This window comes from Streptomyces sp. H27-C3, from assembly GCF_030063415.1.
Lineage (GTDB): Bacteria > Actinomycetota > Actinomycetes > Streptomycetales > Streptomycetaceae > Streptomyces.
In genome coordinates, this window is the sequence record NZ_JASITA010000019.1 from 57052 (window position 1) to 114722 (window position 57671).

The window sequence follows — 57671 nt, forward strand, 5'->3', positions numbered from 1 at the left end:
TCTGGACGCTGAGCTTGCGGTCGGTCAGCTCTGCGAGGCCGGCGGCGCGCCGGCCTCGCAGCAGCATCGCGTTGGTCATCACGACGGTGGGCAGCTCGGCGGAGGCGTAGTCGAGGAGGTCGACGATGCCAGGGTGCAGGAAGGGCTCACCACCCGTGAGATACAGCTCGGTGAACCCGGCCTGTACGCCCTCGTCGACGAGGGCGCGGAAGGCGTCGGCGGGCAGGGTGCGGGGAGCCGCCTTCGGGGAGGAGGCGACCGCGCAGTAGTCGCAGGCCAGGTTGCAGTGAAAGTTGGTGTAGATCCACAGCCGCGACGGGAAGTAGGGCGTGCCGAACAGCGGGACTACCGGCCGGTCGCCTTCCAGCGTCTTGGGCGCGGCCTCGCCCCAGCCGTCGTCCGCCGGCCGGAAGCCGGAGGGCAGGGTGGAGCGGTAGAGGTGGTAGCGGCCCAGGGAACGCTCACGAGGCGGCAGGATCTCCAGGCAGGTCGTCCACCAGCCGGTCTCGATGGTCTCGGCGAAGATCTCGGGGAGCCCTGCGGTGCGCATCGAGCGGGCCTGCGCCTGCCAGTCGTACGCGAGCGGGATCAGCTCGGCGGTGACGTGCCCGTCGGAAAGGTCGAGAATCGCGTACCAGACCTCGTGGCGGCCGTCGTTGGCGGGTTTGCCGAGCACGCCGACGTTGACGGCAAGGGTGTCGCCGATTAGTCGCTGCCAGGGCAGACCACTGTGGGTGCACAGGACGACGTCGGCCCCGGATGCCTCGGATCGCAGGCGGTGCTGCTCCTCGGGGAGTGATTCCCACCAGAAGTCGTTCAGCGCCAGTGTCGAGCCGTGGACCATGTGGACGTCGACGGCGTCGATCGTTTCCCGGCGCTCGGTGGGCAGGGTGCCCATCCAGGCGGCGAAGTCGCGGCCGGTGGTGGCGAGTGTGTGGTCGTAGATCAGCTGGGCGTACTCGTTGTCCTTGGCGTCGCGGTAGCCGCAGCCGCAGTCGGTGTCGCCGCGGGCGATGGCCACGTCGTAGTTCCCGGCGACGCACTCGATGCCGTTGTCGGCCAGGATCGGCCATAGGGCATCGACCTTGGCCCCGAAGCCGCCGAGGTCTCCCAGACAGAACAGCCGCTCGGCGCCCCGGGCACGGGCGTCGTCGACGAACGCCTGAAGAGCGTACGGGTTCCCGTAGGGCCCTCCGCAGACTGCGATGCGCATGAAGTCGGTCTCCAAGGTGTCGAAGCGAAAAGAAGTTGGGGGTGTTCAGGTGCGGCTGGTTCGTGCCGCTCTCGGGGGCCTGTTCGGGAAGAGGTGGGGGCCGGCGCTGTAGCGGGCGCGGATGGCCTCGGGCTCGACGCCGACGAAGTAGAGCAGCTTGAGGTACTGCATGAAGGCGATCATGCGCCAGGTCCCGTGGGCGACGAGGCGGCGTGAGGAGGCCGACGATGCGGCGGGCAGCAGGCACAGCCGGCCGCGGCGGTGCAGGCGACGCGACATCTCCAGGTCCTCCATGATGGCCAGATCGGGGAAGCCGCCGAGGGCGTCGAAGACGCTGCGGCGGATGAACATGGCCTGGTCGCCGAAGATGTGGTGGAGGCGGCGGGCGCGGGCGTTCGACGTCCACGCGAGGTAGTTGAGGCCGGCTGTCCTGCGGTCGAAGCGCAGGGTGAGGCCGCCTCCGGCCACGGCAGGGTCGGCGAGCACGGCCCGGATCTGGCCCAGGGCTTCAGGATCGATGGCGGTGTCGGCGTGGACGAACCACAGGATGTCACCGGACGCGTGCCGGGCCCCCTCGTTCATCTGCCGGGCCCGGCCGCGCTCACTGGCGATCACGGTGGCGTGCAGGGCGGCGAGTTCGGCGGTTGCGTCGGTGGAGCCACCGTCCACGACGATCAGCTCACAGTCGGGGAAGTCCCGGCACAGGCGGCTCACCGCACTGTGGATCGTGGCCTCCTCGTTCAGCACCGGGACAATGATCGACACCTTCGTCATGGCGCCTCCACGGGCTGGAGCAGAGCGGCGATCGACGCGGGCAGCGCCGGATCCGTCAGGAGCGCGGCGGCGTCCTCGGGGGTGTCCAGGTCCCGCAGTGGACGCAGCAGCCCCACGCTGAGCCCTTCGCCGCGGGCGAGGGCGCGGGTCGCCGCGAGTACCCGGTCCGTGCTCCAGACATCCGGACCGAGGGCGAAGAGCGACGTGTGCGGGACCCGAAGGCCGATCAGGTAGTAGCGGCCGTCGAGCGCCGGGCCCAGCAGGGGATGCGGCCGGGTCTTGACCGTGCCGGGCCGGGGTGGTTTGGCCATGACCAGGATCGCGGGGGTGTGCTCGTGGCCGACGGCGTTCACGTGTCGAACCGGTAGACGAAACCGGGCCCGTTCACGGCGTCCGGGGAAGGCAGCGCGTGCCCGGCCAGCGTGGCGAAGACCACCAGGGAGCCCGGCCGCAGGTCCGGGTCGAGGGAGCCGCAGACGCTGAAGGACACCAGGGCCTCTGTCTTGCAGGCGAGCAGGGCGGCGAGGTTCGCCTTGTGGTCGACCTGGTTGGAGAGCCGGTGGTGACCGGCGCCGTGCCGGGACAGCTGCACGACCTCCGCATCCCCCAGGCGTCCCTCGGTGACGCTGACCGCCCCGTGGTCCGTGACGACGGTCCGCTCCGCGGCGCCCTCCAGATGGGGCCAGTCGTAGCTTCCGGATTCGGTGATCACGCCTATGCGCATGGACTACTTCTCCTTCGGTGACGTGCCGGACGAGCCGCCGGCGGTGGTACGGACCTCGACGATCGGCAGCAGGGTGCGCAGTGCCGCGTTCTCACCCGGGTCGAGCACGGCGTGCTGCACACAGGCGGGGACGAGCGTGCCGGTTTCGGGGTGGGCCATGGCGTAGTGACAGGCGGCCAGCCGCTCCTGGGTCTCGCGCAGCAGGGGCTCCGCTGCCTGCTCACCGCGGCGCATCATCTCCCAGGCCGGGGCGACGACGTCGGCGTCCATGAACTGGTGCATGACGAACGTGACCGGGCGCACCAGCATCCGGTGGCGGGCCAGCCGCAGCAGCCCGACGCGGCGGGCCGTGCGGGCCAGCCAGCGCAGCGCCGTCACTGCGGTGGACGGGTGGCGGGCCACCACCCGCAGGACCCTGGCCGCGAGGAGGGCGGGTGGGGTGCCGGTGAAGGTCACCTTTCCGAAGTAGCGGAAGAACGCGGTGCGTACGGCGAGGTCGTGCGGGTCGTCGCCGTCGAGGAACGGATACCAGCGGTGGCCGACGTAGAAGCCGTAGGCAGTGCGGTTGCAGCGCACATCGCCGTTCTCGAAGACGCGGTAGTCCAGGCGGGTTCCGGCGCCGCGTTCGATCTCCGCCCACACCGCGTCCGGGGTCGCCTCGCGGAACTTCTCCTTCCAGCGGCGCTCGTCGCCGAGGAAGGCGGCGGGCTGGAAGGAGAACATGCCGTAGCCCATGGCGTGGCAGTCGCGGATCACTCCCGCGACCTCGTCGAGGTTGCCCGGGGTGACGGTCATGTTGTGGGCGAGGAAGAACCGCACCCCGTGCTCGCGCCGCAGCCGGGCGAACATGGCGGCGAACCGTGCCCGGTACGGGTTGAGCGACTGCTCGTGAGGCGGGCGTTCGATGCCGCGCCGGCCGTACATGAACTTGTCGAAGTGCGCGGCGAAGGACAGCCGCGCAAAGCGCCGTGTGCCGGTCGGGCCGAGTGCGAGGCGGGTGAGGTAGTCGTCGTCGAAGTCGCCGTGGGTGAAGCTCATCGGTTCCCGACCGTGGTCCCGCATAATCGCCAGCGTGGCGGCGTGGTCGTCGGGGGTGAGCAGGCTCACCTCGCCGCCGATGAGCTGGGTGTGGGCGCGCGGACCGCGCAGCTCACGCAGCAGAGTCATCTGTGCGGCGATCTGGTCGCGGGTGTGAGGGCCGTCGACGCGCACCTGGTTGGCGTCCCGGGAGTGGTAGCAGGGGGTGCACTTGAGGTTGCACTTGGGGAAGACACCATGGGTGCCCTCGCAGCCGACGCCGTGCCGGCCGAGAATCTGGCCCGGGGTCCTGGCCGCGTCGGGCAGTTCCGCCCAGCGGCGTTCCATGGCCGCGGCGAACTCGGCGTCGTAGGGACGGGTGGCTCGTTCGAGGGCACACAGTGCCGCGATGATCCGCATCAGTGGTTCTCCTGCGGGGTTCGGGCTGCCGATAGGGCGGCCCCGGCGTTGGGCGAGGCGGGACTGGCCCGGGGTCCGCGGCGCAGCCCGCGCCACAGGAGCCAGGCGTACAGCAGCATCAGGGCGTCCTCGACGAGGACGTACCAGCGCAGCGGCTGGGCGGCGTATGTGCCGAAGCAGCCGCAGTTGTCGAGGACGAGTCCGCGGGCGAACGCCTGGGCGGCCAGGGCCGCCCAGGCGTTCGCGACGCCCGTGTACAGCCAGAGGGGCGCGGTGGCGCGGGAGCGGGGCCGGGCGAGGAACCAGGCGGCCGTCACGGCCTCGGCGCTGATCAGGGCCACGGCCAGGGCGGTCGAGGCCGCGCCGGATGTCAGTCCGTAGGTGGTCAGGATGGCGGGCATCGCGTCGAAGGAGGCGAGCTGGCCGAGCGCCATCGTCGCGAGGACGGCGCCCAGGACGATGCGGAGGATCACCGGATCACCCTCCTGCGGAGTTTCAGCAGCGCGCCGATCGGGCCGCTGCCCCTGGCCAGGCGGGTATAGACGTCGGCCAGCGCCGTGTGCCAGGGCCCGTCGGCGTAGGTGGGGTAGGGGTGCACGGTGCGGGCGTAGTCGGAGGGCGTCCATCCCAGACGTACCGCAGCTGCCAGGTGGGCGATCGTCTCTCCGGCCCTCGGTGACACCACCGTGGCTCCGACGATCTTCCCGCGCGGGCCCAGCACGAGGGTGGTGAAGCCCTCGGTGCGGCCGTCGGCGACCGCCCGGTCGACCCGGTCGTTCTCCAGCGTGTGGACACGTGCGGCATCGCCGTACTTCTCGTGCGCCTCGTCGGAGGTGTATCCGACGCGGGCGATCTCGGGATCGGTGAACGTCACCCAGGGCATCGCCCGGTAGTCGATGGGGCGACGCACCCCCAGCAGAGCGTCGGTGGCGGCAGCCGCTCCCTGCGTGCCGCCCAGGTGGGTGAAGGCGGAACGGCCGGTCACGTCTCCGGCGGCGTAGATCCGGTGGTTGCTGGTGCGCAGCCGTCCGTCGGTGCGGACATGGCCGGTGTCGGTCAGCTCAACATCGGCCGCCTCCAGACCGAGCCCCTGGACGTTGGCGCGGCGGCCGGTGACGGCCAGCAGCGTGTCGTACGGGAGAGGTCCACCGGGCCCATGTACGGCATCGGCGTCGACTCTCTCGGCGCGGTAGCCGGTCAGCACGGTGACGCCCTCGGCCTCCAGCCGCTCCCGCAACACCTGTGCCGCCCGGGGTTCCTCACGGGGCACCAGCCTGCCCATCGCCTCCACGACGGAGACCTGCGAGCCGAGCCGGGCGAACGCCTGGCCCAGCTCGCAGCCGATGGGCCCGCCGCCCAGCACCACCAGGCGCCGTGGGAGTTCGGACAGCTCCCAGGCGGTGTCGCTGGTCAGCGGGTCGGCCTCGGCCAGGCCGGGGACCGGCATCAGGGCCGGCGAGGAGCCCGTGGCGATGAGGGCGTACCGGAAGGAGATCTCCCGCCCTCCTGCGGTCAGGGTTCCCCGGCCGGTGAAGGACGCCGGGCCGTACGTGACGTCGACTCCGTACGGGGCGAGTGCCTCGGCCGAGTCGTGCGGTTCGATCGCGCCGATCGCCCGTTTCACCTCCGCCATGGCCGCCGCGAGGTCGGCCGGACCGGTCACGGGCGGGAGCCCGTAGGCGGCAGCGCGGCGGGCTGCCTGGACGTCGGAGGCCACGTGGAGAAGCGTCTTACTCGGTACGCACCCTGTCCACAGGCAGTCCCCGCCCAGCCGGTCGCGCTCGACGAGCAGCGTGCGGGCGCCGAAGCGCCCGGCGGTGCGGGCCGCGGTCAAGCCGGCGCTTCCGCCGCCGATGACCACCAGATCGTACCTACTCATGGTGCGGGCTCTCTCGTCGGTGCGGGACGGTCGGTGCGCCGTCGTGGGACGGTCGGCGCGCGGTCGTGGGACGTGAGGGAAACCCGCTGGCACAGTCCGGGCCTTCCCTTTCTCAGCCCCACGATCACGGTCACGAAGGCCATCTCGCGTCAGCCCGCGTCCGGCGTGTCCGAAACGGAATGGGGGACCGGCCCGGCAGGGTTCCCGAGGGCAAGCACACGGGGAGAGCAGTCCCCAGGGGACGGAAGAGGGGCGAAGGCTGGATGGACGAACCTGACTGGCGGCGCTTCATCACCGCCTACCACCAGGCGCACCCCGGCATCACCGAGCAGCTCTTCTCCCTGACCGACACTTCCCCCTACGCCTGGCTGGCCGAACCACTGCGCGGTGTCGAGGGCACGGTCCTCGACCTGGCCTGCGGCTCGGCACCCACCCGTGCGGAGCTCCCCGACGCCGACTGGGTCGGGATCGACCTGTCGGCGGCAGAACTCGCCGAAGCGGCACGCCGGGGCCGCGGACCGCTGGTCCGATCCGGCGCGGACGCCCTCCCGGCCGCCTCCGCGAGCGCCGGAGCGGTCTGCGCGGCCATGTGCCTGCCGGTCGTCACACCCCTGCCGCAGGTCCTCAGGGAGATCCGGCGCGTACTGCGGCCCGGCGGGAGGCTCGCGGCGCTGGTGCCCTCCCAGTCCGGGCTCTCCCCCTCCGGCATGCTCGGCTGGCTCCGGGTGATGGCGGCCCTGCGCGCCGTACGCCAGCCGTGGCCCAACCCGCAGGCCCGCGACGGACTGGCCGCTGTGCTACGCGCGGCGGGATTCCGCGTCTGCTGCGACGAGCGACGCGTCTTCACGCTCACCATCGACTCGGCCGACGCGGCGGCGCTGCTGGCCGATGCCTTGTACCTGCCCGGACTGACACCCCGCCGCGCCGAGGTCGCCAAACGCTCCCTCGCGCGGTGGGCGGCATCGGGGCGACGCCTGGAGCTGCCGCTGCGCCGCGTAGTGGCCGACCTTCCCGCCGAACAGCCGTCACAGGAGCCGATATGAATCGCCCGGCAGCCCCCTCAGCGGCAACCGAGCACCCGCTGCCCGACATCGGCCCGGTTCCGATGCGGCCTTGGACGGGGTGGCGCGGCGGCCGGCGCGCGCGGCGTGGATACGGCTGGCCGTCCTCGTGGTCCTGCTGGTGGCGCTCGGCTCCTGGGTGGCGCTGGGGGGCGGGGACCTGATGCGCGAAGTGCGCCAGTGGGTCGTCGATTCGCTCGGCAGGTGGGGACCGGTCGTCTTCGCGGTCCAGCCTGCGCACGTGAACGCCCATCGCCCCTATCGCGATGATGTCTCCGACGCCCGATGGGCTCTGATCGAACCGGTCTTCACCGCCTGGCGAGCCAGGCGAACCGGGCCCGGAACAGCAGCTCGGGTGCACGACCTGCGCGAGATCGTCAACGTGATCCTCTACGTCAATCGCACCGGCATTCCGTGGGAGTACCTGCCGCATGACTTCTGCCCCTGCCTCGGAGGGGGACGGGCTTGAGGTGGGCTGTCAACAGGAGGGCGTAGTTCTGGGTTCGTTGGATATGGCTGAGCCACTTAGCACTGCCTCGTCGCCGGCGCTGGCTACGACTGCGGCTGGCGCGGAGCCTGCGAGCTGTCGTGTCCGACGTCGGTCGGGGTGCCGGCGGCCTCCGAAGCGAACTCGGTTTCAGCGGGGAGCCGTTGAGGCATCCGCCTCGAGGCGGCGGTGATGAGCAGGGCGACGGCGATGGCCGTGGCGATGCCGGTACGGAGGGAGGTGGCCTCGGCGACGAAACCGATGAGCACGGGGCCGACCAGCAGCCCTGCGTAACCGATCGCGGACACTTGGGCGATGGCGGCGTCCGAGCGGCCGGGGGCGAGCGTGCCGGCCAAGGACATGCACAGGGGAACTACGACACAGACGGCCAGCCCTGTGAGGCCGAAACCGGCGATGGCCCAGACGGCGGAGGGAGCGAGAACCACGAGGAGAACGCCCAGCGCGGTCGTGGTGCCGGCGACCGCGAGGATTGACCGGCTGCCGTAGCGCAGGCGCAGCCGGTCGCCGAAGAGCCGCCCGGAGAAAGTGGCCAGTTCGTATGCCGGGTAGGCGATGGCGGCGACGGCCTCCGTGGTGCGCAGGTCGCGTGCGAGGAAGAGGCCGCTCCAGTCGGCCACCAGTCCTTCGATGAGGAGCGCCAGGAAGGCCACGGCACCGATCACGTAGACAACGCCGGGAAGGTTGCGGCGTTGTGCGGCCTCCTCCTCTTCTACCGGCTCGTCGAGGTAGGTCCAGCCCACCGTGAGGGCGAGCGGAAAGGCGACGGCCGCGACGCCCAGCACCGAGGCGGTGTAGGAGACGTCCAGGGCGGCGAGCAGAACGGCAAGGAGTCCGCCGGCCACCGCACCGGCGCTCCATCCGGCGTGGAACCCGTTCATCAGGGGGCGTCCGGCGCGACGTTCGACCAGACTGCCCTGGGCGTTCATCATGGCCTCGGCCATGCCGGAGGCGACCCCGAAGCCGGCGGCTGCCGCGAGCAGCAGCGGAAATGAGGAGCTGAGGGCGATGAGCCCGACGGCGACGGTGATCAGCGGAGTGCCGACTCGCAGCAACAGCCGGTTTCCCAGGGCGGCGACGATCCAGCGCATGCACTGCATGGTCACCGTGGCCGCGACACCCCAGGAAAGGATGACCAGCCCCACGTCGGCGGTGTCCAGGCCAAGTTTGGCGGCGAGCCCAGGCAGCCTGGCCGCCAGGATGCCATTCACCACACCGACGAGGGCGAAAGTGGCGACGACTCCTCTGTGGGCACGCCGCAGGGTGCTTTCCGGGCAACTCTGCATGATCCGTCTTCCTCGAGTTCCTGCCGGGCACCTCGGGCCGGCACGGCAGGATTCCTTCTTGATCAGAATTGTGCCGGAAGACTTGCGCTCATTGGTAGATCATCTCGCAATATCTTCTTGCCGAACAGGCGTGGGGAGTTGAGACTTGTACGGCTCCCACCAGCGGCGACAACCGCCTAGCACATCCCATATCCCCGCATCCCCACGATCCAGCCGACATCGCGGCGGCCCGAACCAAGGGCTGCCGCGCGAGTGAAGGACGAAGGCTTGATCTCCCAACTGCACGACCCCGCGTCGCGGGGCTTCGCGAGCGACAACTACGCCGGAATGCACCCGGACATCCTGGCCGCCCTCGCCACCGCCAACGAGGGGCACCAGGCGGCGTACGGGGACGACGTCTACACCGACCGGCTCCAGCAGCTCTTCCGTGAGCAGTTCGGTAACCGTGCGAGCGTCTACCCCGTTCTCAATGGCACCGGCGCCAACGTGGTGGGCCTCCAGGCGATGAGCGAGCCTTGGGGAGCCGTCATCTGTGCCGAGAGCGCTCATGTCAACACCGACGAATGCGGAGCCCCGGAGCGGGTCGCCCACGTCAAACTGCTCACCGTGCCGACTCCGGACGGCAAGCTGACGCCCGCGCTGATCGACCGGCAGGCGTGGGGGCGGGGCGACGTACACCGTGCACAGCCGACCGTCGTGGCGATCACTCAGCCCACGGAACTCGGCACCCTGTACACGACGCAGGAGATCGCCGCGATCTGTGCCCACGCCCACGAGCACGGTATGCGCGTGTACCTCGACGGCGCGCGCCTGGCCCAGGCGGCAGCGGCACGCACCCTCACCACCGACGCCGGGGTGGACGTCCTCTCCTTCGGAGGCACCAAGAACGGCCTGCTGCTCGGCGAGGCCCTGGTCGTACTGGATCCGGACGCCGTACGCGGGCCGGCCTTCCTGCGCAAGGCCGCGACGCAGCTGGCGTCCAAGATGCGCTTCATCTCGGCGCAGTTCATCGCCCTCATGGAGTCCGGGCTCTGGCTGGCCAACGCACGCCAGGCCAACGACATGGCGCGGCGCCTGGCCGAGGCGGTGAGCGGGCTTGCGGACGTACCGATCGTCCAACCGGTGCAGACCAACGCGGTCTTCGCCATCCTGCCCCCGGACGTGACCACCCGCCTGCAGAAACGAGGTGACTGAGTACTTCCGGAGCGGCCGGACGCTGCCGCCGCTTCCTCCGGACACGAAGACGCCCACCGACCTGGCCGTATGGCAGGAATCGCCGGCGGGGATCCGCAAACGCGATCGGACCCTGGGCCACGTGGCATCGCTCTTCCGTGACCGGACGCCCCTCGCGCTGCCTCACGCCGTGGCCAACCTGCCCGAGGGGGCGGCGTACCGACAGGCGGCCCTCCGCTCGCGCGCCGCCCACTACGCGGTCACCCGCATCGCGAACAGCACCGGCACGAGCGCCGCAGCCGTCATCGTCGGCGCGACGGCCCTGCTGCTGCGGGATCTCACCGGAAGCCACCACGTCGACCTCCATCTGACGAGTTCGCAGCGGTTCAGCCGCGAGAGCCGCTCCATGGTGGCGACCCTCATGCAGGAGACGTACTTCTCGGTGGACCTCGCAGACGCCGATCTGCCACAGGCGGTAAAAGGTCCTGGCTGTCCGCCATCACCGCCTTCCAGAATTCTGGATGCGACGCCGACAGCATGAACCGGCTGCTCACCGAGCTGGGCGGCGGCGCGGACACACCCCTGTGGTTCCCCTACTGCATCAACGACAGGCGCACCCTGCCCGCGCACTGGCAACCGGCTACGCTGGGATCCACTGCATCACACAACAGCTCCCGGCCCGGCGCTCCCCGCGGGGCTGAGCGCCACGGGCCGGGCCAACCTTGAACTCTTCGTCGAACCTGGGGAGCTGCGTCCGGGGATACCGCTCCTTCTTGCGGATTTCCTGCGGTGTCGCCTCGTGCGGCACCTTGGCCTTCCACTCCGGGATTGTTACTGTAGAGGGAAGTCCCGGCCCCGGATGACAATCACCAAGCTGTGTACGGCTTCACCGCGATGGAAATCGGTCCGCGTTTCCGCCTCGTAGCCCCGCCGCTCGGCCTCGGCCGAGACCGCGTGCAGGGTCCGCAGAGCCCGGTCGGCCTGCGCACGCGACACGAACACAGGAATGACCGCGGGCTTGTCACGAGTGTCGACCACCGTCTGCGACCTGCCCCACGCAGCGCGCGTCGCACGGACAAGGCGATGCGGGCGGCTCAGCGTGTCGGTACGTTGATGGTCGGCAACGGCACGGGTTGAGCAGCCCTCTCGGCACCCTCATCGACCAGTGTGAAGACGCGAACGCCCCGCTGTCGACCCAGCGCAGCTTGTGGCCGCGTCGGCACATGGTTATGGCGGAGGGCGTCGTAGTAAGCGGCCCTCCGCCTGCCACGAGTCTGTGGGCCGGGATCGGACACGGTGATCGCGCTTCGAGCTGGGGTGCGGGTTCACCGAGACCGCGGGGCACCTTCTGCCGGGGGAGACTCACCCTTGAATCGACGGCAAACCCAGTGACTTCGGCGCCCACCCGACAGCCCGCACCGGTGGTGCGGGCTGTCGGGTGCGGGCTGCCGGGCTGTCAGCGCCTTGTTCGGTAGTGAGGGAGCGGGGTGGTGGTGTCACCCCCTGTGCAGGGCTGCCAGTCTGTCCCCGAAGGGCGTGACGTCCTCGAACTCGTCGGCCGTCGCGCGCTTGTGGCCGCGGTCCCCGGAGAGCTGGTCGGCGAGCTCCCCGGCGGCGCGCTCGATGCGGGACACGAGACCGTCGGTGTTTCCCCAGTCCTCGGACGCCGCGTAAACGGCGGTCGGGACGACGAGTGCGCGCAGGTACGCGAAGAGCGGGCGCAGCGCGTGTTCCAGGGCGAGGGAGTGTCGGGCGGTGCCGCCGGTCGCGGCGATGATGACCGGCGTCGCGGTCAGGGCCTCCTTGTCGAGGATGTCGAAGAACGACTTGAACAGTCCGCTGTAGGACGCGGTGAAGACCGGCGTCACGGCTATCACGCCGTCGGCCCGGGCGACCGCGTCCAGGGCGTCCCGTAGTCGTCCGACTGGGAAGCCGGTGGTCATGGCGGTGGCGATGTCGACGGCGAGGTCGCGCAGTTCGACCGTCTCCACCTCCGCTGCCACGCCCCGGTCGGCGAGGAGTCGTTTCGCCGCCTCGGTCAGGCGGTCGGTCAGCAGACGGGTCGAGGAGGGCCGGCTCAAGCCGGCGGTGACTGCGACCAGTCGCAGCGTGCTCATGGTGGGTCCGCTTTCCTGGGGTGAGGGGCTGGTGGTCATGGTGCGACGGGTGTCTTGGCGTCGCGCGCCGCGACGAGGGAAACGTGCGTGGGCGCGTCCGGGACGCCGGCGGCCCGGCCGATCGCGAACTCCTTGCGCAGGACCGGTACGACGTGCTCGCCGAGGAGGTCGATCTGCTCCAGCACGGTCTTCAGCGGAAGGCCCGCGTGGTCCACGAGGAAGAGCTGGCGCTGGTAGTCACCCGCATAGTCGCGGAACGACAGTGTCCGCTCGATGACCTGCTGGGGCGAGCCGACGGTGAGCGGCGTCTCGCGGGAGAAGTCCTCCAGCGACGGGCCGTTGCCGTAGACCGGGGCGCGGTTGAAGTACGGGCGGAATTCGCGGATCGCGTCCTGGCTGTTGGCGCGCATGAACACATGGCCGCCCAGGCCGACGATTGCCTGTTCCTCGGTGCCGTGGCCGTAGTGGGCGTAGCGGCGCCGGTAGAGCCGGACCATCTTCTGGGTGTGCTCCTTGGGCCAGAAGATGTTGTTGTGGAAGAACCCGTCGCCGTAGAACGCGGCCTGTTCGGCGATCTCCGGGGAGCGGATCGAGCCGTGCCAGACGAAGGGGGCGATTTCGTCCAGCGGGCGCGGAGTCGAGGTGAACGACTGGAGCGGCGTGCGGAACTTGCCCTCCCAGTCCACCGATTCCCGGCGCCACAGTTGGTGCAGCAGCTCGTAGTTCTCCAGCGCCAGGTCGACGCCGTCCCGGATGTCCTTGCCGAACCACGGGTAGACCGGTCCGGTGTTGCCGCGCCCCATCATCAGGTCCACGCGGCCGTCGGCCAGGTGCTGAAGCATCGCGTAGTCCTCGGCGATCTTCACCGGGTCGTTGGTGGTGATCAGGGTCGTGGACGTCGACAGCAGGAGCTTCTGGGTCCTGGCGGCGATCCATCCGAGCATCGTGGTCGGCGAGGAGGGGACGAACGGCGGGTTGTGGTGCTCACCGGTGGCGAACACGTCGAGGCCGGCCTGCTCCGCGTGGAGGGCGATGGTGACCATGGCCTTGATGCGGTCGTGCTCCGTGTCCGTCTTCCCGGTCGTGGGGTCCTCGGTCAGGTCGCCCACGGTGAAGATGCCGAACTGCATCCCGCTCATGCTTCCCACTCCTATAGTAGTTGAATCTTGAATCACGTGTCTCAACCGAGGACCCCACGCCTGAATTCCCGCGGTCAGGAGATGGTGAACAGCTCGTCCTGCCGGTCGACGTACGGCTGGAACAGCGCCGCCGGCCAGTTGGGATCGATGTCCGAGATCCGGTCGATGACCTTCCACACGCCCGCACGCCGCTCGAACCGGTCCTGGTAGGTGCCGGTCGACACCACTCCCTGGTTGCCTTCCTTCCAGTTGACGCGCCAGCGCCAGGACACGACGGCCGTGTCGCCCCCGCCGTCGATCTCGAACCAGCCGACGTCGTGGAACCACTTGTCCAGCGGGAACACGCTGTGTGCGTAGTCGTAGAGGCTCTTGAGCCCCTCGGGTCCGGTGAAGGTCTGCGTCCGCAGGTCGTGGACGGTGAACGTGGCCTCCGGCCAGTAGAGGTCCACGTACTTGTCGGCCGACGCACGGCTCGCGTCGTTGTCGATGTAGCGCTGGTGACGCACGAGCTGCTCGAAGATCTCGAACCGGTCAACAGCGGTGAGGGGCGAGAGAACGCCGAGCGCCTCGGTCCGGTTCACCGCCTTGCCCAGCGCACCGAACTCGTGGAGATCGCCGAAGACCTCGATGCGGATCGACTGGTCGAGGCCGCCGATCCGGACGGGGTCGAAACCGGCCGCGGTGATCAGCTGGGCGACCACCTCGCCCGCGGCCGCGTCATCGGCCGCGTAGAACCCGACTGCGGGCTCCGGGGCCCTGCGGGACGCGGCGGACAGGGTGTCGGCGGACAGCGTGCCGAATGCCTTGACGAGGGTGGCGCCCGCGGGGACGAGGCCGGCCAGGAGCAGGCCGGAGGACTCCTCGGCGCCGATCGTCTTGACGAAGCCGCCGTTGCCGTCCGGGGCGATCGGGTTGGAGGGGTCCACCAGGATCTTGCCCGACAGCCTGTCGCCGTACTGGGCGAGAAGCTCCTTCGCCGCGTCGAGCCAGACGGCGAGGACGATCACGTCCGCCATCTCGACGGCCTGGTCGACCGTCACCGCCGTCGCGTGGTCCCCCAGCGGGTCGGCGAGGGACTTCGCGCTTTCGAGATCGCGGCCGGCGAGCAGCACATCCACGCCGCCTGCGACCAGGTCGGCCGCCAGACGACCGCCGATATTTCCGGTCCCGATAATTGCCGTGGTAGTTGCCGTGCTGGTTGCCGTGGTCATGGAATTCTCCTTCTACTGCTGAGTGAGGGGGGCGCCGGGGCTGAGCCAGCGGCGCAGGGTCCGGGTGACGGCGGGCATCGCGACGTACGTCATCAGCACGCTGAACAGCGCGGCGAAGACGGCCGTCCGTGCCACCTGGGGCAACGCCGTCAGATGGGGTGTGAGGAACGCGCTGCCGAGCAGGGAGACCGGGAAGATCCCGAGGGCGGAACTCACCGCCATCTTCCAGCGCGGCGGGGCGGCGGACACGCTCCCCGGATGGGTGAACCAGCCCTCCAGGCCGGTCAGTTCACGTCGCGCGACCTCGGTGTGGCGGTGCCCCTCGTGAGGGGCGAAGAACTTCGCACGCTGTGGGGAATCGATCCATCCATGGAGCGTCTCGTGGTCGCGGAAGCGGTGTACGAAGATCCACGCAGCGCCATCCTCGGCCGGGTGGAAGAGGCCGCCGCCCAGGTTGCCGGGGGCGGCGGCAGCCGCGGCCAGAATGCCCCGCGCCCACTGCTGGAACGCCGCTTCGTGGCCCGGCTCGACCACGCGCGCCGCGATCAGTGCCACGTCGGCGCGCCCGGCGAGAACGGAACCGCGGGAGCTCTCGGACATGGGGTGCGCCTCGTCAGGCACGCGGCGCGGCGTGGACGTAGTGCTTGGTCTCCTGGAACTCCTCCAGGCCGCGCATCCCGTTCAGCCGGCCCGTGCCGGACTGCTTGAAGCCGCCCTCCTCGAACATGTCGTGGACGATGGCCCAGGTGTTGGTCCACACCGTGCCGGCCTGGATCTCGCGCCCGACGCGCAGCGGACGGTCGACGTCGCGGGTCCAGACGGACGCGGCCAGGCCGAACTCGGTGGCGTTGGCGCGGGCGACCGCCTCGGCCTCGGTCTCGAAGACCTCGAAGGTGGCGACCGGGCCGAACACCTCCAGCTGCACGATCGGCGAGTTGACGTCCTCGACCTCGATCAGCGACGGGTGCAGGAACGCGCCGTCGCGCTTGCCCTGGACGAGCAGCTTCGCGTACGCGGCCGCGTCCGCGACGACGCCCTCGACGCGCCGGGCGTTGCGCTCGTCGATCAACGGGCCCATCTCGCTCGCCGGATCGTCGCCGGGGCCGACCTTGACGGCCTCCAGCGAGGCGGTCATCCGGCGGCGGAACTCGTCCGCGATGCCGCTCTGGACCAGGACGCGGCTGCCGGTCATGCAGAACTGGCCGGTGAAGGTGGTGATGGCCTTGGTGAGGACAGGTACGGCGACGTCCAGGTCCGCGTCGTCGAAGACGATCATCGGGCTCTTGCCGCCGAGCTCCAGGGAGAGCGCCTTGAGCGTGGGCGCGGCGCTCGCCGCGATCATGCGGCCGACCACGGTGGAGCCGGTGTAGCTGATGACGTCCACGTCCGGAGAGGCGATGAGCAGCGGGGCGCCGTCGTTGCCCGACTCGGTGAAAATGTTCATCACGCCGGCCGGGAGGCTCTTGGTCTGCGCGATCAGTTCGCTGAGCAGGCCGTTGACCAGGCCGGTCTGGCCCGGGAGCTTCATGGCGACGGTGCAGCCTGCGGCCAGGGCCGGGGCGAAGGAGCGGACGGCCAGGACGACCGGGGAGTTCCACGGTGCGATGACGGCGGCGACGCCCGCGCCTTCACGGAGCGTCATGGAGTAGAGGCCGGGGCGGACCTCGCCCGAGCTGCCGTGGTCGCTCAGGGCCAGTGCCGCGTAGTACCGCAGCTTGGGAACGGTGAGGTCGATCTCGAAGGCCGCCTCAGCGAGGATCTTGCCGTTCTCTTGGGCGAGCAGGGTGACGAACTCGTCGCGCCGCGCCTCAAGGTGGTCGGCCATCTCGAACAGTGCCCGGGCGCGCAGGTTGCGGTCACGCGCCCAGTCGGTGGTGTCGAAGGCGCGGCGGGCGGCGGCTATCGCGGCCGTCGCCTCCTCGGCTCCAGCGTCGGCGAAGGTGCCGAGGACCTTGCCGGTGGAGGGGTTGAGCGACTCGGTCTTCTTGGCGGAGTCGACCCACTGGCCGTTGATGAAGTTGCGGGCGTGCTGCATTGCGGTAGGTCCTTAAGTGGGTGGAAAGCAGGAGCTGGTATGGGCGGATACGGGGGGATCAGATCTGGCGGGCGATGTGCTCGGCTGCCGCGATGACGGTGAGGTTGGTGGCGGCCGACGGGACGTCCGGGAAGATCGAGGCGTCGACCACGCGCAGTCCGGGCACCCCACGCACCGCGCCGAGCCGGTCGGTCACGGCCGTCGGGTCGTCGTCCGCGCCCATCGGGGCGGTGGAGGTGGGGTGGTGGTAGGTGTCCAGGGTGGCGAGCATCGAGGCCTCTATCTCGGCGTCGCTCTGCGCCTGCGGGCCCGGGCTGAGCTCACGCTCGATCAGACCGGCCAGCGGCCGGGTGGCGCCGAGCCGGCGGGCGAGCTTGATGCCCTCGGTCAGCCGGCGGCGGTCGCCCGGCTCGGCGAGGAAGTTGAGGTCGATGCGGGGCGGGTCCTGCGGGTCCCGGCTGACCAGGGTCAAGGTGCCCTGCGACTCGGGGTGCACCAGGGCGACCGCGAGGACGAAGCCGACACCGGTGGGGCTGGTGCTGTGGTCGAAGAGGTGGGTGGCGGTGATGTGCAGGTCCAGCTCGCCCTCGGCGGCCTCGGAGCTGGCGGTCCACACCTTCGCGCCGATCACCGGGGTCTGCTCGCCCACCCGGTCGGGGACGGCGGCGTACGCGTTGTAGTAGAAGGGGTGGTCCTGGAGCCGCAGCCCGACGGGCAGGTCGGCGACGACCGGGATGTTCAGGGCTTCGAGGTCCTCGGCCGGGCCGATCCCCGAACGCAGCAGGATCGCCGCACTGCCGTAGGCGCCCGCACTGAGGATCACTTCACCCGCCGGGACCACGGTGCCGTCCGCGAGGACCACACCAACGGGCCGCCCGTTCTCGAAGGACACGCGGTCGACAAGGACTTCGGCGCGGATGGTCAGGTTGGGCCGGGCGCGGACCGCCTCGGTCAGGTAGGCCATGCCGGTGTTGACACGTACGCCGTCCCGCACATTCATCGGGTACGGGCCGACGCCCTCCGGGTCGGCGCCGTTGAAGTCGTCCACCGGGCGGATACCGTCCGCGAGGGCCGCGTCCACGAAGGCGCGCTCCATGGGGCTGATGTCCTCGCGTGTGAGCTGGACGACGGGGAGCGGGCCGCTGCGGCCGTGCAGGTCGTCGCCACCTGCCCCGGTGGACTCCAGCGCTTTGAACGCGGGCAGGAGGTCCTCGTACGACCAGCCCTTGAGCCCGCGTTCGGACCAGCGGACGAAGTCGGAGGGGAGGGCGCGGACGGCGACCGAGCCATTGACGGCCGAGCTGCCGCCGAGCACCTTGCCCCGGTACGCGGCGACGGGGTGGCCGATGTGACCGGGCTCCGAGAGGTAGCCCCAGTCGTGGCCGGTGTATCCGCCCAGGACGCTGCTGCTCGCGACCTCGTCGGGGTACGCGTCCGGCTCGTACGCAGGGCCCGCTTCCAGGAGCAGTACCTGGCGGTCGGGGTCCTCGCTGAGGCGGGCGGCGAGCACGGCCCCGGCCGAGCCGCCCCCTACGACGAGGGTGGGGAGGGACACGGTGTCGTGCTGCGGGTTGTTGTTCATGGGGACCACGCTAGGAAGTTCCGACCGGCTTGGAATCGGTCACCGTATGGGTCATTGCCCAGGTCACCGGCCCCCCGGCGCCCCGAAGGTCAGCCCAGCAGCCGCAGTCCGTTGTCGAAGTCCACCCGGGCCAGCTCCGCGCGCGCCACGATTCCCAGCTTCGGGAAGACGTTGGACAGGTGGTGGCCCACCGTCCGGGGACTGATCAGGAGCTGGGCGGCGACCTCGCGGTTGGTGAGGCCGTTGGCGGCGAGCTTGGCCACCCGCAGCTCCTGCGGGGTCAGGAGGGGCTCCTCGCTGCTCCCGTACGACTCGGTGCGGCGCAGTCGCTGGCCCGTCAACTCCTGTTCGTGCATGCTCCGTTCGAGCAGCGGCGTGGCGCCGAGCCGTTGGAAGGTCTCCGCCGCCTCGGCCAGCTGCACCCGGGCGTCGGTCCGTCGGCGGGCCCGCCGCAGCCACTCGCCGTAGAGGAGTCGCGTACGCGCGTGGGCGAAGGGATGCTCCGCCGCGCCCGGAACCGACAGGGCCCCCAGGAACAGCTCCTCCGCGCCCTCGTCCGCCAGCAGCGCCTCGCTGCGCAGCGCCGCCGCCACGGCCCAGGCCGCCCCGGTGTGCTCCGCCCACTCCTTCAGGCACCGCAGCGCGGTCGCTCCACCCTCGGGACGGCCCGCGCTGCTCGCGGCCTCCACCGTGTCGGCCGCCGCGAGCAGTGCGAACGTGGCGTGCGCCGCCCGGTGCCCGGGCTCGGCCAGCCGTACGAGAACCTCCAGGGCCTCCTGCGCGCGCCCGGCGAACAGGGCTGCCATGCCCCGGTTCCAGTAGGCGGCGGCCGTCAGCGCGCGCACCCCGCGCGGTACCGACAGTTCCACGCGTTCTGGCGGTGAGTTCGGCGACCGTGCGCTCGTCGCCCCGCAGGGCGGCGAGCCAGGCGAGGGTGTTGCGGCACTGCGAGGCCGCATGGTCGGCGCTGATCTCCTCGGCCACCCGCAGGGTGTCCGCCGCGTTGGCCGCCGCCTCCGTCCACCGCCCGCGCACGATGTCGATCGTCGCCGTCTGCGGCACGGTCAGCACCAGGGGGCTGACCGCTCCCGTCCGGCGCAGCACCTCCAGCTCGCGTTGGTACGCCTGGGCCAACGGCTGCTCCACGCCCCACGCCACGGCCAGCGGCGCGGGCGGGATCAGCCGCCAGGACGCGCTGCCGAGCCGGGCGAAGGCCTCGTCCGCGAGGGGCATCGTGCCCGTGCCGGGCCCGCTGCCCCACCACTGCTTGATCATGGGAAGGAGCGCGGCTTCGGCGAAGTCGGCGTCGACCGCCAGCTCCTCCAGCCGGTGCAGCGCCTCGGCCTGTCGTTCGGCGGACCCGCCGGACCAGCCGGCCCGTACCGCCAGGCACGCCAGCTGCACGGCCTTCTCCGGCTCGGCCACCGATCGGGAGGCGTGCAGCAGCAGCCGGTGCGCCTGCTCCTGGTCCCCGTGCGCGAACTCGATGATTCCCCGCAGCCCTTCGCTCTCGCGGGCCACCGTCTCCCCGTCCGACAGCCGGTCCGCCCGGTCGAGCAGCTCGCGTGCCGTACCCACCTGCCCGTTCCGCCACGCGGCCAGCGCCCCCAGCGCGAGCCGCCGTGCCGCGTCCGCCGGTACGGGCGACAGCTCGGCCGCCCGGCGCAGCGCCCGCGCCGCCGACGCGTACCCGCCTCGTGTCCAGCCGTTTCGCGCGCTGTGTTCGAGGAGTGCGGCCACCTCCTCGTCGGCCGTGTCGGCTGCCGCCGCCAGATGCCAGGCCCGCAGGTCGCTGCCGTCCGCGCCGTGCAGGGCCCGCGCCAGTGCGCGGTGCACCGACTGCCGCCGCGTGAAAGGAGCTTCCTCGTACACGACGGCAGCGATCAGAGCGGTGCGGAACCGTATCCGTCCGTCCGCGACCTGGAGCAGCCCGGAACGAAGGGCCTCGTCCCAGGCCGCTGTGCCGGCCCCGAGCGTGGTCGCCGCCTCGCGCACCGTGTGGTGATCTCCCAGGTCCTCGGCTGCCGCGACCAGGAGCACCATCTGTGCGGAGGAGGAGAGCCGGGCGGTGCGAGCGCCGAAGGCGCGCCGCAGCCGGGGTCCGACGGGGATGCGCTCCACGGGCTCCCCCGTCTCCCCGCTCGGCTCGCCGGCGGCCGGCAGCTCGCGGAGCGCCAACGGATTTCCGGCGGCCAGCCGGACCGTGCGGTGCACGCTCTCCTCGTCCGCCCCTGACGTGTCATGACGTACGAGATCGCCCGCATCGGTGTCGGACAGCGGGGCGATCTCCAAGCCGGGCAGCAGTTCCCAGAGGCCGTCGGTCGCGGGGTCGCTGTGCCCGGTGAGCAGCAGCGCGACCGGCTCGGTGCGCAGTCTGCGGACGACGAAGGCCAGGCACTCGGCGGTCGGCTCGTCGAGCAGATCCGCATTGTCCACGGTGATGAGCACCGGTTTCTCGCAGGCGAGTTCGGAGAGCAGCGTGAGGGTGGCCACCCCGATGAGGAAGCGGTCCGTAGCCTCCCCGCTGTGCCCGAGCGCCCCGTGCAGCGCGGCCGCCTGCGGCGCGGGCAGCGCGTCGATCCGGTTCGCCGCCGGCCAGAGCAACTCGTGCAGCGCGGCGAAAGCCAGCCCGGACTCCATCCGGGTGCCACGGCAGCTCAGTACCGTGAAGTCGGCCGCGGCGGCGGTCGCGTACTCCAGCAACGCGGTCTTCCCGATGCCGGGGTCCCCCCAGAGCATCAACGCTGAACCCGTGCCCTTTCGCGCCCCGCGAAGGACGCCGTCGAGCTCCGTCTTTTCCTTGCCCCGACCAAAAAGAAACATTTCTCGCCATCCGTGCAACATCGTCCATGCAACATCATTCGTGTGCTTCTACGCGACCGATACGGTGACCGATGCGCTGGGCGGGGCCCTGTCCCTACGGTCGTTGTCATGAACAGCGATACGCGGGTCGAAGGCCCTCACCTTGTGGAACAACTGGCTGCGGCCACCGGTGCGGACCCCGGGCAGAGGCTGCTGCACGCCCGTGGCAACTGGGCGGAAGGTGAGTTCACCCCGTCCCCTCAGGCCGCCGAAATCAGCACGGCGGCGGTCTTCGCGGCACCCCGCACACCGGTGACGGCCCGCTTCTCCACCACGCTGGGCGGCTCCGGCGGGCACGACGGCGACCCTGGTGACCAGGGCCTCGCGATCCGCGCCGGAGACCTGGACCTCGTCACCTTTACCCTGCCGGTCTTCTTCGTCCGTACCGGACCGGACCTGATCGACTTCTTCCGGGCCGTCCGGTCCGACGACCCGGCGGCCTTCCCCGCGTTCCTGCGTGGCCACCCGGAGGCCGCCACCGCGCTGGGCTTCGCCGAAAGGGCCCGGCCCGCCACGAGCTTCACCGGGGTGACGTACCACGCGGTGCACGCCTTCGGTCTGGTGGACGCGGCGGGCGCTACCCGCTGGGCACGGCTGAGCCTGCGGCCGCTGCGCCCGCTGCCGTCCCTGGACCCGGCACAGGCCTTGGCGATGCCGGGCGACTACCTCACACGGGACCTCGCCGACCGCCTGCCGGCCGGTTTCGAGCTGACGGCCCAGCTCCCGGGCCCGGCGGACGAGCTTCATGACCCGACCCGGCTGTGGACCGGCACGGAGACGACCCCGCTCGGAACCCTCACCCTCACCCGCCCCCAGGCCCCGTCCACCGAGCCGCCGTTCGACCCGCTGCGCCTGCCGCAGGGCATCACGGCCCCGCAGGACCAGTTGTCGAAGGACCGCAGCACGGCCTACGAGGCGGCGCGCCGACTCCGGGCAGCTTAGAGCCGCCCCGGCGGACCCCGTACGCCCCCCTGTGGCCGGTGGAGATCTCATGGATCTCCACCGGCCTTCGCCGTGTCGGCGGCCAGGGCGCGCTCACCGCGGCCTCGCGCGCGGCACATGGGCGGTGGACGAGGTGGCGAAGACGGTCGCCCAGATCAGGACTGCGCAGGCAAAGGCTGCTGTGGCGAACACCAGCGGGCGTGCCAGGGCGTCGTCGCGCGAGCCGGCCAGCAGGGCACCGACTGCGGCGAGGGCCAGCGGGACCAGGGCGCGCGGCCGGGAGGCTTCCAGCCGGGTGGCGGGCTTCAGGAGACGGACGGCGATGCCGTAGCAGGCGCAAGCAAGGAGGGTGGCGCCGAGCACGTCGCTGGGCCGGTGCCAGTAGAGCGACTGAACACCGCCCGCGATGACCGCGGTCCACAGGGCACCGACGGCGGCGACGTACGGGCGGGAGCGTCCGGGGGCGACGAGGGCGCAGCCGAGGGCCAGCGCGGCGGTGATGGCGACGTGACCGCTGGGGAAGCTCTGCGCGACCAGCGGTTGCGGTGCGTCGACGAGATCGGGGCGGACGAGGAGCACCTTGCTGAGGAATTCCGTGACGGCGAGCGTGAGCATCACCGCCGCGAGGGCCGCGCAGCCTTCCCGCCATCGTCGGCGCAGCGCGGCGATCACCGCGATCAGGGCCATGCCCCCGATGAGGGTCGCCCATTCGTCCGTGAAGGGCGGTGGACCCCAGGACTCGACCATCGCGGAGATTCGCGCACCGTCGGCATAGCCGCGCACAAGTGCGTTCTCCGCCGCCTGGCCGAGGCGTGTCCACACGGCGATGAGGTGGATGGCGGTGAACGCGATGAGGAACGCGGCCGGAGAGGCGTGGTCGAGGCTGAAGAGACGTCTCGCCCTCCGTGCGCGAGGGCTGGCAGCGGGTGGCTCAACGGGCGTGGCCCGGCTGTCGGCCGCGGTGTCGGCTGGGCTGCTCGGGGGACGGTCAGGCGTGGTGCGGCGGGCGGGTGGCGGCATGGCGATTTCCGTTTCGTCCGGCGGGGGTGCCGGCTGAGGGATCGACTCGTTCGGTGAGTCGGCGACGGCGGATCAAGGTGCGGTGGGTGGACCGCCGTTCATGAACGAGCCATCGAACGCGCCCACTCCGCGCGCTCGGCCATGACGGCGGCGCGGTTGTCGTACATCTGCGACAGGGACCGGTACCTCTCCTCGGGCACGAGCCGGTCGACGAACAGGGTGCCGTCGGTGTGGTCGGTCTCGTGCCGGAGGCAGCGGGCGAAGAGGCCGGTGCCGGACACGGTGACGGGGTTTCCCCGCCAGTCCTGGCCGCGCACGGTGACGCTCGCCGGCCGGATCAGCTCCCAGGCAGCGCCGGGGACGGACAGGCATCCCTCGCTGCGGGTGGTCTGGTACTCGCCGGTGACGTGGAGCTCGGGATTGAGGATGTGCCCGATGTGGCGCTCGCCCCGTTCACCGGGGCAGTCGTAGACGAACAGCCGGAGGTCGAGCCCGATTTGGTTGGCTGCGAGGCCGAGGCCGTGGGCCACGTGCATGGTGAAGAACATGTCCTTGAGGAGCTGGGACAGTTCCGCGGTGCCGAACTCGGCGATGTCGGCGCAGCGCCGGTGGACTACCGGGTTGCCGATCTCCGTGATCTCCCGGCAGCTCCCGCCTGCCGCCTCCGCGGGCCAAGGACGCTCGACGGGGGCGGTGGGGCGGTGTCCGGGACATGTGCGCAAGGCCTTTCGTGCCGGTGGTGGCGGCTGGAGTTCCCGTACGGGTTCTCGTACTGGCCGCACGGCCGCCCCTCGCCCGGCGTCCGCCACACGAGGTGGACGCCGGGCAAGGGTGCTGAGGTCCGGACTTTCGTTCAGCGGCCGAGGCCGTGGACTCAGCGGGTGGCCAGGTCCGCCTGCTTGATGATGCGGCTCACGGCGTCGGGGTTGCTGACCATAATGGCGTGGGAGCCTCGGACCTCGGTGATCCGGGCGCCGGCCCGCTTGGCCATGAAGCGTTCCAGGTTCGCGCCGATGGCATGGTCCTGAGTGGCGACCAGGGCCCAAGAGGGCAGCTTCTTCCAAGCGGCCTGCTTGGTCGGCTGACCGAACGCCTCCACGGAGATGGGACGCTGGGAGGCGGCCATGAGCGCGGCCTCCTCGGCGGGGACGTCGGCGGCGAAGGCCGAATGGAACTTCGCCGGGTCGAGGAAGACGTCGGTCCCGGTGGTCGCGTCGGGCCGCGTGTAGGTGAAGGTCTGCTGCGGCAGCGGCGGAATGGTGGAGTCCGGGTGCTGCTCCATCAGCGCGCCGAGAGCCTCGTCCTGTTCCGGGATGAAGGCGGCGATGTACACGAGGGCCTTGACGTCGGGCACGCCCGCAGCGGCGTTGGTGATGACGGCGCCGCCGTAGGAGTGGCCGACCACGATCTTCGGGCCCTTGACGGCCTTGAGCTGGCTGGAGATGTAGGCGGCGTCGTAGTCGAGGCCGCGCAGCGGGTTGGCCAGGGCCACCACCGGATATCCGGCGCGGCGCAGGCCAGTGACGGTGGCGTTCCAGCCCGAGGCGTCGGCGAAGGCGCCGTGGACCAGAACGACGGTCGGCTTGGCGCCGGCCTGTGCCGCGGCGCCCTGCTGCGGTGCTGCCGCTGCGGAGGGGGCGAGTACGCCCAGCGTGGCCGCCGCGGCGAGCGCTGTGGCGCGGAGGGCGGCGGGGCGCGGGGTCTTCGGGTGGGTCATGGAACTGCTCCGTAAGAGGTAGGGACGTTGAGATGGAGACGTGCGGGTGCACCTGGGTGCACCCCTGGGACCGGCCGTTGGGAGCGCCGAATTCCGCAGGCATTGGGGGTGGGGTGTCAGCGGTGGAGGCGGCCGGCGATGATGCCGAGCGCCGCGTCGATCACTTCCGCGTTGACCGCGCCGGCGAGGTTGGCGCCCGCGCTGTCGCCGGCCACAGACAGGCGCGCGACGTCGATGCCGAAGTCGGGTGCGTGACCGGCGATGTGGCGGATGGCGGCGTAGGCGTCCTGGGCGGCCGCGGGAAAGCGGTGCTCGGGGGCGAGTCGGTAGTCGACCGCCACGACGATCCGTCCGGTGGCGTTGGACAGGGCCGACACCCAGCTGTGGTGGCTGTCGAGTCCGCCGAGGACGAACCCCCCGCTGTGGAAGTAGAAGATCCCGGGAAGAGGCGGGCCCTGCTCCCCGGCGCCCAGCGGCCGGTAGGACCGGGCACGGAGGGGGCCCGCGGGACCAGGCAGGACATGCTCGGTGACGGGGCCCGTCACGGGTGCGGGTCCGGCGAGAGCGACGACGGCCGTGTCGTTGCGCGCCGCCTCGATGGACGCGGGGAGGGTCTCGGCGCCGCCATGGGCAGCGTGCAGGGTCCAGTGCACGCCGGGTGTGGCCGGACCAGTCGGCGGTGGCGGCCGCGGAGAAGCGGTCGGTACTCATGAGCCGTGGGTGAGGACGGCCTTGACGGTGCGGCCCGCCCGGACGTCCACGATGGCGCGGTTGATGTCGGCCAGCGGGTAGGTGGTGACGAGGCGGTCCAGGGGGAAGCGGCCCCGGCGGTGGAGGTCCAGCAGGCGGGGGATGAGGACGCCGGGGGCCTGGTGGCCCATGACGGATCCGGCGACGGTGCGGCCCTTGAGCAGTTCGAAGGCGTTGGCCTTCAGCTCGGCGTCGAGGCCGGCGACGCCGAGAACGGCTGCCGATCCGAGCGGGGCGAGGACGCCGATGGCGGTGTTCATGACGGGGACGGCGCCGGTGGACTCGACACTGTGGTCCACTCCGCGTCCCCCGGTCAGCTCCATGACAGCCTGGGCGGTGTCGACGGCTGCGGCGTCGATCACATCGGTGGCGCCCAGTTCCTTGGCGAAGGTGAGGCGTTCGGGGTTGCGGTCGACCGCGATGATCCGGGTAGCCCCGGAAGCCGCGGCGGCCATCAGGGCAGCCAGGCCCACGGTGCCGAGGCCGAAGACCGCCACGGTGCTGCCCGCCCGCACCGCGAGGGAATTGAGCACGGCGCCAGCGCCGGTGATGATGCCGCAGCCGAGCGGCGCCAGCGTGGTCAGCGGCAGATCGTCCGGGACCTTGACCAGGCCGCGGGGATGCGCGAGGCCGTGCGAGGCGAAGGAGGACTGGCCGAAGAAGTGGTCGTGGACGCTCCGCCCGGCCGCGTCCCGCAGACCGACCGAGCCGTCCGCCCGGCTGGAGGCGAAGTTGAGCGGGATGTGGTGTTCGCAGTAAGCGGGCTGCCCGGCCAGGCAGTTGCGGCAGCTGCCGCAAGAATCCAGGCTGAGTACGACGCGGTCGCCCGGCGCGAAGCCGGTGACCGCCGAGCCGACGGCCTCGACGGTGCCGGCGCCCTCGTGGCCCAGGACCACCGGGTGCGGGGTGGGCAGGCGGCCGGCGGCCGCCTCCAGGTCGGTGTGGCACAGTCCGACGGCCGTGTAGCGGACCAGGACCTCGTCCGGGCGTGGGTCGTCGAGTTCCAGCGCTTCGAGGCGGAACTCCTCGCCGGCCACGCGGGAGACAGCGGCGGTCACTGAGGTGGGCATGCAGTGCTTTCCGTTTGTGGCGGGCCGACCCGCTGGATGGCGGGGCCGGCCCGTGGCAGGAGCAGGTGGGAAGGGCCTGGATGGCTGATGCGTGCCGGGGAGGACGCCCACCACCCACCCGTGGCGGTGGGGCGGTTACGCGGCGCTGCGGCCGAGGAGGAGGTCGGCGGCCTTCTCGCCGATCATGACGCTGGGGGCGTTGGTGTTGCCGCTGGTCTCGTGCGGCATGACCGAGGCGTCGGCGACGCGCAGGTTGTCGATCCCGTGCACCTTCAGTTCGGGGTCGACGACGGCCATGGAATCCAGGCCCATGCGGGCGGTACCGATCTGGTGGTGCCCGGAGACCACGGTGGCGCGGACATGGTCACGCAGTTGGGCGCGGGTCTCGATGCCCGGGCCGGGCAGGACCTCGCCGTCGTTCCACTCCTTGAGGGCGCTCTGCGCGGCGATGTCGCGCAGCGCTTCCAGGTTGTCGACCAGGGTTTCCAGGTCGCGCGGGTCGGAGAAGACCTTCGGGTCCAGGACCAGCGGCGCGGCCGGGTCGGTGGAGCGCAACCGCACCTCGCCGCGGCTGAAGGGATGCAGCAACTGGCCCACAGCGGAGAAGCCGTGCTCGGGCAGGTCCGCACCCGGCACGGGGTAGACGAACGACAGGAAGAGCGGTTGGACGTCCGGGGCAGCCAGACCGGGCCGACTGGCGGCGAAGTACTGCGCCTCCAGCCCCTGCGCGGCCCAGGCGGGGAGCGGCTGCGTGGACTTCCAGACCAGCGGCGCCGACCAGTGGTCCTGCAGGTTCTGCCCGACCCCGGGCAGGTCGGCCCGTACGCGCAGGCCGTGCTCGCGCAGGTGGTCAGCAGGGCCGATGCCCGACAGGAGCAGCAGCTGCGGGGTGCCGAAGACACCGCCGGACAGCACGATGTCGGCAGCGCTGCGGGCAACGGTCTCCTTCCCGTTCAGCTGGTAGGCGACGCCCACCGCGCGCTCGCCCTCCACGATGACCCGGGTGACCAGGGCGCCGGTGACGACAGTGAGCAGGGGGTTGTCCCGGACGGCGTGACCGTAGGCGACCCAGGTGGACTGGCGGCGGTGGTCCTTGATGGTGTGCTGGGTGTAGCTCACGCCCAGCTGGTCGCCGCTGTTGTAGTCCTCGTTGTACGGCAGGCCGTACTGCTGTCCGGCCGCCACCCAGGCGCGGACAAGGGAGTCCGGCCCGGGGTTGCGCTGGACGTGCAGGGGGCCGCCCACGCCGCGCCCGCCCGCTGCGCCGCCGTCGAAGTCCTCCATCCGCCGAAAGTACGGTTCGACGTCCTTCCAGGCCCACCCCGCCGCGCCCTGGTAGGCCCACGCGTCGTAGTCCGCCGCCGCACCACGCACGTAGATCATGCCGTTGAAGGAACTGGAACCGCCCAGCGTCTTGCCGCGCGGCCACGGCAGTCGCCGACCGTCTGCGTGCGTCTGCGGCTCGGTCTGGAAGGCCCAGTCCCAGGGACTGTTCCACAGCTGGACGGAGCCCGTCGGGTCGTGGATCGCCTCGGTGTCGTCCACCGGTCCGGCCTCCAGGAGCAGGACGCTGCGGCCGGCTTCCACCAGCCGCCGTGCGATCACCGCGCCCGCCGAGCCGCCACCGACGACGATGTGGTCGTAACTCATGTTTTCCCCACTCATGTTTTCCACAGGTTCACTACCAAGAATTGCCGGTCAGGCAGCTGCGAGACCTATTTTGAGGGCGGTCGCGATTTCTACTGCGCGTCGGGTCTGGAATGCGATGGCGGCGAGGTGGGTTTCGCCGGGCGGAATCTTCCCGTTATCCGAGATGTGGCTGGTGCCGTACGGGTTTCCGGAGATGTGCTGGACGGGGTCGGCGTAGCCGGGCGCGACGATGATCGACCCCCAGTGGTAGAAGGTGTTGTTCATCGCCACGATCGTGGTTTCCTGGCCGCCGTGTGCCGAGCCGGTCGACGTGAACGACGAGGTGACCTTGTTGACCAGGCCCCCTCGCGCCCACAGCCCGCCCGCGGTGTCGATGAACTGCTTCAGCTGGGCGGCCGGCAGGCCGAAGCGGGTCGGACTGCCCAGGAGGATCACATCGGCCCAGTCCAGGTCGTCGACGGCAGCCTCAATGACGTGCTTGGTCTTCGCGTGGTGCGCCGACCAGTGCTCGTTGGACGCGATGGCCTGCTGCGGCGCCAATTCCCGTACCTTGCGCAGCCGTACCCGCGCACCGAGCTGCTCTGCGGTATCGGCGGCGGCGCCGGCGAGTGTGTGAATACTGCCGGTGGCCGAGTAGTAGATTACCGCGACATTGATGTCAAGACTCATTGAATTCCTATAAGGATAAAGAATGGGTGTGAACGGTGGAATGGTCCGCTGGGGCAATGCCGTGCAAGCCCGGGCAGGAATAAGCCACACCGCACGGTCGTTGGGCGTGCATGAGATCGGCCGAGTGCCGAGCGGTGAGTCGCGGGGGTGGGAGTGGGGCGCGAGCGGGGCTCGGTGACATGCCACCGAGCGCACAACGCTGACAGGGGTGCCGGGTGGACTGGGCAGCAGCATCGCCGCTGCCGCTCAGCACGCGGACTCAGGTAAGAGGTGCTCCAGACGCAGTTGCCATGCGTTCATGTCGGCCAGCCGGCGATCCGAACTGGCCTTCTTGGCGATTTCATCGGCACGGGTCCGCGTGCGCGGCAGGTGAGGAACCCCTCGCCCGCCCGGTCTAGTGCCGCGCCAGGCTGCGGCACTAGCCGCCGTGTCGACCGCGGTGGCCACACCACCGCAGTCGCGCCGACGCGGCCGGCGGCCTCCGGGGGCCGCGCCTCATCCTGCCCGGCCAGTGCCAACCAAGTCTCTGCGGCGGCGAACCGGTCCGCGAGCCAGGCTTCGATCCCGCTGGCGGCGCCGGTGATCACCACGCCGGCGCCAGGCAGCACGCACATCGTCACTCCTTGTCTCAGCGGAGAAAAGCCGCACTCCGCTTGTGATGACCACGATGGTCAGCTCGTTCAACGAACATGCAACAAGGAGTAAATGCACATGACATATCATGCCGGGGTAGACATGTCGGGTTCTGTGCCGCAGGGCAATAGGGGGATGAAAAGCGTGTCAGCGGACAGTTCGCTTCAAGTCTTGCAGTTCGCGCTGCTCAACGGGGTTACGGCAAAGCGCGGCGAGCACGCCATCGCGCTCGGTCCTCCCCAACGACGTGCTCTGCTGTGCGCGTTGGCATTCCGTCGCCGCCAGTGGGTATCCGTGAACAGCCTGGTGGACGCGTTGTATGAGGAGGACGCTCCGGCCGGCGCGACCAAGGTGATCCAGACCCACGTCTCGGCGCTGCGCAGTGTGCTGGAACCACCCCGCCCAGCTGGAGCCCCACCCGTCCTCCTGCTGTACGGCCATGGCAGCTACCAACTCCGCATCGCCGACGAACAACTCGACCTCGGTCGGTTCGACCGCCTGGTCAACGGGGCGGAACAAGCCCGAGCGCGACAGCAGTGGCAGTCGGCCGACGCGTCGTACACGCGAGCACTCGCGCTGTTCTCCAGTGAGCCCCTGGCCGGAGTTCCCGGCCCCTACGCCGAACACCAGCGCATCGCCCTGCTCGAACGTCGGCTGGTGGTGGTCGAGGACAGCCTTGAGGTCGCGGTCAGCGGCGGACGCGCCGAGCAGGTGATCGGCCAGCTCAGGATGCTGACCTCCGAACATCCGCTGCGGGAGCGCCTGCACGCCTTGCTGATGCAGGCGCTCCATGCCGGTGGCCGGCAATCCGAAGCGCTCCAGGCGTACGCCCGGACCAGGGAACTCCTGGTGGACCAGCTGGGTGTGGAACCCGGCAGCGAACTCCGCGCCCTGCACGCCCGAGTCCTCGCCGGTGAGCCCCCGCCCCGCCCACTCGGCACCCCACCGGCCGCCGCGGTACCCACTCCGAGCGCCACCGCTCCGGGGCAGGTCGTCGGGTTTCCGATGGTGGGCCGGGAACACGAGCTCCGCCAGATCACCGCGCTCGCCGACCAGGTGCCGTCCGGCCAGGGCGGGCTGGTGGTGATCTCCGGGGGCCCCGGTATGGGCAAGTCACTGCTGCTGCGCGAGCTGGGCCGGCAGCTGCCCGCCAGTCGGCGGCTGCCGCTGACAGGCGGAGGCGAACCCTCCCTCGTCGGTGGCCTGCGTGAGGCGCTCGGGTCACTCTCGCAGCCCGCCCCCGCATTCACGGCCGACGCCCGCGCCCTGGCCGACTGGGCCTGCCGGGAGCTGGCCTACGCCGCCCGCCCGCTCGTCCTGCTTGCCGATGACGCGAGCGACGCCGACGCCCCCTCCCGGCAGGCACTGGTCATCCTGGCCCAGCGTCTGCGACACCAGCCGGTCCTGCTGGTACAGGTCGCGCCCGGCACCCACGCCGATGCCTCCGCCGCCGAGTGGCACGCCGAGCTGGAGGCCCGTGCCGCGCTCGCTCTCTCGCTGGGACCGCTCGACGTGCCGGCGATCGCCGTACTCGCCGGCCGGGTCCTGGCCGCGCCGGACTCCGAGCCGCTGGCCACTGCCATCCAACACGTCACGGGTGGCGTTCCGGCGCTCGTGCACGCCCTGCTCGCGGACCTCAAGCCGGTCCGCCACCGGGACGGCCTGCCGCCGGACCTCATAGCCGACCACTTCACGCGCGCGCTGTCATGCCTGCTGACCCGCCACGATCCGGCGGACGCCCAACTCGTCAAGGCACTGGCCGTCCTCGCCGAGCACACCCCGACGGTCGAGTTGCTGGCGACGGTCTGCGAGCAACCTCTCGCGGAGGCGCTCCAGCGCTGTGCCGACCTGGCCCGCCGAGGAGTTCTGGCCTCGGCCGAACCTCCACGGCTTCGCCACCCGCTCATCGCCACAGCCCTCCTTGACGCCTGTTCGTCCGCGGAGAAGACCGCCGTCAGAGTCGCGGCAGCGCGGCGAGCGCAGATGGCACAACGGCCGGCCCGCGAGGTCGCCGGTTACCTCGGCGAGTTGGCCGGGACGCAGTGGGCCCGATGGTCGACCGTCCTCATCGACGCGGCGAACGACTGCCTGCGCGAAGGAGCCGCCGCACCGGCGATCGGCTATCTGGAGGCAGCTTCGCGCATCACCGAACCAGCCGAACGAGCCGCAGTCCTGCTCCGGCTCGGACAGGCCGAACTGCAGACCAACCCGAACGCGGCCGGCATCCACCTCCAAGAAGCACTGCAGATCCAGCGCGACCTCGCGCGACCGCCGAGCGCGGTGGTGCCCCTCGCCTGGGTGCTGGTGACCCAGGGGCGGACGGTGGCCGCCATCGAGCTCATGGACACGGTGATCGCCGAGACCGAGAGCGTGGATCCTCGCGGCGCGCGAGCCCTTCGCGCCTCCGGATGGATGATCTCGTCCCTCACCCCGGGCACCTGGCACGCGCTGATCCGGAAACTCTCCGCGCCCCGTCCCGGGTGTCCCGCCGACGACGCGATAGCCGCCGCGCTGCTGCTCTGTGACGACGCGGCGAGACTGCGCTACAGCGCGAAGGAGATACTCGAACGGTTCCCCACCGCGCGAAGCGTCACCGATCCCACGGACCTGCCGCGCCAACTGGTCGGTCTACGGGCTGCCCTCGGTGTGTGGTGCGACGACCTCACCATGGTCGAGTACCTGTGCGACCAACCGAACGACCACGACTTCGCCGCTGTCGACCTGAGCCGGGTCATGAACCGGGCGGAGATCGCCCTGCGCCGCGGCGACTATCGGCGGGCGGTGGCCGAATGCCGGCTGCTGACGTCAGTTCCGCTCGACCAGAACGTACGGCGCCCCGCCGCGCTGGTCGCCCTCTACGCGCACGCCCTCATCGGCCTGGGCCGGACCGACGAGGCCGAACAGTGGCTGGACAGCACGCACCACTACGCGGAGCCGGAGACCTGGCCGTGGATAACGGTGCTGTACGTACGCGGTCTGCTGCGTTCCGCGCGGGGAGACGCACAGAAGGCGGCCGCGCACTTCCTGGACTGCGGTCGCCGGGCGGCCGCCTGGAACATCGACTCACCCGGCTTCCAACCATGGCGCAGCTCGGCGGCCCTGGAACTGGTCAAGACCGGCCACCGCGAGCGGGCCCGGGCGCTCGCCGAGGAAGCCCTGGACGTAGCCGAGCGATGGGGGGCGCCGCGGCCGCTGGGCATGGCTTGGCGAGCGGTGGCCGCCACCCTCCCGGCCCAGCAGCGCGTGGCACCCCTGGAAAGAGCCGTTGTCTTCCTGGAACAGAGTGAAGCCAGGATCGAACTCGCGACGGCGCTGACCGACTTGGCGCAGGCCCACACCGCGGCCGGCGACCCCCAGCATGCCCAGTCTCTCTTCCAGCGGGCACACGACCTGGCCGAGCAGTCGGAGGCTGTACTGCTCGTCCGACGCATCGACGACTGCGTACGCCTTGAGTCCGCTGACCTCCATGGCCCGTGTTGAGGGTTGAGTCTCTGCGCCGGGAGCGCAGGCGGCACGCGATGATGACAGCGATCGCGACGGCAGCGACAAAAAGGGCGCCGGGTCCGGTGTGCATGGCGATCATCTTGGCGCCGCGCCGTGTGGCCGTGACGGGTCGCCGAGCCCTGCGTACCCGTCGGCCGCGAGTCAGTGGCCGGTGTTACGGTCGCGGTTCAGGTGACTCTCCGGAACACACCGGTGATGTACCAGTCGTCTGAGGTGGAGCCCGGTAGAGCCGCTCTTCCAGGAAGGCCTGCGCCACTCTCCTGGGGCGTCGGCTACGCTCCGCCCGCGGTCGACCCGGCCCAGAAGGTGCACTGGTGGTCGGATGCGAAGGTGGTGGACGTGCTACTCGTCCGAGGGTTGAGGGTGAGTACCGTTTGGCGGGTGCTGCTCGGCGGCCACAGGGTCTGCCCGAGGACATTGGGGTTGCCCGAGCGTGCAAAAGCTGCCCAGTAACGCTTCATTCGGCTGGCGAGACCCTTCTGGATGGCGGTCAGGGGGCGATCGCCCATGGTGAAGTCGTGCAGGTAAGCGAGTTCGGCGCTGTGAGCGTTGGCCATGTCCACCCCGGGGACCTGCGCTCCGTACAGTGTTGGCGAGTCCGGGTCGTCAAACTCGTATACATAAGTGGGGACTTGGGTGGCGAAGGCCTGGGCGGTTACGAAGGTGTGGCATGCGAAGGTGGAGTCCGTGAGGACCGCCGCCATCGCCTCGTACGGGGTGGGGTAGTCAGTGAGCGGGTAACGCGCCAATACCTGGGGTGCTGCCGCTCCGTAGGTCGCGGTGATCCCGTCCGTGTACTCCTGCGCGGTCAGGTACGGCTTGGTCAGCGCGGCGAAGAATCGGCCCTCGGCCTGGTTGCTGCCGATCAAGACCGGCACTTTGTTCCAGGCGCCGGAAGCGATCGTGGCGGAGGGTTGAACGGGCAGCAGTCCGTCGCCGACGGCCGGGCCTGGAGTCGGGTGTGTACGGGCGGCGGAAATCAGGTCGGCGCCCGACGTGGCACGCAGGCAGACGGCCCGCCCTGCCTGGCTGGGGCACCCTGCCGCAGCGGCGAAGGCCTGACCTTGGGCCTCGGCCCGGTCGGTTCCCGGAGCGCGCAGCAGAGTGCAGGGACCGCTCTGTAGGATGGCACGGGCGAAAAGACCCGCCGCTCGCGGCGAGGCGAGCATCGCACAGGCCGAGCCGCTGCCCGCGGACTGCCCTGAGATGGTGATGCTGCTCGGGTTGCCGCCGAACGCAGCGATGTTGTCCCGGGTCCACTTCAGGGCCGCGATCTGATCCATCAGGCCCCATGAGCCGGTACCGAGGGTGTTCTCCCGGGCGAGTTCGGGCAGCGCCAGGTAGCCGAGCTGTCCGAGGCGGTAGTTGATGCTGACGACTACGGTTTGTGTGAGGTCGGCCATGGTGCGTCCACCGAACTGGGTTCCGGTGCCCTGGCTGTAGCCGCCGCCGTGGATCCAGAAGAGCACGGGCAGGCGTGCGCCGGGCCGGGCGCCCCGCGGCCGGTATACGTCGAGGTAGAGGCAGTCCTCGCTGACGGCCTGCGGGTCACGCAGCCCGAACGGCGAGAACTGCAGGCAGGCGGGAGCCAAGCGGGTCGCATCCCGTTCTCGGCTCCATCGACGGGGCGGTTGTGGTGCACCGAATCGCAGCTTTCCCAGGGGTGGCGCTGCGTAGGGAATGCCCAGAAACTCCTCGGCCCGATCGTGGACCTGTCCTGCCAACCGGCCGTCGCTGGTGGATACGGCCGGGCGTATGGAGCGGGCGTCGGCGGGTGTCGCGGAAGCCGGCAGTGCCTGGGCGATCATCGCGGTCAGGGCGAGTGCAAGGGACAGGCGCAGTGAAGTCCGGGTTAAGCGCAGCCTCTTCATTTCTCCTCCTTCATGCAAAGGGCAGAGCGCGTCGTGTGTCCTCACCGTGCCCGTCCCGGCCGCAACAGCCGGGACGGGCACGGTCGGACGAAGGCTGTTACGGCCGCAGCCCGGCGACCAGTACGGCAGTCGAGGCGAAGTCGGCCGGTCCGGTGTTCCAGTTGGGGGCGATCGGGGTGATGGACACGTTGCCCGCGCTCAGTGCCTCTACGTCGCCGCGCCGGGCGGCGGGCGACTCGACCAGCGTCACGTTCACCTTCCAGGTCCCGTCACCGGAGTCGGTGAAGTCCGGCTTGAGGACGGGCTGGGGGTCCTGCGTCGTGATGGTGGAGCCGCGGGCCTTGCCGGCGCCGTCCGCTCCGACCACTGGGTGGTTGACGTTCAGGCCGACACCCTCGGGCAGCAGCCGACCGGACCTCGCGTGCGCCTTGAGCCGGTCGATGAGCTTGACCGTGAAGTCGCTGGTGGGCCGCATCGCGTTGAGCGTCGGCTCGAAAACCGGTACCGAGAGGCCGCCGGTACTCACCGCGATCGCGGGGATTCCCTGCTCGAGGGCTGCCACAGCGCCGCCCACTGTCCCCGAATGGGTTGCAAGAACCGCGACATTGGGCCCGAAGTTGGTGCCGGAGACCACCAGATCGGGCGCCTGATCGGCGAACACCTCGGAGAGGCCGAAGGCCACCGAGTCGCCCGGGGTGCCGTCCACGGCCCACACCTGCGATTCGGGGTGCTTTACCGTCACCGTGGTGGCGTTCATCATTTTCGTTCCCGCGCCGCTCTGGTTGGTCAGCGGGGCGACGATGGTGACGTCGTGTCCGGCGGCCGTCAGCCGCTTGAACATGATGCGGATGCCAGGTGCGTCGTAGCCGTCGTCATTGGTGAGCAGGATTCGCAGCGGGCCGGCCTGCGGGGCCTTCGGGGAGGCGGCTGCGGGGGCCGTCCCGGCAAGGGCGGGCGTACACAACAGCAGGGCGGCCAGCGGCAGAACGCGCTTGCGTCTCACAATGTGCTCCTTCGAGAACGATGGGAGGGGTGGAACCGGCGGGCGTACGCCCCCTACGAGCACCCGCCGGAGACTTTGGGGGCCCAGAACTGCCTATCTGGGCCTGGGGCGGGTCAGCGCACGCTGCGGATCGGGAGGATCGCCAGCGCGCCGACCAGGGAAAGCGCGCCGCCGACCAGGAACAGCGGGGTGTACCCGCCGAGGGTGGTGACGATTACGGAGGCGACGAACGGGGCGATGATCTGCGGGCCCGCGTTGGCGATGTTGAGTACGCCCATATCGCGTGCGGCGTCCTCCGCGCGGGGAAGGACCAGCGTGACCAATGCCGTGTCCACGGCCATGAAGCAGCCGAAGGCCAGGCCGTTGAGCGCGCTGAAGACGAGCATCCCGGCCCAGGTGGGGCTGATGACAGGGACGATCATCACGAACCCGGCGAGCGCGGCCGAGACCCCGACGAAGACCTTCCGCCGGTCCAGGCGGTCGGACATTATTCCGCCGAGCACCGTCGAGAGGGCCATTGCGGCCATCGATACCGGGGTGAGGATCGCCATCGCCGCAGTCGGCTTCATCCCGGCGGGCAGCGCGATGTGGTCGTCCAGGATGTACAGCTGATAGCCCACTACCGAGAAGTAGCCCAGCACCATCAGCGCGCGGCCGATGAACGCCCACCGGAAGTCGTGGTGGGACAGGGCCGACAGGAACGCGGCGAGCTGTTCGCGCCGTGGGACGGCCGGTGCGGGCGCGGTACGGCGAACATCGCGGCAGAAGGTGGTCAGCAGGAGCGCAGCTCCGGCGACCATGACGCCGAACACGAGGTACCCCGTACGCAGATGATCCGCGGTTTGCGAGCCGATGAGCACGCCGACGGTGCCGCCGACCGGCAGTGCCAGCCCGACGAGCGCGGACGCGGTGCCGCGACGGGCCGCCGGGATCCGGTCGGGCACCACTGCGGTGACTGCTGCCTGGTAGATGTTCATTGTGGCCTGCACCAGGCACCAGCCGATGCCGACGAGTAGTGCTGTGTGCACATTGCCGAGGAAGGCCAGCCCGACCAGCGAGGCCAGGGCTCCACCCATGATCCAGGGGTTCCGTCGGCCGGTCCGGTCCGACAGGGCGCCGGCGATGGGGTTGAACGCGGTCGCGAAGACCGCGCTGACTCCGCCGACCACGCCCAGAATGGCGACCTTGTTCGCGGGGTCGATCGCCGCGATCTGGGTGGGGAGCAGCACCGCGCCGACGCCCATGTAGACAGCCAGCATGGAGGCGTTGGCCACCAGGAGCAGCAGCATGAGTCCCCGCTGCCCGGGGTCCTTCGCCGCAGCATGCGGGCGGTGCGGCTGGATCAGCTCGTTGGTGGTCACGACGATCGCCGATGTCTGAGGGCGCTTGGCGCGCGATGGGTGTTGATGACGGACATGTCGACTCCTCGGGGACAGAGCGGGGAGGGGGGCGAAGGGCCGTGGGGTCTTGGGTCGAAGCGGCTGCGCCACTCGAATCAGCGAGCAATCGTGTTACACGTGTTAGCAGCGCGATGAACCTCTGTTTAGCATCCGTACCGGACTTACGCCAGAGGTCGTTCCGAACCGCGAGGCCGATTGTGATGCTCTGCGGTAGGTGGGATTGTCTCGTGTAACTCCAAGGCCGTCGGGTGCGGCAAGGGAGTGGCTCGGAAGAGGCGCCGCGCTTCTGGCGGTCACGCATGCGCAATACTCCTTCGCGGTGCGTAGCCGCCCCTGGTCGTGGCCGCTCTGGCGCTGACCGTGGATCCGGTACGAGGTCGGACCGACGACGCGGCTGCCTCGCCGGCCTCCACTTGCGCCCCTGCACCCTTCTCCCTCATTGGCCCGCGACCGGCTCGGCTCCCTCGACGTCCGGGCGGCGACGTCCGGGCCTCTTGAGGGCAAACGCCCTGCTCCATGACACGCTCTCCTCGCCTGTCCGTCCGGGGAGCTGATAGTGAAAGGCCGAAGATGCTCAACACAGCTCCCGGGGTCGGTCTGCCTCCGCGACCGACCGCGCCCCCTCGCCATCACCTCCCCGCGCTCCCGCCACGCGGCGCCCTGGGGACGGAATTGCTCTCCTGTTGATGGCTGTCGCGGCGGGGCTGATGCTCCGCGACGACGGTCGGCCGCGCTTTCGGGGCTTCGACGAGCGCTGGACGGCAAGGGTGGGCGGGCCGCGTGGCGCCGGCGCCGCTGTGGCCGGCGCTGGCGCCATTGCTGCGCAGGGAGGCGGAGCGCGCCGCCGCGAACAGCTTGTGGGACTGAGAGCAGGTATGTAGAAGTGTTGACGAGCGTCAATGATGCGCCATAGCGTGAAGGGTGGCCGCAGGTCTCTGACCGGCACAAGGCCCACGCCAGCCCGGCGGGCGCGCGCCGACCGACAGCGTCGTTCCGTCCTGCGCAGACCGCCGGTGACCGAGAGGGAAAGCTCATGGTTACTGCCCAAGGTCAGGTCCCGCCCGTTGTTCAACTGCCCGTCGGCCGACTGCGGGGCGCCCTGGAAGGCGGTGTCTCCGTCTTCAGGGGAGTGCCCTACGCAGAGCCGCCCGTCGCCGGTCTCCGATGGCGCCCGGCGCAGCCGCACGCCGGCTGGAGCGGGACGAGGGACGCGACCGTCGACGGTCCCAGCGCACCGCAGATGTACGTGGAAGGCGGTGACCCCGTCCTCGGTGGCCACGGCTCGCCGCCGTTCGACGACGACTGTCTGACTCTCACCGTCTGGACGCCGTCTGCCGACGATGCCGCCCGGCCGGTGCTCGTCTGGATCCACGGCGGCGGATTCGTCTCGGGGTCCGGCTCGCTGCCCAACTACTCCGGCGAGACATTCGCGCGCAACGGCGATGTTGTGGTGGTGAGTATCAACTACCGCATCGGGCCGCTCGGTTATCTGTACTTCGGCGCGGAAGGCGGAGGCGCGGAGCGAGGCCAGGGCGGGGCGGCAGTGGGAGCCGGCAACTACTGGCTCACCGACCAGGTCACCGCCCTGCGATGGGTGCGGGACAACATCGCGCGCTTCGGGGGAGACCCTGACCGCGTCACCGTCGCCGGCCAGTCCGGCGGAGCGGTGTCCACCGCCGCACTGGCCGGACACTCCGATGCCCAAGGCCTCTTCCGGCGGGTAATTCTGCAGAGCCCGCCCTTCGGTCTGCGCATCCCCACCCCGGCTGAATATCTGCCGCGCACCGCCGCGTACCTGGAGATCAGCGGCGTCAAAGACGTCGGTGAACTCCGCGCCCTGCCGTGGCCCCGGCTGATCGAGGCGGCCGGAGGGCTGTTCGGGCAGACCATGCGGTGGGGCTACTGGCCGGCTCCCTTCCTGCCCGTACGCGACGGCGTGACGATGAGCCGTCACCCCGCCCAGACCCTGCTCCACGGCGCGGCCGCCGACATCGACGTGATGATCGGCTGGACCCGCGAGGAGGCCAACTTCGGGTTCGCCCTCGACGAGGGCCACGGCACGGCTGCCAAAGAACAGGTGATCGAGCGCATCGCGGAGACCTTCCCCGACGGGGCGGCCGAAGTGTACGCCGCCTACGAGCGGACCCGGCCGGGCGCCCGGCCCGTGGACGTGCTGATGGATCTGATCTCCGACGAACTCTTCCGGGTGCCCGCCGTGGAGCTGGCTGAGGCCAGGGCGGAGCTCGGGCGCCCCGTCTGGGCGTACCAGTTCGACTTCCAGGCCCCCGCTTACGACGGGCGGCTCGCCGCGGCTCACTGCCTGGAACTGCCCTTCGTCTTCGACAACTTCGACAAGTGGTCGCACGCGCCGCTCGTGGCCGGGATCGACCCGGCGGTCCGCAACGGACTCGCGCACGCCATGCACCGGGCATGGATCTCCTTCGTGCGCACCGGAGACCCCAACCACCCGGACCTCCCGACCTGGGGCAGGTACGAGGTGCCCTCCCGAGTCACCATGCGATTCGACTCGGTCACCGCCGCCGTCGGCGACCCGGCCGGTCACTCGCGCCTGCTGCACCAGCGGGTGCCCCGGTAGGAGCCGGCCCGTCGGCCTCACCCTGTCGAATCTCGTCAGTTACACGTGTAAGTTTTATGGTGGCCACCCGGTCCCCGTCGTCACGCGACCGGCCAGGGGCCCTCGAATGCTCCCCCGTGCACCCCTCCGAACACCGCACCAGCGGGGTCCGGCACATGCCAGGAACGGAAGACCCATGTCACAGACCCAGGCGGCCCGGCCGCGCATCCTCACCGCCCCGGACGGCACGGAGTTTCGCGACCTGAACGGCAATGGCGTCATGGAGCCGTACGAGAACCCCCGCCTCTCCGTCGCCGAACGCGTAGCAGACCTGCTGTCGCGTATGACGCCGGAGGAGAAGGCGGGCTTGCTCTTCCAGACCATGATCGCCATCAACGCCGACGGAAGCCTCGTGGAACCCGACCCCGGGGCGCCGGACGACGACCCCATGCGCGCCTCCACTGCCGCGATGGTGACGGGCAAGCTCATGAACCACTTCAATCTGTTCGGAGCCGCAGCCCCGCGCCGTATGGCCGAATGGAACAACCGACTGCAGGACCTGGCCGCCATTACACGTCTGGGCATTCCGGTCACGATCTCCACTGACCCTCGCAACGCATTCGTGGACAACCCGGCCGCCAGCGTGCACACCGAAGGCTTCTCGCTGTGGCCGGAGCCTCCGGGCCTGGCCGCCATCGGAGACGAGGAACTGGTGCGCCGGCAGGCAGACATTGTCCGGCGTGAGTACCTCGCGGTCGGGATCCGCCTGGCCCTGCACCCCATGGCCGACCTCGCCACGGAACCGCGCTGGCCGCGCATCCTGGGCACCTTCGGCTCCAATGCCGACGTCGCAGCCCGCATGGTCGCCGCGAGCATCCGAGGTCTGCAGGGCGACACGCTCGGACCCGAGAGCGTCGCCGCCATGACCAAGCACTTCCCGGGGGCCGGGCCGCAACTGCGCGGCGAGGACGCCCACTTCTCGTACGGGCGCGAACAGGTCTATCCCGGCGACAACTTCGACTACCACCTGATCCCCTTTGGAGCCGCCTTTGAGGCCGGGACCTCGCAGATCATGCCCTATTACGCCATGCCGGTCGGCACGGAGTACGAGGAAATCGGCTTCGGTTTCAACAAGGGCGTCATCACGGGTCTCCTGCGCGGAAAGTACGGCTTCGACGGCATCGTCTGCACCGACTGGGGCCTGGTCACCGACACCGAGATCTTCGGGGCACCGTTCCCCGCCAGGGCCTGGGGGGCCGAGCATCTCGACCGCCTCACCAGAGTGGAGCGCATCCTCGATGCGGGAGCCGATCAGCTCGGCGGCGAGGCCGCCCCCGAACTCGTTCTGGAACTCATGCGCACCGGACGGTTGACGTGCGAAAGGATCGACGTATCAGCGGCACGACTGCTGCGCGAGAAGTTTGTCCTCGGTCTCTTCGACGATCCGTACGTGGACCCCGACGCCGCTGCCCAGGTCTGTGGCAGCCCCGAGTTCACTGCGGAGGGACTCGACGCACAGAGCCGTTCGATCACGGTGCTCAAGGACCGGCCGAGCGACGCCGCGGCTCCGCTGCTGCCCCTCGCGGCCGATGTCCGACTCTACGTCCGGGGGATCGCCCTCGATGTCGCCGCGCGGTACGCGGCGGTCGTGGCCACGCCCGAGGAGGCCGATGTGGCAATCCTGCGCATCGCCACCCCGTACGACGCCCGGACCGCAGGCTTCGAGTCCTTCTTCCGCGCGGGCAGGCTCGACTTCACCGAGGAGGAACTGCGTCCCATCCTGCAGGTGGCCGATGCCGTTCCCACTGTCGTGGACATCTTCCTCGACCGTCCCGCGGTCATACCGGAGATCGTGGAACGGGCTGCGGCAGTGGTGGCCAACTACGGCTCTTCGGACACCGGATTGCTGAACGTGCTCTTCGGTCACGCGGAGGCGGAAGGGCGGCTGCCCTTCGAACTGCCACGCTCGATGGAGAGCGTGCTGGCAGGCTCCGAGGACATGCCCAACGACACAGGGGACTCCCTCTTCCCGTACGGGCACGGCCTGCGGCTGGGCTGAGCCCGGCCTGCTGGGCCCGCCAGGGCCGGTCCGCCGATCCTGGTCCGCCGAGCCCGAACGATCTGCGCCGGCCGCCGGAGACTGCGGTCGGCGCAGACGCGCGTGGCCGTCCGTCAAAAGCCGTTCATCGAATTCCACCAGCCCCATCGCTGAGGATCCCGCTCGTTCCCCGCCGGGCGATCCTCCTGCCTCCGCTCCGCCACCGGCAGGACGGGGAGAGCGACTGGCGGGGCCGGTGCAGCGGGGTGGAACGCGGCGAACGCCACCGGTAGTCCCGTCGGCGTCCCGCACCACAGGGAGGGGTGTCGGTGCGGGGAGGAGCCGGGTGCGCCCGAGCGGATCTAGGGCAGCCTGCCCAGCAGGACGTCGACCGCCGTCTCCGCCATCAGGCGAGCGGCGTCCTTGGCCGGGCAGTCGTGAGCACCGGCGCCCCACGCGAGATGAGCCCGGTTACGACCTCACCCACGATTGGCAGCGGCGTCGCGGCGCCTGGGACCTCCGCCTCCGGCGTTGTCGTCAGTCGCGATGGCTCCGCCATCACTCCCTCCTCCGCCTTGGATTCGAAGGCCCCAGACGTCGCTCCTTCTCCCACTGTCAATCGCGGGTGAGGTCGTTACCGGAGGCTTCCGTGCCCCGTACCTCGGGGTCGGCGTTGGCGGCGGCCGGACACGGTATGAGCAGATCACCGGCGCGAATCCGCCGCCCCGCGAACGTGATGTCGGCCCGCGCCCAGCGTCCCGCGATGTCCGGGACCGGCGCGTCGGACCACAGGGCCCGGTCGACCAGATCCGACACGGTCAGCCGACCGGTGGCGAGCGCAGTGCTCACGCGAGAATCGTTCAGCACCACCCTTACGGTGTTGCCGATCCGGCTGATGGTGCTGTCAGTGCCCAGGAGGAGAAGCACGACCAGGTTGTGCGCGACCTCTTCATCGGTCAGCGGGGTCGAGTGAGCCAGCAGCCACGAGGGGAGGTCCGCGCCCGGGGCGGCACGTTTGCCGGCAGCCGGCCGGATCAGGACGCCGACCAACACGGACTCGGCGCGAGCCGCCTCGTCGGTGCCGTCAACGATGTGCCGGGAGCCCAGCCTGCTGCCCGAGTCGTCCGGCAGACCGAGCAACTGAGCGAACACGCCCCACACGAGCGGGCCGGCGTACTGGCTGATGAGGTCGGCCCCACCCTGCACCGCCCAGCTGTCCACCAGCGCGTCGGCTCGCTGTCGCACCATGGTGAGCGACCGCCGCAGATCGATGAGGTCCAGCGTCTGCGTCACCACCTGCCGCTGCTGTCGGTGCTCATGCCCGTCAAGGCGGGCCAGTGCCGGACGGTGTCCCACCAGCGGCAGGAGCGGCGAGTCCATGGGCAGCAGACCCGCTGTGAGCGCGCTCCAGTGTCGTGCATCGCTGGTGAACTCCTGCTCGTTCCATATGAGTTCGAGCACTTCCGCGTGCCCCAGTACGAGCCAGGCTCCGATACCGGGAGCGATTTCGACCGGTGCGACGGGCCCCCACCGCTGCCGCAGCCGGTCGTAGAGCTCGTGCGGCTGCTCCCGTCCGAGTCCAGTGCCGTACAGGCGAGCCGGGCCGGGGGAGACGGGGCACCCGGGCCGGGACCTGCCGTGGCTGCTCGGATTCATCGGGCTCCTTCTGTGACACCTCCGACTGGGCGCGGAGGAGCGGATGACGAGCCGCGCGGTCCACCGGCCAGGACAGGCCCGAGCGCGATTAACTATTAACGCGTGTAACCTTGAAGGTGGAAACGGTCAGTGAACCACCGGAATCGATCAAGGACGTCATGGCCAAGGACATCACCGCCCCAGGGCCCGTCACCAGCGCGGATGTGGCTCGCCTGGCGGGGGTGTCGCGCGCCACGGTGTCCTTCGTGCTCAATGACACCCAGGCGCACCGGGTCAGCGCTGCCACACGCGCCCGCGTGCTGGATGCGGCCAGGCAACTGGGGTACGTGCCGCACGCGGCCGCCCGTTCGCTGCGCGCAGGACGCAGCAATCTGGTGCTGATGCCCGCATCCGTCTCGGCGATCGGCCGTCTGGTCAGCAACTGGGTGGACGACCTGCACAGTGAACTGGACCGTCACGGGTACACCGCCGTGCTCCACGCCGGCCGGTTCCCCGACGCGGTAACAGCCGCCCGCGCTTGGGCCGAACTGCGGCCCGCGGCGGTGCTGGCCGTGGACGGCGACTCCTTTGCGGCGCAGGCCGTGGACCTCCTGCACCGTGCCGGCGTGCGTGGTGTCCTCGTATTCGCCGCGCAGCCTGTCGCAGGCGCCCACACAGTCACTTTCGACCACAGCCACATCGGCGCGGTGGCCGCCGAACACCTCGTCGCCCGTGGGCGACGCAGGATCGGCGTGGTCATGCCGCAGGAGCGGGGCCTCGATGCGTTCGCCCGGCCGCGTTTGGCCGGCGCCGAAGGTGTCGCCGCTCGCCACATGGCCACGGTCACCGCGGTGGATCTCGCGTACACCAGGGAGTCCGCCACCGAGCTGGCCAAGCGCTGGCCGAGCCTGGATCTGGACGCCGTCTTCGCCTACAACGACGAGTACGCCGTACTCCTGATGCGTGCGCTCCAGGAGGAAGGCATCGCCGTCCCGGACGATGTGGCCGTCGTCGGCTCGGACGACCTCGTGCCCTCTGCCCTGGAGCAGCCCTCGCTCACCACCGTCCGGCTGGATCTGCCCTCGGCCGCGCTCATCGCGGATACCTTGCACGAGCTGATCGAACGTGGCACGGCGCCCGCGTTCGACGGCGTAGAGGCTCTTCTCGTTCACCGGCAGTCCTCCTGAGCAGGCACCAGGCCCGGGAGGAACTGCTCTCCCGGGCCTGAGATTCCGGTTCCTCGTCGGCGAGACGGCCGGCCTCCTGGGCGAGCAGGGGAGCGAACGCCCTCCACAGAAGCAGGGCGGCCCCGGCCATCGCGCCGACTGCGGTGTCGGTGAGCCAGTGGGCATGCAACCATGTGCGGCTCCACATCATCGCGACGGTGAACAGTACGCCGACGAGACACCACCATCGCCGACTGGCCGCCCGGACAAACAGCGCACCGACGATTACCACCAGGAGCGCAGCCCCCACCACGTGCCCGGAGGGGAAGGAACCGTGGTCCACGCGGACCAGCGGGTTCTCCGGGCGTGGTCGGTCCACCCAGTACTTGAGGAACTGGACGACCAACATGTTGCCGACCAGATGGGTCGTGAGCAGGTAGAGCAGGGACCACCAGCGCCTGCGGATGCTCAGAAGGGTCAGCAGGGCGACGGGGACCACGACTCCGAGCGGCCCGCCGAACAAGTTGAGGACATCGGCCATGGCCGCGTAGAGGCCGTTGCGCGGACCGCTCATCCACGCCAGCCAGCGGTCGTCGAGACTCTGGAACGGCGGCCGGATGGGGTCGGTACGGACGACCGAACCGACGGCCACGGTGGTCAGGACGAAGACCAGCCCCAGCGCCGTCGCGCGGACCGGCGGCGGAGCGGCAGAGGATGGACGGGGTCGGGGCGCCGTGGAGGCGTCGGGGGCATAGGCGGGAGTGTCAGGCACGAGGGGCCTTTCGCGGCTGCGGCGAGTCGCAGGGCCGGGTGCGTGAGCAAGGGGAGGAGGACGTGCTTGTAAGGGGATGAGGCGAGTCCGCTGGGAGGGAGCGGGCGGGGCGCCGCACGGCAACGCCCCGCCTGGCGAGGACATGGACCGGTCAGTCGGCCCGGGGTCAGGCAGTCCGGGGATCAGCCGGTCAGATGGCGGGCGAGGAAGGCTGTGCCTTCGGTGACTATTGATGTGACATCCGCGGCGCCGAGGAAGATATGGTCGGCGCCGTCCACGGGCTGGAGCGTGACATCGCCGCCCGCACCCCGCAGAGCTTCGGCGAGCATCTCGCTCTGGCTGTAAGGCACGAGAGCGTCCTGCGTTCCGTGAACCAGGAGGAACGGCGGGGGAGTCCGCCCTTTTTCCGCGTACGTGACTGGACTGGCGGCCCGTGCCAGCTCCGTCCATTGGTCGGTCGAGCCGCCCAGCAGCGCGCTGAACGGATTGGGGTACTCAGTGCCGGGCGGGGACGGCGGCATGGGATGCGCGAGCAGCGAGCTGACTTCGGACACCCCATACCAGTCGACGACGGCCTGGACGGCGCTGGATTCGTCGTGCACCCCTACGCTGCCCTCCAGCGTCTCGCCGTTCGGGCTCTCGGGGCCGACGAGCCCCGCGAGCGCGGCCAGGTGGCCGCCGGCCGACTCGCCCCACACACCGATCCTCTTTTCGTCGATGCCGAAGCTGTCGGCGAATCGCCGGACGTAGCGGATCGCGGCCTTCACATCGTGCAGCTGAGCGGGGAACGGAGCCTCGAGGCTGTGCCTGTAGTCGATGCAGACGAGCGCGAGCCCGGCTGCCAGGATCGAACCGTGCAGCAGCTCGACCGGGATAGTGGGCGGAGGATAGCGCCGGTCGCCCTCCAGCCAGCCTCCGCCGTGTATCCACACGACGGCGGGGACCGGCTCGCTCGCCGGGGGCACGTACGCATCGAGCAGGCGGGGCCGGTAACCGGGAGTCGTTGCGTAGGTGACTCCATCGAAGCGGCGGATACGGTCCTCGCCCACCACGGGTGAAACGGGAGCCAAGTAGGGAGGCGGCGGCCACCCTGTGTCGAGCTCGGCCGAAAGCGATTGAGCCATGTCTGCCTCTTCCAATCGAAGTTGATCAAGCGACGCCGCTGCCACGTGCGATGGACCGTCAGCACGCATCGGGGAGGCCGCGCGGCCTCCGTAGCCCTCCGGGGACTGGGACATCGGCCTTTTGTCCGAAATGCCTTGTGTTTATAAAGGGTGGCGCTTTGGAATGTTACACGTGTAACGCCAAACGAGCGATCTTTGTTCTCGCCGTCCGCCGGGAGTCTGTCATGTCCGCTGCTACCGCTCGACCTGCCGCCCCTCCGTGTTCGACCAGGTCCTTCGTTCGCTGCGCCCCGAGGTTGAGTGCTGTGACCGTTCCGAGAATCCGGACAATCGTCCGCGCCGTTCTCGAGGGCTGGCGGGTGTCCGCCGCCGTCACTGAAAGTCTGCTGCTGGTCAGTGAACTCGTCGCCAATGCCGTGCAGCATGCTGGGGCCGTCACCGACCGCCTGCACGTCTCTATGGCACTGGGCTGCAGCTGGCTGCAGCTCGAAGTTCTCGACGGCGATCCGGTCCTGCCGTGTACGGGGCGGGAGGTCGACGTCGATGCCGAGAGCGGCCGCGGACTGCTGATCGTCCACCTGTTGATTGCCGAGATGTGCGGCGAGGTCACCGCGCTCCCGCGAGGCTGTGGCAAGGCGCTCCGTGTGCGCATTCCCGTCCCCCGGGAGGCCCCTGTGGAGGCGGAGCGAGCCCTGGGGTGACCCGTACCCCGCAGGAAGATCCGTCCAGTTCGGAGCGGTCGCGGATGCCGACGCGCCTCGCCGGCCGCGCGGGTGCCGTTCATTCAACTCTTGTATGGCGAACTATTGACGGTCGTCAGATTAGCGGGATACTTGCCCCACTCTCCCTGCCGCTCCGAGATTGAGGTGCTGCCCCATGGAGCTATCCCCTTCAGTGCACGCCGACTCCTTCTGTCGTGATCGGCTCCCGCCCTTCCCTCTGTGGCCCGAACTCCACTTCGATCTGCCGGAGTTGCACTATCCGGTTCGCCTCAACTGCGCCCAGCGACTGCTCGACGACGCCGTCGCACGCTGGGGAGCCGACCGCCCCTGTCTGCTGACCCCTTCCGAACGGTGGTCCTACGGCGAACTCCTGAGCCGCGCCAACCAGATCGCCCAGGTGCTCACCGAGGACTTCGGTATCCGGCCCGGAAACCGTGTCCTGCTGCGCGGCCCGAACAACCCATGGCTCGTCGCTGCCTGGTTCGGGGTGCTCAAGGCCGGCGGAGTCGCCGTCACCACCATGCCGCTCCTTCGCGCGGCCGAGGTCGGGGAACTGCACGACATCAGTCGGCCCTCGATCGCCATATGCGACCACCGCTACCTTGACGACCTCGACGCCGCAGACACCCCCGGTCTCGCCGTCCTCCCCTACGGTGGCCCCGGAGAGCACGACCTGACGCAACGCAGTGCGGCGAAGGCGGGCGAGTTCACCAACATCGACACCGCCGCCGACGACGTGGCTCTCATCGCGTTCACCTCCGGCACGACGGGTCGGCCCAAGGCGACCATGCACTTCCACCGGGACGTATTGGCCAACGCCGACACCTTCTCCCGTCATGTCCTCAAGCCGCGGCATGACGACGTGTTCACCGGCACACCGCCGCTGGCCTTCACCTTCGGGCTCGGTGGGTTGGTCGTCTTCCCGCTGCACGTGGGCGCGGCAACCTTGCTCATTGAGCAGGCCGCCCCGCGGCAACTGGCCGATCTCGTCGCGGAACACGGCGTCACTGTGCTCTTCACCGCCCCCACCGCCTACCGGGCGATCATGTCCGCCGGAGCGGTGGACCGCCTGGCGGGCCTGCGCCGGTGCGTATCAGCCGGAGAGACGTTGCCGGCGGCCCTGTGGGAGGAGTTTTATGCGGCCACCGGGCTGCGCATTATCGACGGCATCGGAGCCACCGAGATGCTCCATGTGTTCATCTCCGCGGCCGACGACGACATACGTCCCGGTGCCACTGGCAGACCCGTCCCCGGTTACCGGGCGGCGGTGGTGAACGAAGCCGGCGAATCGGTGCCCGACGGGCAGCCGGGCTTTCTTGCCGTAACCGGTCCCACCGGCTGCCGGTATCTGTCGGACCCGCGCCAGACGACATACGTCAAGGGCGGTTGGAACCTCACCGGGGACACCTACGTACGCGATGCCGAAGGCTATTTCTGGTACGTGGCCCGCAGTGACGACATGATCGTCTCCTCTGGCTACAACATCGCAGGCCCCGACGTCGAGAAGGCGCTGGCGACTCACCCGCTTGTCGAGGAGTGCGCCGTCGTGGGCGCTCCGGACGAGCGGCGCGGAATGGTCGTCAAGGCGTATGTGGTTCTGCGGCCCGGCTCAGCCGCCGATGACGTGACCGTCGAGGAACTGCAGAACCACGTCAAGCAGACCATCGCGCCGTACAAATACCCGCGCGCCGTCGAGTTCGTCGCCGAGCTGCCGCGCACCAGCAACGGAAAGCTTCAACGCGGTGAAGTGCGCAAGTGGGCCCGAAAGACGGCTGGTTAGCGCACGCGCTGACCTCCGCTCTATGCCCTGCTCCGGCCCGTAAGGCCGGACTTCCGCACTCCCTGCCACCTCTTGGCCGGACGAAAGGCAGCGCCATGGACACCTCCAGCCCGCAGCAGACGACCTCCCCGACGGGCCCCTGCGTCCCCGCCTGCGCGGATGCTCCCGCTCTCAATCTGCCCAGCGTCGTCATCGAGCGCCGGGTCGAGTGGCCGGACACCGATGCGGCCGGCCACTACCACCACTCCACCGTGGTGCGTTGGGTCGAGGCGGCCGAGGCCGTCCTGCTGCGGCGGCTGGGGCTGGCCCATCTCTTCGGCAGCACGCCGCGGGTGCGTTTCGAGGCCGATTACCGGGCCCGGCTGTGGTTCGGCGAGACCGTGCGCACCGAGCTGCGGGTCACCCGCGTCGGAAGCAGCTCCCTTCACTACGCCTTCACCGTCCGCGGTGAGGGCGAGGAGGCCGCCACCGGACGCATGGTCATCGCGCACTCGGCAGCCCGTGCCACTGGTTCAACGCCCTGGCCCGACGACGTGCGCGAGGTTCTCACGAAGGCGGGCCCGCAGGCCCCCGAGCTCTTCGCCTGACCACTGGTGAGAGCCTCAACACCCCACCCCTGTATCTCGAATTCTTGACGGTCGTAGAATTTACGGCATACATTGTTTCTGGAACCTAGTAGGAGGACGCCGTGCGCGTAGCAGTCATAGGGGGAGGGCCCGGCGGGCTGTACTTTGCGGCCCTGGCCAAGCAACTCTCCCCGCGATGGGACATCACCGTCTGGGAGCGCAACGCGGCCGACGACACCTTCGGATTCGGGGTGGTGTTCTCCGACGAGACGCTCGACGGCATCGCACAGGCCGACCCGGCGGTCTTCGAGGCCATGTCGGCGGACTTCGCCCGATGGAGCGATATCGACGTCCGTTACAAGGAGCGGCTCCTTACATCGGGCGGCCACGGCTTCGCGGCCCTGGGACGCAAGCGCCTGCTGCAGATCCTGCAACAACGGTGCGCGGCCCTTGATGTGGACGTCCGCTACCGCACCCAGGCCCCGCCGGTGGAGGAACTCGCCGTGGCGTACGACTTGGTGGTGGCCTGTGACGGCGTACGGTCGGCTACACGTGCGATGTACGCCGACACCTTCCGGCCGGAGCTGGATGAACGGCACTGCCGCTACATGTGGCTTGGCACGGACAAGGTCTTCGAAGCCTTCACCTTCATCGTCGACGAGCACGATTTCGGCACCCTGCAGGTGCACGCGTACCCGTTCGACCCCACCCGCAGCACCTTTATCGTCGAGATCGACGAGGACGCCTGGCGACGCGCCGGATTCGACAAGTACGCCGCCCGCGACCGTCCCGCCGGGGCCAGCGACGAGGAGAGCATCCGGCTGTGCCAGGAACTGCTCGCCCCGCACCTGGACGGACACTGCCTGATCCCCAACAGCTCCAAGTGGATCCGTTTCACCACCGTACGCAACCGCACCTGGCGCCACGGCAATGTGGTGTTGCTCGGTGACGCCGCCCACACGGCCCACTTCTCCATCGGCTCCGGCACCAAGCTCGCCATGGAGGACGCGCTCGCCCTGGCCGCCTGCCTCCACGAACACCCGGGCGTGCCCACCGCACTCGCCGCGTACGAAGCGGAGCGCAAGCCGGTCGTGGAATCGACCCAGCGCGCGGCCCAGGCCAGCCTGGAGTGGTTCGAGAATGTCGACCGTTACACGGACCAGGACCCCCACCAGTTCGCCTTCAACCTGCTGACTCGCAGTCGCCGCGTCACTTACGACAACCTGCGGGTACGGGACGTGGGATTCACCACTGCCGTCGACTCCTGGCACGCGCAGACGCACACCGGCGTCGCACCGGCCTCCGACTCCGATGTTCCGCCGATGTTCCGCCCCCTCCAGCTGGGCGGGCTGCGTCTGCGCAACCGTGTCGTCGCGCCGCCCATCGCCCTGTACGCCGCACGCGAGGGTCTCCCCGGCGACTTCGAACTCGTCCACCTGAGCACCCAGGCCCTGGGTGGTTCCGGCCTGGTTTTCGCCGGAATGACGGCCGTCAGCGCCGACGGGCGGGCCACCCCTGGCTGCCCCGGCCTGTACACCGACGAGCAGGCGGCGGCCTGGCGCCGGATCACCGACTTCGTCCATGGACAGTCGAGCGCCTGCCTGGGCATTCAGCTCACCCACGCCGGGCGTCGCGCGGCCACCACCACGCCACGCCCCAACGGCAGCAGGGTCCCCCTCGGTGACGGCGGGTGGCCACTTCTCGCATGCTCACCGCTCGCCTGGGACCCGGCCAGCACGGTCCCCCGCGAAGCCACCCGTACGGACCTGGAGCGCATCACCCATGACTTCGTCACCGCCGCCGAACGGGCCCACTGTGCCGGCTTCGACGCCCTTGAACTCCAGTACGGGCACGGCCACTTGATGTCGGGATTCCTCTCGCCGCTGACCAACCGACGCACCGACTCCTACGGCGGAACTCTGGCAAACCGACTGCGCTTCCCCCTCGAAGTGCTGCGGGCTGTCCGCGCAGTCTGGCCCTCGGGTAAGGCGCTGGTCGTCCGTATCTCCGCCGCCGACTGGGCCGAGGGCGGCACCAGTGAAGCGGACGCCGTCGCCATCTCCCGGGCCCTGGCCGACGCCGGAGCGGACGCCGTGGACATCTCCACCGGTGAGGTCGTTTCCAACGAGCGACCCCGATACGGGCGGAGCTACCAGACGCCGTACGCCGATCTTGTCCGCAACGCCACTGGCATCCCCACCATCGCCGTCGGCGCCATCTCCACGTACGACGACGTCAACTCCATCATCCTGGCCGGCCGGGCGGACCTGTGCGCCGTCGGCCGCGCCCAGCTCCATGACCCGCTGTGGACCCTGCACGCCGCGGCCGCCCAGAACTACACCGGACCCGGCGCACCCTGGCCAACGTCCTGGAGGGCGGGCAGCAAGAGGCCTCCCGGCGCCCGCAGCGACCGCATCCCGCCCCGCCTCCAGCTGCTCCGCGCACCTTCCGGCCCCGTGCACCAGCGCTGGCTTCCGCACCCCGATGTCACCGCACCCGCGCCGGCGACCGTCCACTGACCCGGAGGATCCGATGGAGAACCTGCCCCGCTTCACCGCCGCCGCGGTCCAGACGGCCCCCGTCTACCTGGACGCCCCGGCAACCGTGGACAAGGCGATCGCACTCATCCGCGAGGCGTCGGCCAACGGCGCCGAACTCGTGGTCTTCCCGGAGTCGTTCGTCCCCGGCTACCCGTACTGGAACTGGACCATGAACCCGGTCCAGGGCTCACCATGGTTCGAACGCCTCTACCGCTCCTCGATCGACGTACCCGGCCCGCACGTGGACGCGCTGCGTGCCGCCGCCCGTCAGTACGGTGTCGTCCTTGTCATCGGCGTCAACGAGCGGGGCCCGCACAGCCTCGGCGTCCTCTACAACACTCTGCTCACCATCGGCGCGGACGGTGAACTACTCGGTGTGCACCGTAAGTTGGTGCCCACCTGGGCCGAGAAGCTGACCTGGACCGGAGGTGACGGGAGTTCCCTCAAGGTCCATCCCACCCCTATCGGGCCGCTCGGTGCGCTCGCCTGCGGCGAGAACACCAACACCCTGGCCCGCTTCACCCTTCTCGCGCAGGGCGAACTGGTCCACGCCTCCTGCTACATCGCGCTGCCGGTCGCGCCCGCGGACTACGACATGGCGGATGCAATCGCTGTCCGCACCGCCGCCCACAGCTTCGAGGGCAAGGTCTTCTCCGTCGTGGCCTGCTCGACCATCTCTCCTGAGATGGTCGACGCCATCGCCGGTGACGACGAAGACGTACGGAGCATGCTCGCCCGCCCCCGCAGTGCACTCTCCGGGATCTTCGGTCCGGACGGCCGCCCCGTCACCGAACCCCTCATCGACGACGACGGCATCGTCTACGCCGACATCGACCTGGCCAAGTGCATCCAGCCCAAGCAGATGCACGACATCGTCGGCCACTACAACCGCTTCGACATCTTCCAGCTCCATGTCGACAACCGCCCGCGCACTCCGGTGACCTTCTCGACCGAGCCCACCCCGCCGTACGAACACACTTCCGCCGCCACGCACCCCGCGACCGAGATCAACGGCACCACGAAGGAGGAAGCATGACCACCGAACACGACGAGACGGTGCACGACGACACGATGTTGGGACGGGCGCGTGTCCTGGACACCCCCGAACTCACGGCCTACTACGGCGAGCTCGCCGAGCTGCAGGCCGGCGCGCTGTGGACTGTCGCCAACGGCATCGAGCCCTGGTACCCGCAGCCGAAGTCCGTCCCCGCCCTGTGGCGTTACGACGAACTGCGCCCCCTGGTCCACAAGGCGCTCGACCTGGTCAGGGCCGACGACGCGGGCCGCCGGGTCGTCATGCTCGTCAACCCCGGCCGCAGGGACGTCAGCGCCGCCGCCGGACTCCTCTACACCGGTCTGCAGATCATGGGACCCGGCGAGGCCATGACCGCCCACCGCCACCAGGCCGCCGCTCTGCGCTTCGTCCAGGAAGGCACCGGCGCGTGGACCGTCGTGGACGGACAGAAGCTCAAGGTGGGCGCCCGCGACTTCGCCATCACTCCCAACGGTACCTGGCACGAACACGGCAACGAGTCCGGCGACGCCCCAGTCATCTGGCAGGACGGACTCGACATTCCGCTGGTCAACGCCCTGGACGCCGGCTTCTACGAGGTCCACCCGGACCTGTACCAGGCGCCCGGAAAGGTGATCAATTCCTCCGTCCTCACCTACGGCGCGAACCTGCTGCCATACGGCATGGAGAAGTGGACCAGGCCGTACTCCCCCCTGCTCGCCTACCCGTGGGAGCCGACGTACGAGGCCCTGTGCGACTTGGCGACGGCCGCCGAAGGGTCTCCGTACGACGGTGTGATCGCGGAGTACACCAACCCGGTCACCGGCGGCTCGGTCATGCCCACCATGGGGGCCCATATGCAGCTGCTGCGCCCCGGCCAGGCCACCCGAGCCCACCGCCACACCGGCTCCGTCATCTACACCGCGGCCAAGGGCAACGGCGTATCGGTGATCGCAGGACAACGCTTCGCGTGGAAGCAGGGTGACATTTTCTGCGTACCCTCCTGGGCCTGGCACGAGCACAGCAACCTCGACCAGTCCGAGGACGCCTGTCTGTTCTCCTTCAATGACTTCCCCGTGATGCGCTCGCTCGGCTTCTACCGGGAAGAGTCCTACACCGGCAACGACGGGCATCAGCCCATCGCCTAGATCGCGTTGCCGCACCACGACCGCCGGCCCTGACACCGGTAGCGGAGCGGCAGCGCCGCCGGGGACGGTCATTCTGCCCCGCGCCGTCCCCGGCGCCGGGGCGGCGGTCAAGGTACCTGAGCCTGCCGCCGCCCCACCTTCTTGACCGCCCTTTGTCTTTCGACCGCCAGGAGCACCGATGCGACTCGTGACGTACACCCTCAACGACGGCCCCAACCGCTTGGGCGCCCAGATCGACGACGAGCACATCGTCGACCTCGCCGCCTTGGCCGACCGGTCCGGCGTACAGCTTCCCCTTGATCTGCTCTCGTTCATCCAGGCGGGCGCCTCTGCCCAGGGCGCCGCGCAGCGTCTGCTGGCCGACGACCCCACCGGATGGCCCTCCGACGCCGTCCACCGGCTCGGTGATGTCTCGCTCCGCGCACCGCTGCGCCCTGGCAAGATCATCGGAGTCGGCCTCAACTATGTCGAGCATGTCGAGGAGTCCAGCCGCAGCCTGGACACCGACAAGGAACTGCCCCCTCGCCCGGTCCTCTTCAGCAAGCCGGCGACCGCGGTCACCGGGCCGGGCCAGCCGATCCTGCACAACGCGGACCTGACGTCCCAGCTGGACTGGGAATGCGAACTCGCCGTCGTCATCGGACGCACCGCCTTCCGTGTCAGCGAGGACGATGCCCTCGGCCACGTCTTCGGCTACAGCATCGTCAACGACATCAGCGCCCGCGATCAGCGCCGTTCCGGGCAGTGGTTCTTCTCCAAGGGGCAGGATTCGTACGCCCCCTTCGGCCCGGCCGTCGTGACCGCCGACGCGGTGCCCGACCCCATGGCCCTGGACCTGTCGCTGCGCGTCAACGGCGTGACCAAGCAGAAGTCCAACACCCGCCACATGCTGTTCCCCATCGCCCGCCTGATCGCCGACATCAGTTCGGGGGTGACCCTCGAACCCGGCGACGTCATCGCCACCGGCTCTCCCGCGGGCGTCGGCGCCGGCATGGTCCCGCCGGAGTTCCTGACCCCCGGCGACACCGTCGAAGCCACCGTCGAGGGAGTCGGCACCCTCACCAACCCCGTGATCGACGCCCGCTGACCACCACGGCCCCAGCACCGACCCGTCACCAGGAGAGCCCGTGTCTTCGCAGCACCGCACCTACCGCATCGGCCAGATCGTGCCGAGCTCCAACGTCACCATGGAGACGGAAGTACCCGCCATCTTGCGCGCCCGGCAGACCGTGGCGCCCGAACGCTTCACCTTTCACTCCAGCCGCATGCGGATGACCCATGTCACCCCCGAACAGCTCAAGGCGATGGACGCCGACTCCGATCGCTGCGCCGTGGAGCTCTCGGACGCCCGTGTCGACGTACTGGGCTATGCCTGCCTGGTCGCCATCATGAGCATGGGTCTGGGCTACCACCGCACATCCGAGGAACGCCTCCACCGCCGCACCCAGGAGAACGGCGCCCCCGCGCCCGTCGTCACCAGTGCCGGCGCCCTGGTCCATGGACTGCACACCATCGGCGCCAAGAAGGTCGCCCTGATCGCACCGTACATGCGCCCCCTCACCGAGACCGTCGTCGGCTATCTCACCCACGAGGGAATCGACGTGCTCGACTACCGGGCACTGGAGATACCCGACAACCTGGCCGTCGCGGCGCACGACCCCGGCAATCTGCCGGCTCTCGCCCGCGCCCTGGATCACGCCGACGCCGACGCCGTCGTGCTTTCCGCCTGTGTGCAGATGCCTTCCCTGGGCGCGATCGAGGAAGCCGAACAACTCCTGGGCAAGCCCGTGGTGTCCGCGGCGGTCTGTACCGCGCACCAGATGCTGCGCGCTCTCGATCTCCCGGCCGTCGCCCCCGGTGCAGGCCACCTGCTGTCCGGCGCGTACGCCGAGGCGCCCCCGGCCCAGCAGGCGGCAACAACGGCGTGAACAGCAGTGGGCCGTGTGGCTCCCTGTGGACGCTCGGTAGGATCGCCACCGCACACGACGGAAGGCGATCATGTCGGACAGCCCCACCCGGCCCAGCTCACTGATCAATACGGTCTACGGAGCGTTCCTGCGCCACCTCGGCGGATGGATCTCCATCGCCGACCTGATCACGCTGATGTCAGAACTGGACGTGGACAGCCAGGCGGTGCGCTCGGCCATGTCACGGCTGAAGAAGAAGGGCGTCCTGGAGCCCGAACGCCAGGGAACTACCGGGTACCGGCTGAGCCCGGCCGTCCATCCCATCTTCGACGAGGGCGACCGCCGTATCTTCGGCAGCCTGGAACCGGCGGACCTGTCCGACGGCTGGGCCATGGCCGTCTTCTCCGTGCCGGAGTCGGAGCGCTCCTACCGCTACCAGCTGCGCACCCGGCTGACCTGGCTGGGCTTCGGGAACATGGCTCCCGGCGTCTGGCTGGCGCCGGGCCGCCTTCTTGACGACGTACGCTGCACGCTGGTCCGTCTCGGACTCAGCGACTATGTGCACCTGTTCGCCGCCGAGTACGCCGCATTCAGCGATCTGCGTTCTACCGTCAGTACCTGGTGGGACTTCCCGGCGATCCAGACCCAGTACGCCGCCTTCACCGACGCCTACGGTCCGGTCGTCGAACGGCTGTCGCGGCAGGGCGAGCCGGATACCACAGAGGCGTTCCGCCATTACGTGCCGATGCTGACGCAGTGGCGCCGCCTTCCGTATCTGGACCCCGGGCTGCCCACCGAACTGCTGCCGGGCGACTGGAACGCGGTCGCCGCGCGCCAGGTATTCCAGGAACTGCATCGTGTACTCGCCGAACCGAGCCTGCGGCATGTACAGAAAGCCACCGGACTCGCGGCGCAGGCGTAGCCGGGCATTCCGAATTCAGGGAACGCGGCGAGCGAGATCTCGGACCTATCGCACGTGTAACCTAGGGAGTGTCAGATCCAGCCCTGCAGGGACGCCATGAGACCCTCCAGGTCGTCCCGGTGGATGCAGTGGCCGGCCACGACCGCTACCTGGAAGCCGCGCTCTCGCAGTTGGTCCGCCGCTTCGGTGTCGATCGTCAGGCTCGGGTCGGCCAGCTGTACGAGTGAAGGCACCACGGGGGCGTCGGGCAGGTAGTCCCCGTCAAAGCCCGCGACGCGGCGCAGGAAGTCGCGGTCGAACAGGGCGAGCCCGCCACCTCCGCGGCCTCGTCCCGCTCCGACCAGCGCGGGTTTGCCCGCCGGACGTTCGCGGGAGTGGCCTGGTCGACCATGTCGCGCATGAACGTGTACGTCTCGGGGGCAAGGCCGCCGAGACGCAACCCGGGATCGCAGTACACCGCCCGGGCCGGACTCAGGCGCGCCGCCGCGAGTGACAGTGCCAGCCCTCCCAGGGAGTGGCCCATTGCCATGTCCGCCC

The 57671-nt window shown here is 70.0% G+C and carries 48 protein-coding genes and 2 pseudogenes (2 of these 50 only partly in view); 19 read left to right on the forward strand and 31 right to left on the reverse strand.

Annotation, left to right across the window (positions count from 1 at the left end):
* The 7 genes in view from QMK30_RS20265 to QMK30_RS20295 are tightly spaced (at most 45 nt apart) and all read right to left on the reverse strand, a layout consistent with a single transcriptional unit that may run on beyond the window.
* Nucleotides 1–1213, reverse strand: the 5' portion of a protein-coding gene (locus QMK30_RS20265; RefSeq protein WP_283519699.1) for a radical SAM protein. 464 nt of this gene lie to the left of the window's left edge; only the first 1213 of its 1677 coding nucleotides appear in the window; the start codon lies at nt 1211–1213; its stop codon lies off the left edge, out of view.
* Nucleotides 1214–1258: 45 nt separating this feature from the next.
* Complete coding sequence (locus tag QMK30_RS20270; RefSeq protein WP_283519700.1) at nt 1259–1987, reverse strand: TIGR04283 family arsenosugar biosynthesis glycosyltransferase; 729 nt, start codon at nt 1985–1987, stop codon at nt 1259–1261.
* On the reverse strand, nt 1984–2340 hold the full coding sequence (locus QMK30_RS20275; RefSeq protein WP_283519701.1) for a glycosyltransferase family protein: 357 nt from the start codon (nt 2338–2340) through the stop codon (nt 1984–1986). Before QMK30_RS20275 ends, QMK30_RS20270 begins: the two co-directional genes overlap by 4 nt.
* Nucleotides 2337–2711: a phosphorylase family protein gene (locus QMK30_RS20280; protein WP_283519702.1), complete on the reverse strand. Its 375-nt coding sequence runs from the start codon at nt 2709–2711 to the stop codon at nt 2337–2339. Before QMK30_RS20280 ends, QMK30_RS20275 begins: the two co-directional genes overlap by 4 nt.
* Before the next feature lie 3 nt (nt 2712–2714).
* Nucleotides 2715–4148, reverse strand: a complete 1434-nt coding sequence (locus QMK30_RS20285; protein ID WP_283519703.1) for a radical SAM domain-containing protein — start codon at nt 4146–4148, stop codon at nt 2715–2717.
* Nucleotides 4148–4621 carry a MauE/DoxX family redox-associated membrane protein gene (locus tag QMK30_RS20290; RefSeq protein ID WP_283519704.1) on the reverse strand — a complete coding sequence of 158 codons (474 nt, stop codon included), beginning with the start codon at nt 4619–4621 and terminating at the stop codon, nt 4148–4150. Before QMK30_RS20290 ends, QMK30_RS20285 begins: the two co-directional genes overlap by 1 nt.
* A complete protein-coding gene (locus tag QMK30_RS20295; protein WP_283519705.1) occupies nt 4618–6027 on the reverse strand; it encodes a dihydrolipoyl dehydrogenase family protein in 1410 nt (469 codons plus the stop codon). The genes QMK30_RS20290 and QMK30_RS20295 overlap by 4 nt, the downstream gene beginning before the upstream one ends.
* 263 nt (nt 6028–6290) lie before the next feature.
* Between QMK30_RS20295 and QMK30_RS20300 the strand changes: the two genes are divergently transcribed.
* Both QMK30_RS20300 and QMK30_RS20305 read left to right on the forward strand, forming a co-directional pair.
* Nucleotides 6291–7070, forward strand: a complete 780-nt coding sequence (locus tag QMK30_RS20300; protein WP_283519706.1) for a class I SAM-dependent methyltransferase — start codon at nt 6291–6293, stop codon at nt 7068–7070.
* 259 nt (nt 7071–7329) lie between these two features.
* Nucleotides 7330–7527: pseudogene (locus QMK30_RS20305) on the forward strand (transposase); the annotation flags it as partial.
* 113 nt (nt 7528–7640) lie between these two features.
* Here QMK30_RS20305 and QMK30_RS20310 read toward each other — a convergent pair.
* On the reverse strand, nt 7641–8879 hold the full coding sequence (locus QMK30_RS20310; protein WP_283519707.1) for an MFS transporter: 1239 nt from the start codon (nt 8877–8879) through the stop codon (nt 7641–7643).
* 267 nt (nt 8880–9146) lie between these two features.
* On the opposite strand from QMK30_RS20310, the gene QMK30_RS20315 reads away from it, so the two are divergent.
* Both QMK30_RS20315 and QMK30_RS20320 read left to right on the forward strand, forming a co-directional pair.
* A complete protein-coding gene (locus tag QMK30_RS20315) occupies nt 9147–10073 on the forward strand; it encodes a threonine aldolase family protein (protein ID WP_283519708.1) in 927 nt (308 codons plus the stop codon).
* The gene (locus QMK30_RS20320; RefSeq protein WP_283519709.1) at nt 10066–10593 is read left to right on the forward strand and encodes a hypothetical protein; all 528 of its coding nucleotides are present in this window, start codon (nt 10066–10068) and stop codon (nt 10591–10593) included. The genes QMK30_RS20315 and QMK30_RS20320 overlap by 8 nt, the downstream gene beginning before the upstream one ends.
* Before the next feature lie 955 nt (nt 10594–11548).
* Here QMK30_RS20320 and QMK30_RS20325 read toward each other — a convergent pair.
* The 7 genes from QMK30_RS20325 to QMK30_RS20355 form a co-directional block, all read right to left on the reverse strand.
* A complete protein-coding gene (locus QMK30_RS20325) occupies nt 11549–12169 on the reverse strand; it encodes an FMN reductase (RefSeq protein WP_283519710.1) in 621 nt (206 codons plus the stop codon).
* A 35-nt stretch (nt 12170–12204) separates the two neighbouring features.
* Nucleotides 12205–13299, reverse strand: coding sequence for an LLM class flavin-dependent oxidoreductase (locus QMK30_RS20330; protein ID WP_283519767.1), 1095 nt, complete (start codon nt 13297–13299; stop codon nt 12205–12207).
* An 83-nt stretch (nt 13300–13382) separates the two neighbouring features.
* Nucleotides 13383–14519: an NAD(P)-binding domain-containing protein gene (locus tag QMK30_RS20335; RefSeq protein ID WP_283519711.1), complete on the reverse strand. Its 1137-nt coding sequence runs from the start codon at nt 14517–14519 to the stop codon at nt 13383–13385.
* 12 nt (nt 14520–14531) lie between these two features.
* Nucleotides 14532–15119 carry an antibiotic biosynthesis monooxygenase gene (locus QMK30_RS20340; protein ID WP_283519712.1) on the reverse strand — a complete coding sequence of 196 codons (588 nt, stop codon included), beginning with the start codon at nt 15117–15119 and terminating at the stop codon, nt 14532–14534.
* Nucleotides 15120–15132: 13 nt separating this feature from the next.
* Nucleotides 15133–16554 carry an aldehyde dehydrogenase family protein gene (locus QMK30_RS20345; protein WP_283519713.1) on the reverse strand — a complete coding sequence of 474 codons (1422 nt, stop codon included), beginning with the start codon at nt 16552–16554 and terminating at the stop codon, nt 15133–15135.
* Nucleotides 16555–16612: 58 nt separating this feature from the next.
* On the reverse strand, nt 16613–18136 hold the full coding sequence (locus QMK30_RS20350; RefSeq protein ID WP_283519714.1) for a GMC family oxidoreductase: 1524 nt from the start codon (nt 18134–18136) through the stop codon (nt 16613–16615).
* 89 nt (nt 18137–18225) lie between these two features.
* Nucleotides 18226–19005 carry a helix-turn-helix transcriptional regulator gene (locus QMK30_RS20355; protein ID WP_283519715.1) on the reverse strand — a complete coding sequence of 260 codons (780 nt, stop codon included), beginning with the start codon at nt 19003–19005 and terminating at the stop codon, nt 18226–18228.
* 88 nt (nt 19006–19093) lie between these two features.
* Here QMK30_RS20355 and QMK30_RS20360 point away from each other — a divergent pair, with 88 nt between their 5' ends.
* The gene (locus QMK30_RS20360) at nt 19094–20371 is read left to right on the forward strand and encodes a hypothetical protein (RefSeq protein ID WP_283519716.1); all 1278 of its coding nucleotides are present in this window, start codon (nt 19094–19096) and stop codon (nt 20369–20371) included.
* A gap of 174 nt (nt 20372–20545) precedes the next feature.
* On the opposite strand, the pseudogene QMK30_RS20365 reads toward QMK30_RS20360, so the two are convergent.
* Nucleotides 20546–20980: pseudogene (locus tag QMK30_RS20365) on the reverse strand (AAA family ATPase); the annotation flags it as partial.
* Nucleotides 20981–21067: 87 nt separating this feature from the next.
* Between QMK30_RS20365 and QMK30_RS20370 the strand changes: the two are divergent.
* On the forward strand, nt 21068–21940 hold the full coding sequence (locus QMK30_RS20370) for a catalase (RefSeq protein WP_283519717.1): 873 nt from the start codon (nt 21068–21070) through the stop codon (nt 21938–21940).
* A 93-nt stretch (nt 21941–22033) separates the two neighbouring features.
* On the opposite strand, the gene QMK30_RS20375 is transcribed toward QMK30_RS20370, so the two are convergent.
* From QMK30_RS20375 to wrbA, 7 genes are all read right to left on the reverse strand, one after another.
* Entirely contained in the window at nt 22034–22960 is a 927-nt protein-coding gene (locus QMK30_RS20375) for a phosphatase PAP2 family protein (protein WP_283519718.1), read from the reverse strand.
* A gap of 98 nt (nt 22961–23058) precedes the next feature.
* Nucleotides 23059–23682, reverse strand: a complete 624-nt coding sequence (gene def, locus QMK30_RS20380) for a peptide deformylase (protein WP_283519719.1) — start codon at nt 23680–23682, stop codon at nt 23059–23061.
* A gap of 152 nt (nt 23683–23834) precedes the next feature.
* Nucleotides 23835–24677 (reverse strand): alpha/beta fold hydrolase, encoded by an 843-nt coding sequence (locus QMK30_RS20385; RefSeq protein WP_283519720.1) that lies wholly within the window; start codon nt 24675–24677, stop codon nt 23835–23837.
* A 116-nt stretch (nt 24678–24793) separates the two neighbouring features.
* Nucleotides 24794–25330 carry an alpha/beta hydrolase fold domain-containing protein gene (locus QMK30_RS20390; RefSeq protein ID WP_283519721.1) on the reverse strand — a complete coding sequence of 179 codons (537 nt, stop codon included), beginning with the start codon at nt 25328–25330 and terminating at the stop codon, nt 24794–24796.
* A 54-nt stretch (nt 25331–25384) separates the two neighbouring features.
* On the reverse strand, nt 25385–26497 hold the full coding sequence (locus tag QMK30_RS20395; protein ID WP_283519722.1) for an NAD(P)-dependent alcohol dehydrogenase: 1113 nt from the start codon (nt 26495–26497) through the stop codon (nt 25385–25387).
* A 135-nt stretch (nt 26498–26632) separates the two neighbouring features.
* Nucleotides 26633–28162, reverse strand: coding sequence for a GMC family oxidoreductase (locus tag QMK30_RS20400; RefSeq protein ID WP_283519723.1), 1530 nt, complete (start codon nt 28160–28162; stop codon nt 26633–26635).
* A 33-nt stretch (nt 28163–28195) separates the two neighbouring features.
* A complete protein-coding gene (gene wrbA, locus QMK30_RS20405) occupies nt 28196–28816 on the reverse strand; it encodes an NAD(P)H:quinone oxidoreductase (protein WP_283519724.1) in 621 nt (206 codons plus the stop codon).
* Nucleotides 28817–29584: 768 nt separating this feature from the next.
* On the opposite strand from wrbA, the gene QMK30_RS20410 reads away from it, so the two are divergent.
* On the forward strand, nt 29585–32929 hold the full coding sequence (locus tag QMK30_RS20410) for an ATP-binding protein (protein ID WP_349362090.1): 3345 nt from the start codon (nt 29585–29587) through the stop codon (nt 32927–32929).
* 296 nt (nt 32930–33225) lie between these two features.
* Here the strand turns inward: QMK30_RS20410 and QMK30_RS20415 are convergent, their stop codons facing one another.
* The 3 genes from QMK30_RS20415 to QMK30_RS20425 all read right to left on the reverse strand — a co-directional run bounded on the left by QMK30_RS20415 (nt 33226) and on the right by QMK30_RS20425 (nt 37188).
* On the reverse strand, nt 33226–34824 hold the full coding sequence (locus QMK30_RS20415; RefSeq protein WP_349362091.1) for a carboxylesterase/lipase family protein: 1599 nt from the start codon (nt 34822–34824) through the stop codon (nt 33226–33228).
* Between the two features lie 97 nt (nt 34825–34921).
* Entirely contained in the window at nt 34922–35827 is a 906-nt protein-coding gene (gene surE / locus QMK30_RS20420; protein ID WP_283519726.1) for a 5'/3'-nucleotidase SurE, read from the reverse strand.
* 113 nt (nt 35828–35940) lie between these two features.
* On the reverse strand, nt 35941–37188 hold the full coding sequence (locus QMK30_RS20425; protein WP_283519727.1) for an MFS transporter: 1248 nt from the start codon (nt 37186–37188) through the stop codon (nt 35941–35943).
* A gap of 1072 nt (nt 37189–38260) precedes the next feature.
* Between QMK30_RS20425 and QMK30_RS20430 the strand changes: the two genes are divergently transcribed.
* Complete coding sequence (locus QMK30_RS20430) at nt 38261–39823, forward strand: carboxylesterase/lipase family protein (RefSeq protein WP_283519728.1); 1563 nt, start codon at nt 38261–38263, stop codon at nt 39821–39823.
* Between the two features lie 175 nt (nt 39824–39998).
* Nucleotides 39999–41861 carry a glycoside hydrolase family 3 protein gene (locus tag QMK30_RS20435; protein ID WP_349362092.1) on the forward strand — a complete coding sequence of 621 codons (1863 nt, stop codon included), beginning with the start codon at nt 39999–40001 and terminating at the stop codon, nt 41859–41861.
* A gap of 594 nt (nt 41862–42455) precedes the next feature.
* Here QMK30_RS20435 and QMK30_RS20440 read toward each other — a convergent pair.
* Nucleotides 42456–43496: a cytochrome P450 family protein gene (locus tag QMK30_RS20440; protein WP_283519729.1), complete on the reverse strand. Its 1041-nt coding sequence runs from the start codon at nt 43494–43496 to the stop codon at nt 42456–42458.
* A gap of 116 nt (nt 43497–43612) precedes the next feature.
* Between QMK30_RS20440 and QMK30_RS20445 the strand changes: the two genes are divergently transcribed.
* Nucleotides 43613–44662 (forward strand): LacI family DNA-binding transcriptional regulator, encoded by a 1050-nt coding sequence (locus QMK30_RS20445; RefSeq protein WP_283519730.1) that lies wholly within the window; start codon nt 43613–43615, stop codon nt 44660–44662.
* Here the strand turns inward: QMK30_RS20445 and QMK30_RS20450 are convergent.
* Nucleotides 44568–45413 carry a phosphatase PAP2 family protein gene (locus QMK30_RS20450; protein ID WP_283519731.1) on the reverse strand — a complete coding sequence of 282 codons (846 nt, stop codon included), beginning with the start codon at nt 45411–45413 and terminating at the stop codon, nt 44568–44570. The genes QMK30_RS20445 and QMK30_RS20450 overlap by 95 nt on opposite strands.
* A gap of 182 nt (nt 45414–45595) precedes the next feature.
* Nucleotides 45596–46537: an alpha/beta hydrolase fold domain-containing protein gene (locus tag QMK30_RS20455; protein WP_283519732.1), complete on the reverse strand. Its 942-nt coding sequence runs from the start codon at nt 46535–46537 to the stop codon at nt 45596–45598.
* Between the two features lie 305 nt (nt 46538–46842).
* Between QMK30_RS20455 and QMK30_RS20460 the strand changes: the two genes are divergently transcribed.
* The 9 genes from QMK30_RS20460 (at nt 46843) to QMK30_RS20500 (ending at nt 57134) form a co-directional block, all read left to right on the forward strand.
* Complete coding sequence (locus tag QMK30_RS20460) at nt 46843–47238, forward strand: ATP-binding protein (protein WP_283519733.1); 396 nt, start codon at nt 46843–46845, stop codon at nt 47236–47238.
* A 175-nt stretch (nt 47239–47413) separates the two neighbouring features.
* Entirely contained in the window at nt 47414–49039 is a 1626-nt protein-coding gene (locus tag QMK30_RS20465; protein ID WP_283519734.1) for an AMP-binding protein, read from the forward strand.
* Between the two features lie 95 nt (nt 49040–49134).
* Nucleotides 49135–49626 (forward strand): acyl-CoA thioesterase, encoded by a 492-nt coding sequence (locus tag QMK30_RS20470; protein ID WP_283519735.1) that lies wholly within the window; start codon nt 49135–49137, stop codon nt 49624–49626.
* Between the two features lie 101 nt (nt 49627–49727).
* The gene (locus QMK30_RS20475; RefSeq protein WP_283519736.1) at nt 49728–52124 is read left to right on the forward strand and encodes a bifunctional salicylyl-CoA 5-hydroxylase/oxidoreductase; all 2397 of its coding nucleotides are present in this window, start codon (nt 49728–49730) and stop codon (nt 52122–52124) included.
* Nucleotides 52125–52137: 13 nt separating this feature from the next.
* Nucleotides 52138–53181, forward strand: a complete 1044-nt coding sequence (locus QMK30_RS20480) for a carbon-nitrogen hydrolase family protein (protein WP_283519737.1) — start codon at nt 52138–52140, stop codon at nt 53179–53181.
* Complete coding sequence (locus QMK30_RS20485; protein ID WP_283519738.1) at nt 53178–54305, forward strand: cupin domain-containing protein; 1128 nt, start codon at nt 53178–53180, stop codon at nt 54303–54305. Before QMK30_RS20480 ends, QMK30_RS20485 begins: the two co-directional genes overlap by 4 nt.
* Before the next feature lie 178 nt (nt 54306–54483).
* Nucleotides 54484–55392, forward strand: coding sequence for a fumarylacetoacetate hydrolase family protein (locus tag QMK30_RS20490; RefSeq protein WP_283519739.1), 909 nt, complete (start codon nt 54484–54486; stop codon nt 55390–55392).
* A 100-nt stretch (nt 55393–55492) separates the two neighbouring features.
* On the forward strand, nt 55493–56233 hold the full coding sequence (locus QMK30_RS20495) for a maleate cis-trans isomerase family protein (protein ID WP_283519770.1): 741 nt from the start codon (nt 55493–55495) through the stop codon (nt 56231–56233).
* A gap of 70 nt (nt 56234–56303) precedes the next feature.
* Nucleotides 56304–57134 (forward strand): PaaX family transcriptional regulator, encoded by an 831-nt coding sequence (locus tag QMK30_RS20500; protein ID WP_283519740.1) that lies wholly within the window; start codon nt 56304–56306, stop codon nt 57132–57134.
* 71 nt (nt 57135–57205) lie between these two features.
* Here the strand turns inward: QMK30_RS20500 and QMK30_RS20505 are convergent, their stop codons facing one another.
* Nucleotides 57206–57367: a hypothetical protein gene (locus QMK30_RS20505; protein WP_283519741.1), complete on the reverse strand. Its 162-nt coding sequence runs from the start codon at nt 57365–57367 to the stop codon at nt 57206–57208.
* Nucleotides 57331–57671 carry the 3' end of an alpha/beta fold hydrolase gene (locus QMK30_RS38495; RefSeq protein ID WP_349362093.1) on the reverse strand. 505 nt of this gene lie beyond the right edge of the window, so the window shows 341 of its 846 coding nt (coding positions 506–846); its start codon lies beyond the right edge, outside the window; its stop codon occupies nt 57331–57333. The genes QMK30_RS20505 and QMK30_RS38495 overlap by 37 nt, the downstream gene beginning before the upstream one ends.

Bases quoted from the DNA above. Each gene is read 5' to 3' on its own strand.
- QMK30_RS20385 (WP_283519720.1), bottom strand. From the start codon at position 24,677: ATGACCCACCCGAAGACCCCGCGCCCCGCCGCCCTCCGCGCCACAGCG.
- QMK30_RS20280 (WP_283519702.1), bottom strand. From the start codon at position 2,711: ATGCGCATAGGCGTGATCACCGAATCCGGAAGCTACGACTGGCCCCAT.
- QMK30_RS20500 (WP_283519740.1), top strand. From the start codon at position 56,304: ATGTCGGACAGCCCCACCCGGCCCAGCTCACTGATCAATACGGTCTAC.
- QMK30_RS20435 (WP_349362092.1), top strand. From the start codon at position 39,999: ATGTCACAGACCCAGGCGGCCCGGCCGCGCATCCTCACCGCCCCGGAC.
- QMK30_RS20430 (WP_283519728.1), top strand. From the start codon at position 38,261: ATGGTTACTGCCCAAGGTCAGGTCCCGCCCGTTGTTCAACTGCCCGTC.
- QMK30_RS20350 (WP_283519714.1), bottom strand. From the start codon at position 18,136: ATGAACAACAACCCGCAGCACGACACCGTGTCCCTCCCCACCCTCGTC.
- QMK30_RS20490 (WP_283519739.1), top strand. From the start codon at position 54,484: ATGCGACTCGTGACGTACACCCTCAACGACGGCCCCAACCGCTTGGGC.
- QMK30_RS20360 (WP_283519716.1), top strand. From the start codon at position 19,094: ATGGTCGGCGCTGATCTCCTCGGCCACCCGCAGGGTGTCCGCCGCGTT.
- QMK30_RS20455 (WP_283519732.1), bottom strand. From the start codon at position 46,537: ATGGCTCAATCGCTTTCGGCCGAGCTCGACACAGGGTGGCCGCCGCCT.
- QMK30_RS20485 (WP_283519738.1), top strand. From the start codon at position 53,178: ATGACCACCGAACACGACGAGACGGTGCACGACGACACGATGTTGGGA.
- QMK30_RS20325 (WP_283519710.1), bottom strand. From the start codon at position 12,169: ATGAGCACGCTGCGACTGGTCGCAGTCACCGCCGGCTTGAGCCGGCCC.
- QMK30_RS20345 (WP_283519713.1), bottom strand. From the start codon at position 16,554: ATGCAGCACGCCCGCAACTTCATCAACGGCCAGTGGGTCGACTCCGCC.
- QMK30_RS20410 (WP_349362090.1), top strand. From the start codon at position 29,585: ATGAAAAGCGTGTCAGCGGACAGTTCGCTTCAAGTCTTGCAGTTCGCG.
- QMK30_RS20295 (WP_283519705.1), bottom strand. From the start codon at position 6,027: ATGAGTAGGTACGATCTGGTGGTCATCGGCGGCGGAAGCGCCGGCTTG.
- QMK30_RS20480 (WP_283519737.1), top strand. From the start codon at position 52,138: ATGGAGAACCTGCCCCGCTTCACCGCCGCCGCGGTCCAGACGGCCCCC.
- QMK30_RS20330 (WP_283519767.1), bottom strand. From the start codon at position 13,299: ATGCAGTTCGGCATCTTCACCGTGGGCGACCTGACCGAGGACCCCACG.
- QMK30_RS20465 (WP_283519734.1), top strand. From the start codon at position 47,414: ATGGAGCTATCCCCTTCAGTGCACGCCGACTCCTTCTGTCGTGATCGG.
- QMK30_RS20310 (WP_283519707.1), bottom strand. From the start codon at position 8,879: ATGCAGAGTTGCCCGGAAAGCACCCTGCGGCGTGCCCACAGAGGAGTC.
- QMK30_RS20370 (WP_283519717.1), top strand. From the start codon at position 21,068: ATGAACAGCGATACGCGGGTCGAAGGCCCTCACCTTGTGGAACAACTG.
- wrbA (WP_283519724.1), bottom strand. From the start codon at position 28,816: ATGAGTCTTGACATCAATGTCGCGGTAATCTACTACTCGGCCACCGGC.
- QMK30_RS20285 (WP_283519703.1), bottom strand. From the start codon at position 4,148: ATGCGGATCATCGCGGCACTGTGTGCCCTCGAACGAGCCACCCGTCCC.
- QMK30_RS20335 (WP_283519711.1), bottom strand. From the start codon at position 14,519: ATGACCACGGCAACCAGCACGGCAACTACCACGGCAATTATCGGGACC.
- QMK30_RS20300 (WP_283519706.1), top strand. From the start codon at position 6,291: ATGGACGAACCTGACTGGCGGCGCTTCATCACCGCCTACCACCAGGCG.
- QMK30_RS20495 (WP_283519770.1), top strand. From the start codon at position 55,493: ATGGAGACGGAAGTACCCGCCATCTTGCGCGCCCGGCAGACCGTGGCG.
- QMK30_RS20470 (WP_283519735.1), top strand. From the start codon at position 49,135: ATGGACACCTCCAGCCCGCAGCAGACGACCTCCCCGACGGGCCCCTGC.
- QMK30_RS20340 (WP_283519712.1), bottom strand. From the start codon at position 15,119: ATGTCCGAGAGCTCCCGCGGTTCCGTTCTCGCCGGGCGCGCCGACGTG.
- QMK30_RS20270 (WP_283519700.1), bottom strand. From the start codon at position 1,987: ATGACGAAGGTGTCGATCATTGTCCCGGTGCTGAACGAGGAGGCCACG.
- QMK30_RS20395 (WP_283519722.1), bottom strand. From the start codon at position 26,497: ATGCCCACCTCAGTGACCGCCGCTGTCTCCCGCGTGGCCGGCGAGGAG.
- QMK30_RS20440 (WP_283519729.1), bottom strand. From the start codon at position 43,496: ATGAATCCGAGCAGCCACGGCAGGTCCCGGCCCGGGTGCCCCGTCTCC.
- QMK30_RS20415 (WP_349362091.1), bottom strand. From the start codon at position 34,824: ATGAAGAGGCTGCGCTTAACCCGGACTTCACTGCGCCTGTCCCTTGCA.
- QMK30_RS20400 (WP_283519723.1), bottom strand. From the start codon at position 28,162: ATGAGTGGGGAAAACATGAGTTACGACCACATCGTCGTCGGTGGCGGC.
- QMK30_RS20375 (WP_283519718.1), bottom strand. From the start codon at position 22,960: ATGCCGCCACCCGCCCGCCGCACCACGCCTGACCGTCCCCCGAGCAGC.